The sequence below is a fragment of the Mycobacterium sp. PO1 genome (assembly GCF_017312405.1).
In the GTDB taxonomy this organism is placed as follows: Bacteria; Actinomycetota; Actinomycetes; order Mycobacteriales; family Mycobacteriaceae; genus Mycobacterium.
On the sequence record NZ_BLTG01000021.1, the window covers coordinates 1 to 56777 of the forward strand.

The 56777-nt window shown below is 67.7% G+C and carries 55 protein-coding genes and 1 pseudogene (1 of these 56 running past the window's edge); 24 read left to right on the forward strand and 32 right to left on the reverse strand.

From position 1 onward, the window contains the following. Positions 1-193 (forward strand): annotated as a pseudogene (locus J3476_RS09805) (HNH endonuclease); the annotation flags it as partial. Between the two features lie 9 nt (positions 194-202). Here J3476_RS09805 and J3476_RS09810 read toward each other — a convergent pair. Continuing rightward, positions 203-1213: a methionine synthase gene (locus tag J3476_RS09810; protein ID WP_207066303.1), complete on the reverse strand. Its 1011-nt coding sequence runs from the start codon at positions 1211-1213 to the stop codon at positions 203-205. A gap of 35 nt (positions 1214-1248) precedes the next feature. On the opposite strand from J3476_RS09810, the gene J3476_RS09815 reads away from it, so the two are divergent. Beyond that, positions 1249-1896, forward strand: coding sequence for a sensor domain-containing protein (locus tag J3476_RS09815; RefSeq protein WP_207066304.1), 648 nt, complete (start codon positions 1249-1251; stop codon positions 1894-1896). Here J3476_RS09815 and mnmA read toward each other — a convergent pair. The 6 genes from mnmA to J3476_RS09845 form a co-directional block, all read right to left on the reverse strand. Beyond that, complete coding sequence (gene mnmA, locus J3476_RS09820; protein WP_207066305.1) at positions 1893-2966, reverse strand: tRNA 2-thiouridine(34) synthase MnmA; 1074 nt, start codon at positions 2964-2966, stop codon at positions 1893-1895. The genes J3476_RS09815 and mnmA overlap by 4 nt on opposite strands. Positions 2967-2968: 2 nt before the next feature. Next, positions 2969-4168, reverse strand: coding sequence for a cysteine desulfurase family protein (locus J3476_RS09825; protein WP_207066306.1), 1200 nt, complete (start codon positions 4166-4168; stop codon positions 2969-2971). Between the two features lie 45 nt (positions 4169-4213). Next, entirely contained in the window at positions 4214-5074 is an 861-nt protein-coding gene (locus tag J3476_RS09830) for a 1-acyl-sn-glycerol-3-phosphate acyltransferase (RefSeq protein ID WP_207066307.1), read from the reverse strand. Next, entirely contained in the window at positions 5071-5916 is an 846-nt protein-coding gene (locus J3476_RS09835) for a GNAT family N-acyltransferase (RefSeq protein WP_207066308.1), read from the reverse strand. Before J3476_RS09835 ends, J3476_RS09830 begins: the two co-directional genes overlap by 4 nt. Before the next feature lie 179 nt (positions 5917-6095). Then, positions 6096-7052, reverse strand: a complete 957-nt coding sequence (locus J3476_RS09840; RefSeq protein WP_207066309.1) for an electron transfer flavoprotein subunit alpha/FixB family protein — start codon at positions 7050-7052, stop codon at positions 6096-6098. A gap of 52 nt (positions 7053-7104) precedes the next feature. Further along, on the reverse strand, positions 7105-7896 hold the full coding sequence (locus J3476_RS09845) for an electron transfer flavoprotein subunit beta/FixA family protein (RefSeq protein WP_207066310.1): 792 nt from the start codon (positions 7894-7896) through the stop codon (positions 7105-7107). Between the two features lie 239 nt (positions 7897-8135). On the opposite strand from J3476_RS09845, the gene J3476_RS09850 reads away from it, so the two are divergent. The 3 genes from J3476_RS09850 to J3476_RS09860 are packed head-to-tail and all read left to right on the forward strand — an operon-like array spanning position 8136 to position 11787. Further along, on the forward strand, positions 8136-8945 hold the full coding sequence (locus J3476_RS09850; RefSeq protein WP_207066311.1) for a class I SAM-dependent methyltransferase: 810 nt from the start codon (positions 8136-8138) through the stop codon (positions 8943-8945). Continuing rightward, the gene (locus tag J3476_RS09855; protein ID WP_207066312.1) at positions 8942-10558 is read left to right on the forward strand and encodes a glycoside hydrolase family 57 protein; all 1617 of its coding nucleotides are present in this window, start codon (positions 8942-8944) and stop codon (positions 10556-10558) included. Before J3476_RS09850 ends, J3476_RS09855 begins: the two co-directional genes overlap by 4 nt. 2 nt (positions 10559-10560) lie before the next feature. Then, a complete protein-coding gene (locus J3476_RS09860) occupies positions 10561-11787 on the forward strand; it encodes a glycosyltransferase family 4 protein (protein WP_207066411.1) in 1227 nt (408 codons plus the stop codon). 4 nt (positions 11788-11791) lie between these two features. Here J3476_RS09860 and zwf read toward each other — a convergent pair whose 3' ends face one another. Together zwf and J3476_RS09870 are read right to left on the reverse strand one after the other, a co-directional pair. After that, a complete protein-coding gene (gene zwf / locus J3476_RS09865; protein WP_207066313.1) occupies positions 11792-13291 on the reverse strand; it encodes a glucose-6-phosphate dehydrogenase in 1500 nt (499 codons plus the stop codon). 54 nt (positions 13292-13345) lie between these two features. Next, positions 13346-14083 (reverse strand): acyltransferase, encoded by a 738-nt coding sequence (locus J3476_RS09870; RefSeq protein WP_152516539.1) that lies wholly within the window; start codon positions 14081-14083, stop codon positions 13346-13348. Between the two features lie 106 nt (positions 14084-14189). Between J3476_RS09870 and J3476_RS09875 the strand changes: the two genes are divergently transcribed. Both J3476_RS09875 and J3476_RS09880 read left to right on the forward strand, forming a co-directional pair. Continuing rightward, complete coding sequence (locus J3476_RS09875; protein ID WP_207066314.1) at positions 14190-15488, forward strand: PQQ-binding-like beta-propeller repeat protein; 1299 nt, start codon at positions 14190-14192, stop codon at positions 15486-15488. A 130-nt stretch (positions 15489-15618) separates the two neighbouring features. Beyond that, the gene (locus J3476_RS09880) at positions 15619-17172 is read left to right on the forward strand and encodes a sodium:alanine symporter family protein (protein ID WP_207066315.1); all 1554 of its coding nucleotides are present in this window, start codon (positions 15619-15621) and stop codon (positions 17170-17172) included. Between the two features lie 4 nt (positions 17173-17176). Here J3476_RS09880 and J3476_RS09885 read toward each other — a convergent pair whose 3' ends face one another. The 7 genes from J3476_RS09885 to J3476_RS09915 all read right to left on the reverse strand — a co-directional run bounded on the left by J3476_RS09885 (position 17177) and on the right by J3476_RS09915 (position 22842). Then, complete coding sequence (locus tag J3476_RS09885; RefSeq protein WP_286182841.1) at positions 17177-17917, reverse strand: esterase; 741 nt, start codon at positions 17915-17917, stop codon at positions 17177-17179. A 68-nt stretch (positions 17918-17985) separates the two neighbouring features. After that, complete coding sequence (locus J3476_RS09890; protein WP_207066317.1) at positions 17986-19224, reverse strand: class I SAM-dependent methyltransferase; 1239 nt, start codon at positions 19222-19224, stop codon at positions 17986-17988. Beyond that, positions 19158-20138 carry a class I SAM-dependent methyltransferase gene (locus tag J3476_RS09895; protein ID WP_207066318.1) on the reverse strand — a complete coding sequence of 327 codons (981 nt, stop codon included), beginning with the start codon at positions 20136-20138 and terminating at the stop codon, positions 19158-19160. The genes J3476_RS09890 and J3476_RS09895 overlap by 67 nt, the downstream gene beginning before the upstream one ends. A gap of 42 nt (positions 20139-20180) precedes the next feature. Next, complete coding sequence (locus J3476_RS09900; RefSeq protein ID WP_207066319.1) at positions 20181-20885, reverse strand: enoyl-CoA hydratase; 705 nt, start codon at positions 20883-20885, stop codon at positions 20181-20183. After that, on the reverse strand, positions 20882-21712 hold the full coding sequence (locus J3476_RS09905; RefSeq protein WP_207066320.1) for an NUDIX hydrolase: 831 nt from the start codon (positions 21710-21712) through the stop codon (positions 20882-20884). The genes J3476_RS09900 and J3476_RS09905 overlap by 4 nt, the downstream gene beginning before the upstream one ends. A gap of 2 nt (positions 21713-21714) precedes the next feature. Continuing rightward, positions 21715-22569, reverse strand: a complete 855-nt coding sequence (locus J3476_RS09910) for an ABC transporter ATP-binding protein (protein ID WP_163673973.1) — start codon at positions 22567-22569, stop codon at positions 21715-21717. 126 nt (positions 22570-22695) lie between these two features. After that, the gene (locus tag J3476_RS09915) at positions 22696-22842 is read right to left on the reverse strand and encodes a hypothetical protein (RefSeq protein ID WP_207066419.1); all 147 of its coding nucleotides are present in this window, start codon (positions 22840-22842) and stop codon (positions 22696-22698) included. A 62-nt stretch (positions 22843-22904) separates the two neighbouring features. Here J3476_RS09915 and J3476_RS09920 point away from each other — a divergent pair, with 62 nt between their 5' ends. Then, positions 22905-24347 (forward strand): PLP-dependent aminotransferase family protein, encoded by a 1443-nt coding sequence (locus tag J3476_RS09920; protein ID WP_207066321.1) that lies wholly within the window; start codon positions 22905-22907, stop codon positions 24345-24347. A 4-nt stretch (positions 24348-24351) separates the two neighbouring features. Here J3476_RS09920 and serB read toward each other — a convergent pair whose 3' ends face one another. Further along, positions 24352-25605, reverse strand: a complete 1254-nt coding sequence (gene serB / locus J3476_RS09925; RefSeq protein ID WP_207066322.1) for a phosphoserine phosphatase SerB — start codon at positions 25603-25605, stop codon at positions 24352-24354. A 33-nt stretch (positions 25606-25638) separates the two neighbouring features. Continuing rightward, entirely contained in the window at positions 25639-27384 is a 1746-nt protein-coding gene (ctaD, locus tag J3476_RS09930) for a cytochrome c oxidase subunit I (RefSeq protein WP_207066323.1), read from the reverse strand. A gap of 207 nt (positions 27385-27591) precedes the next feature. Here ctaD and J3476_RS09935 point away from each other — a divergent pair, with 207 nt between their 5' ends. After that, entirely contained in the window at positions 27592-28722 is a 1131-nt protein-coding gene (locus J3476_RS09935; protein ID WP_207066324.1) for an iron-siderophore ABC transporter substrate-binding protein, read from the forward strand. A 130-nt stretch (positions 28723-28852) separates the two neighbouring features. Further along, positions 28853-29902 carry an NAD(P)-dependent alcohol dehydrogenase gene (locus J3476_RS09940; RefSeq protein WP_207066325.1) on the forward strand — a complete coding sequence of 350 codons (1050 nt, stop codon included), beginning with the start codon at positions 28853-28855 and terminating at the stop codon, positions 29900-29902. A 181-nt stretch (positions 29903-30083) separates the two neighbouring features. Here J3476_RS09940 and nrdF read toward each other — a convergent pair whose 3' ends face one another. Next, positions 30084-31058: a class 1b ribonucleoside-diphosphate reductase subunit beta gene (gene nrdF, locus J3476_RS09945; RefSeq protein ID WP_207066326.1), complete on the reverse strand. Its 975-nt coding sequence runs from the start codon at positions 31056-31058 to the stop codon at positions 30084-30086. A gap of 357 nt (positions 31059-31415) precedes the next feature. On the opposite strand from nrdF, the gene J3476_RS09950 reads away from it, so the two are divergent. Further along, positions 31416-31910 (forward strand): FBP domain-containing protein, encoded by a 495-nt coding sequence (locus tag J3476_RS09950; protein WP_207066327.1) that lies wholly within the window; start codon positions 31416-31418, stop codon positions 31908-31910. A gap of 14 nt (positions 31911-31924) precedes the next feature. Here J3476_RS09950 and J3476_RS09955 read toward each other — a convergent pair whose 3' ends face one another. The 4 genes from J3476_RS09955 to J3476_RS09970 form a co-directional block, all read right to left on the reverse strand. Further along, a complete protein-coding gene (locus J3476_RS09955) occupies positions 31925-33442 on the reverse strand; it encodes an NAD(P)/FAD-dependent oxidoreductase (protein ID WP_207066328.1) in 1518 nt (505 codons plus the stop codon). A 48-nt stretch (positions 33443-33490) separates the two neighbouring features. Then, positions 33491-35050, reverse strand: coding sequence for an HD domain-containing phosphohydrolase (locus J3476_RS09960; protein ID WP_207066329.1), 1560 nt, complete (start codon positions 35048-35050; stop codon positions 33491-33493). Between the two features lie 35 nt (positions 35051-35085). Beyond that, positions 35086-35829, reverse strand: a complete 744-nt coding sequence (locus J3476_RS09965) for a hypothetical protein (RefSeq protein ID WP_207066330.1) — start codon at positions 35827-35829, stop codon at positions 35086-35088. 64 nt (positions 35830-35893) lie between these two features. Further along, positions 35894-36634, reverse strand: a complete 741-nt coding sequence (locus J3476_RS09970; RefSeq protein WP_207066331.1) for a TetR/AcrR family transcriptional regulator — start codon at positions 36632-36634, stop codon at positions 35894-35896. 153 nt (positions 36635-36787) lie between these two features. On the opposite strand from J3476_RS09970, the gene J3476_RS09975 reads away from it, so the two are divergent. Then, the gene (locus tag J3476_RS09975) at positions 36788-37969 is read left to right on the forward strand and encodes an NAD(P)/FAD-dependent oxidoreductase (protein ID WP_207066332.1); all 1182 of its coding nucleotides are present in this window, start codon (positions 36788-36790) and stop codon (positions 37967-37969) included. Positions 37970-38027: 58 nt separating this feature from the next. On the opposite strand, the gene J3476_RS09980 is transcribed toward J3476_RS09975, so the two are convergent. Next, entirely contained in the window at positions 38028-40133 is a 2106-nt protein-coding gene (locus J3476_RS09980) for an EAL domain-containing protein (protein WP_207066333.1), read from the reverse strand. Positions 40134-40391: 258 nt separating this feature from the next. On the opposite strand from J3476_RS09980, the gene J3476_RS09985 reads away from it, so the two are divergent. The 6 genes from J3476_RS09985 to J3476_RS27920 all read left to right on the forward strand — a co-directional run bounded on the left by J3476_RS09985 (position 40392) and on the right by J3476_RS27920 (position 44329). After that, positions 40392-40808, forward strand: coding sequence for a VOC family protein (locus J3476_RS09985; RefSeq protein ID WP_207066334.1), 417 nt, complete (start codon positions 40392-40394; stop codon positions 40806-40808). A gap of 109 nt (positions 40809-40917) precedes the next feature. Further along, positions 40918-41196, forward strand: coding sequence for a hypothetical protein (locus J3476_RS09990; protein WP_207066335.1), 279 nt, complete (start codon positions 40918-40920; stop codon positions 41194-41196). Next, positions 41193-43070 carry an RNase A-like domain-containing protein gene (locus tag J3476_RS09995; protein WP_286182847.1) on the forward strand — a complete coding sequence of 626 codons (1878 nt, stop codon included), beginning with the start codon at positions 41193-41195 and terminating at the stop codon, positions 43068-43070. The genes J3476_RS09990 and J3476_RS09995 overlap by 4 nt, the downstream gene beginning before the upstream one ends. A gap of 16 nt (positions 43071-43086) precedes the next feature. Further along, complete coding sequence (locus J3476_RS10000; RefSeq protein ID WP_207066336.1) at positions 43087-43407, forward strand: contact-dependent growth inhibition system immunity protein; 321 nt, start codon at positions 43087-43089, stop codon at positions 43405-43407. A 159-nt stretch (positions 43408-43566) separates the two neighbouring features. After that, positions 43567-43893 carry a contact-dependent growth inhibition system immunity protein gene (locus J3476_RS10005; RefSeq protein ID WP_207066337.1) on the forward strand — a complete coding sequence of 109 codons (327 nt, stop codon included), beginning with the start codon at positions 43567-43569 and terminating at the stop codon, positions 43891-43893. Positions 43894-44068: 175 nt separating this feature from the next. Further along, positions 44069-44329: a contact-dependent growth inhibition system immunity protein gene (locus tag J3476_RS27920; protein ID WP_286182848.1), complete on the forward strand. Its 261-nt coding sequence runs from the start codon at positions 44069-44071 to the stop codon at positions 44327-44329. Between the two features lie 62 nt (positions 44330-44391). On the opposite strand, the gene J3476_RS10015 is transcribed toward J3476_RS27920, so the two are convergent. Next, positions 44392-45096: a LysR family substrate-binding domain-containing protein gene (locus J3476_RS10015; protein WP_207066339.1), complete on the reverse strand. Its 705-nt coding sequence runs from the start codon at positions 45094-45096 to the stop codon at positions 44392-44394. A gap of 28 nt (positions 45097-45124) precedes the next feature. On the opposite strand from J3476_RS10015, the gene J3476_RS10020 reads away from it, so the two are divergent. Continuing rightward, positions 45125-45505, forward strand: a complete 381-nt coding sequence (locus J3476_RS10020) for a DUF5997 family protein (protein ID WP_207066340.1) — start codon at positions 45125-45127, stop codon at positions 45503-45505. Between the two features lie 146 nt (positions 45506-45651). Further along, complete coding sequence (locus J3476_RS10025) at positions 45652-46398, forward strand: SDR family NAD(P)-dependent oxidoreductase (RefSeq protein ID WP_207066341.1); 747 nt, start codon at positions 45652-45654, stop codon at positions 46396-46398. Here the strand turns inward: J3476_RS10025 and J3476_RS10030 are convergent. The 5 genes from J3476_RS10030 to J3476_RS10050 all read right to left on the reverse strand — a co-directional run bounded on the left by J3476_RS10030 (position 46395) and on the right by J3476_RS10050 (position 50999). Next, on the reverse strand, positions 46395-46874 hold the full coding sequence (locus J3476_RS10030; RefSeq protein WP_286182849.1) for a MarR family winged helix-turn-helix transcriptional regulator: 480 nt from the start codon (positions 46872-46874) through the stop codon (positions 46395-46397). The genes J3476_RS10025 and J3476_RS10030 overlap by 4 nt on opposite strands. A gap of 135 nt (positions 46875-47009) precedes the next feature. Next, on the reverse strand, positions 47010-49181 hold the full coding sequence (gene nrdE, locus J3476_RS10035; RefSeq protein WP_207066342.1) for a class 1b ribonucleoside-diphosphate reductase subunit alpha: 2172 nt from the start codon (positions 49179-49181) through the stop codon (positions 47010-47012). Continuing rightward, entirely contained in the window at positions 49148-49600 is a 453-nt protein-coding gene (nrdI, locus tag J3476_RS10040) for a class Ib ribonucleoside-diphosphate reductase assembly flavoprotein NrdI (RefSeq protein ID WP_207066343.1), read from the reverse strand. The genes nrdE and nrdI overlap by 34 nt, the downstream gene beginning before the upstream one ends. Before the next feature lie 47 nt (positions 49601-49647). After that, on the reverse strand, positions 49648-49902 hold the full coding sequence (locus J3476_RS10045) for a redoxin NrdH (RefSeq protein WP_207066344.1): 255 nt from the start codon (positions 49900-49902) through the stop codon (positions 49648-49650). Between the two features lie 545 nt (positions 49903-50447). After that, positions 50448-50999 carry an NADPH-dependent FMN reductase gene (locus tag J3476_RS10050; RefSeq protein WP_207066345.1) on the reverse strand — a complete coding sequence of 184 codons (552 nt, stop codon included), beginning with the start codon at positions 50997-50999 and terminating at the stop codon, positions 50448-50450. Positions 51000-51080: 81 nt separating this feature from the next. Here J3476_RS10050 and J3476_RS10055 point away from each other — a divergent pair, with 81 nt between their 5' ends. The 3 genes from J3476_RS10055 to J3476_RS10065 are packed head-to-tail and all read left to right on the forward strand — an operon-like array spanning position 51081 to position 53965. Then, positions 51081-51689 carry a TetR/AcrR family transcriptional regulator gene (locus J3476_RS10055; RefSeq protein ID WP_286182850.1) on the forward strand — a complete coding sequence of 203 codons (609 nt, stop codon included), beginning with the start codon at positions 51081-51083 and terminating at the stop codon, positions 51687-51689. Further along, positions 51686-52756: a DNA polymerase IV gene (locus J3476_RS10060; RefSeq protein WP_207066346.1), complete on the forward strand. Its 1071-nt coding sequence runs from the start codon at positions 51686-51688 to the stop codon at positions 52754-52756. The genes J3476_RS10055 and J3476_RS10060 overlap by 4 nt, the downstream gene beginning before the upstream one ends. 39 nt (positions 52757-52795) lie before the next feature. Then, positions 52796-53965: an AAA family ATPase gene (locus J3476_RS10065; protein ID WP_207066347.1), complete on the forward strand. Its 1170-nt coding sequence runs from the start codon at positions 52796-52798 to the stop codon at positions 53963-53965. Between the two features lie 58 nt (positions 53966-54023). On the opposite strand, the gene J3476_RS10070 is transcribed toward J3476_RS10065, so the two are convergent. Together J3476_RS10070 and J3476_RS10075 are read right to left on the reverse strand one after the other, a co-directional pair. Continuing rightward, positions 54024-54920, reverse strand: coding sequence for an SDR family oxidoreductase (locus tag J3476_RS10070; protein WP_207066348.1), 897 nt, complete (start codon positions 54918-54920; stop codon positions 54024-54026). Between the two features lie 28 nt (positions 54921-54948). Continuing rightward, positions 54949-55575 (reverse strand): TetR/AcrR family transcriptional regulator, encoded by a 627-nt coding sequence (locus J3476_RS10075; RefSeq protein WP_207066349.1) that lies wholly within the window; start codon positions 55573-55575, stop codon positions 54949-54951. A gap of 115 nt (positions 55576-55690) precedes the next feature. Between J3476_RS10075 and J3476_RS10080 the strand changes: the two genes are divergently transcribed. Beyond that, positions 55691-56777: the 5' portion of a cytochrome P450 gene (locus J3476_RS10080; protein ID WP_207066350.1), read on the forward strand. The gene runs 395 nt beyond the window's last position; 1087 of the gene's 1482 nt are visible here — the first part of the coding sequence; it begins with the start codon at positions 55691-55693; its stop codon lies beyond the right edge, outside the window.

Below are 56777 nucleotides of genomic sequence, written 5' to 3' on the forward strand. Positions count from 1 at the left end.
CGGCGCCTGCGCCGGCGCCGAACCGGCAACGCCCCACCGCAGCATGATGATGCCCACACGCCGCACCACCCGCGACCAGGACCGCCGCGCCCGCATCCACCACGAACGACGCCAACGCCTCGACATCAACACCGAACACCAACGCCAACACCAAGCCTGGCTCGCCGCCACCTACGAACCACCACCCTTCTGAGGGGTTGGCTCAAATACCTTCCGGGTCCTCGGCCATTGCGTCGGCGACCCGCTGGGAAAGCTCGATCGCGCCGCGCGCCCAGGCGGGCGTCGCCGCGGCCAGGCCGCACGCCGGGGTCACCCCGATGCGGTCCTTCAAGACCACGCGAGCGAAACCGAGTCGGTCGGTCACCGACGCGACTGACGCCGCGACGTGCCCGGTCCCCGGTCGCGTGGTGGGCTGGATGCTCGGAACCGCGCCCAGCAACACGGTGCGCCCCGACTCCAGGAACTCGCCGATGCCGTCCAGGTCGGCTGGGGTCAGGGTGGCGATGTCGACCGACACTGCGGCGATGCTGCTGCGCTGCAGCAACGGCCACGGAAGTCCCTCCGCGCAGCTGTGCAGGGCCACGTCACCGCCGACTACCGCGACGCAGTCATCGAGAAGACCGCCCACCATCGCCTCGTCGACGGGATGCACGGGCGCCAGACTGGTCACCCCGGACAGTCTCCCGGCCATCGCAGCCGGCAGTGACGGCTCGTCGAACTGCACGACCACCGGGGTCTGCAGTCGGCGCGACACCTGTGCGCGATGGGCGGACACCCCCTCGGCGAGCGACACAGCCAGATCGCGCACCGCTCCCACATCGGTGATGGCCCGGTGCCCGTTCGGCAGTTCCAGATGCGCGGCCAGCGTGACCGGACCGGGCGCCTGCACCTTCACCGTTCGGTCGGACCCCCGTAGGCCCGCCTTCTCCCAGGCCTCTTCGAGTGCGTCGATGTCTTCGTCGAGCAGGCTGACCGCCCGGCGTGTGGCGGCCCGGCGTCCGGTGGCGATCCGGTATCCGCGGGGCACCGTGTCCAGAGCGATGTCGACCAGCAAGGCGCCGGCGCGACCGATCAGGTCGGCCCCCACCCCGCGGGCCGGTAACTCCACCAGATGCGGCAGCCCGGGCAGCTCCCCCACGACGATCTCGGCGGCTTCCCGGGGCGCCGATCCCGGCCAGGAGCCCGTGCCGGTTGCGGTCGCGAAAACACTCACTCGCCCGACGATATCGACACCGCTAGTGTCATGACATGACGGCCCGGTTCTGCGTGTCCACGCTGTTGGCGGTGGCGCTCGCGGCGGTGCCGGTTGCCGCGTGCACCCAGACGGTCTCAGGGACCGCGCTGCGGACCGCCCCCACCATCGACGAGGACTCGCGCTCTCCGGTCGACGTCGACACCGTGCTGCTCGATCGAGCCGAGTTGCAGGCCATCACCGGGGCAGGCGAAAACCTGACCGCGATCCCCGGAATGCAGAGCAAGACACCGGTGGACATCGATCTGATGCTCGATTCCGTTCCGCAGCAATGCCAATGGGTGTTCGCCGAAACGCAGGTCTTCGGACCCGACATCGAGGAGTTCACGAAGTCCACCTACCAGAGCCCCCGCCGCGGCGGTGTGATCAGCCAGGCCGCCGCCGGGTATCGCGATGTGCCGACCGCGCGAGCCGCGTTCGACGGCCTGGTCGAACGCATCCGCGGCTGCGATCAGAGCCGGGCGGGCCGGCAGCTCGTCGGCGAGTTCGCCGGCACCACGGATTCGGTGCACACCAGGCCCGGAGACTGCGGCCGCGACTATCGGATCAAGTCGGCGGTGCTGGTGGAGGTCACGTTCTGCGCGTTTCCGGACTCAGTGCCCGACATCGTGATGACCAACATCCTCGCCAACGTGCCGGGCTAGTGCGCCGCCCGGATGGTGGCGCTGCCGAGCACCTCGTCGCCGGCGGGGTCGGGACGGTACAAGACCGCGGTCTGCCCGGGCGCCACGCCGCGCAGCGGGCTGCGCAGCTCGACGACGAGTTCGCCGTCGCGTAATTCGGCGACCGCGCCGGTGATCCCGCCGTGCGCGCGCACCTGCACCTCGCACTCGAGCGGGCCTCGAGGGGCGACCCCGGAGGTGAACACCGGGGCCTCACCGTAGAGAGTGTGCACGTCGAGGTCGGCCACATCGCCGACCTGCACCGTGGCGGTGGCGGCGTCGATTCCGGTCACGTACCTGGGTCGACCGTCGGGGCCGGGGCCGGCGATGCCGAGACCCTTGCGCTGCCCGATGGTGAACCCGTGCACGCCGTCGTGCTCGGCGAGCACCGCGCCGCTGGAGTCGACTACGCTGCCGCGCCGCACGCCGATCCGGGCACCGAGAAACGCCTGGGTATCGCCCGACGGGATGAAGCAGATGTCGTGGCTGTCGGCCTTCTCTGCCACAGCCAGTCCCCGTCGCGCGGCCTCCTGGCGGATCTGCGCCTTGGCTGTGTCACCGATCGGGAACATGGCGTGCGCTAGCTGATCGGCGGTCAGCACGGCCAACACGTAGGACTGGTCCTTCTCGGGATCCACGGCGCGGCGCAACCGGCCCTCCGACAGTCGCGCATAGTGGCCCGTGGCCAGCGCGTCGAAGCCCAGCGCGAGAGCGCGAGAGGCCAACGCGGAGAACTTGATCCGCTCGTTGCAGCGCACGCACGGGTTGGGCGTCTCACCGCGGGCGTAGGAGTCGACGAAGTCGTCGATGACGTCTTCTTTGAAGCGGTCGGCGAAGTCCCAGACGTAGAACGGGATACCGAGCACGTCGGCGACCCGCCGGGCGTCGCCGGCGTCCTCCTTCGAGCAGCATCCGCGCGACCCCGTGCGCAGCGTGCCGGGGGCCGTAGACAGCGCCAGGTGCACCCCGACCACCTCGTGGCCGGCGTCGACCATCCGCGCGGCAGCGACAGATGAATCCACTCCGCCGCTCATCGCGACCAGAACCCGCATCGCTAGGCCCGCCCGCCGGAACTGGCCAGCGCCGCCTGCCGTGCGCGTTCCACCGCGGCGGGCAGAACGGCAAGCACTGCGTCGACGTCGGACTCGGTGCTGGTGTGGCCCAACGACAGTCGCAGCGACCCGCGGGCGCTGGCCGGATCCGCTCCCATGGCCAGCAGCACGTGCGACGGCTGGGCCACGCCGGCGGTGCACGCCGATCCCGTGGAACACTCGATGCCCTTGGCATCCAGCAACATCAGCAGCGAGTCACCTTCACAGCCGCGGAACGTGAAGTGCGCGTTGCCCGGCAGCCTGCCCGATTCCGGATGGGCGCCGTTGACGTCGACGTCGTCGATCGCGGACAGCACGCCGTCGATGAGCCGGTCCCGCAGCGCCCGCACCCGGGCGCTGGTCGACTCCATGTTCTGCACGGCGTCCAGCGCCGCCACGGCCATCGCCACCGCGCCCGCGACGTCCTGCGTGCCGGATCGCACATCGCGTTCCTGCCCGCCCCCGTGCAGCTGGGGCACGCACGCGGCATCGCGGCGCAGCAGCAGCGCACCGACCCCGGTGGGGCCGCCGAACTTGTGCGCGGCGACGCTCATCGCCGCGAGCCCGCTGGCTGAGAAGTCCACCGGGATGTGACCGACCGCCTGAATGGCGTCACTGTGCACCGGGATGTCGAACTCGGCGGCGACCGCGGTGAGCTCCCTGATCGGCATGAGGGTGCCGACCTCGTTGTTGGCCCACATCACCGAGACGAGGGCGACATCGCTGGGGTCCTCCAGCGCGGTTCGCAGGTCGGCGGCACTGACCGCACCCTGCTGGTCGACCGGCAACCACGTCACCTCGGCGCCCTCGTGCTCCACGAGCCACTCGACCGCATCGAGGACGGCGTGATGCTCGACCGCGGTGGTGACGATCCGGGTTCGACGCGGATCGGCGTCGCGGCGCGCCCAGAAGATGCCCTTGACGGCGAGGTTGTCGCTCTCCGTGCCGCCTGCGGTGAAGATCACCTCAGACGGGCGCGCGCCCAGCACCTTGGCCAGCGATTCGCGCGCCTCCTCGAGGCGCCGGCGGGCCACCCGCCCCGCTCCGTGCAGCGAGGATGCGTTGCCGACGGAAGCCAGCACAGCCGTCATGGCCTCGATGGCCTCGGGGCGCATCGGGGTGGTGGCGGCGTGGTCGAGATAGACCGGGCCTGGCACAGACATAACCGTTCCACCATAGCCGTCGCGGCTGGACCGACCGCACCGCGCTCACGCCACCAGCGCGTGACCCTCGCCGCAGTCGGTGGGCGCGACCAGCGCAGTACGGTTCGCCTGAACGCGCACGGCGGCCTCGCAGCGGGCAGCCAGATCCCGTCGGTCCGTACCGGGCAGTTGCAGCGACTCGACATGGATGTGGCAGATGGTGCGCCGGGCGGTGATCACCCGCCGCACCGACGTCAGCAGCGAGTCGTCGCCGACGAACGCCGGAACGGTGGACGGCCTGCCGTCGCGGTGCCGGTAACTGAGCCGAAGCGGCTGCACCGGCCTGCCGGCGTCGACGGCAGCCTGGAACATCGCGGGCCGGAATCGACCGTAACCCAGCCCGCACCAGGTGGTGCCTTCCGGGAATGCGATGACGGTGTGGCCGGCCCGAAGCCGCTCAGCAACCGCGGCCACCACCGCAGGCAACCTGCGTAGGCGCGCACGGTCGATCGGGATGATCTTCATCAGCCGCACGACCGGACCCAGCGCCGGCCAGTCGACCAGGTCGGCGCGGGCCACGTACGAGCCGGGCAGCACGGTGCCGATGGTGAAGATGTCCAGCCAGGACACGTGGCCGCTGACCACGAGCACGCCCGGCACGTTGCGGATGGGGCCGCCGGACACCTGCATGCGCACCCCGAGGGTGCGCAGCATCATCCGGCAGTAGCCGCGTTGCACGTGTGCGCGACCGGGCATCGGCACGGCCAGCAGCCATACCCCGCAGAACAGTGTCAGTGCCGCCGCGGTGCGCAGCGCGGTGCGGCATACCACGATCCAGCGACGACCCGGGTCGTCGGCGCCGGCGTGCACACATCCGGCGCCGCAGCTGGCGCGCTGCAGCCAGGCGTGCTCCGTCGCGAGCGTCACGCGGACTCACCCACTGCCACCGCCGCGGCGCCGACCGATCGCAGCCGTGTCAGGTAGCGGGTGTCGGCGCGGCGTTTGTCCAGCAGGGCCGGGAAGTCCCCGACACCGAACTCGGGGTCATGCGCGGGCTCGCCGCACACCTGCGCGCCGAGGCGCAGATAGCCGCGCATCAGTGGCGGCACCGACACCCGCGCAGGCGCCTCGATGTCGTCGAGGCCGCGCCCGTCGAGCACCACCGGGCGGTACGGGCGCACGGTGTACTCGGCCGGAGCGGCGTGCCGGCGCCTGACGAAATCCCGGACGCCCCGCAGCTGGCTCCCGGGCGGGCAGACCCCATCCGGGTCGGTGACGGGAACCGACACGCAACCGGTGACGTAGTCGTAGCCGCAGCGGTCCAGGTAGGCCAGGATCCCCGCCCACATCAGCAGCACCACCGCGCCGTTGCGGTGCCCCTCCCGGACCACGGCGCGGCCCATCTCGACCAGCGACGGCCGCAGCGGATCCAGCGCCGAGACGTCGAACTCGGTGGCGGTGTACAGCCCGCCCGCGGCGATCGCACCGGGCGGGGGCAGCATGCGGTAGCACCCGACCAACTCGCCGGAGTGGTCGTCACGAACCAGCAGGTGGTCGCAGTGCTCGTCGAAGCGGTCGGCATCAAGGCCTCCGCTGTCGGCGGTGAGCGTGAACCCGGGTTCGGAGGTGAACACGTCATAGCGCAGGCGTTGCGCGGCTTCGATGGACTCGGCGTCGGTGCACAGCAGCATCGAGTACCGCGGATGAGCGGACGAGTCCCCGCTCGGCGTCGATTCGTCGGACGAGATGAGTACAGAAGCAGTGCTCATAGCCAGCACGGTCGCGCAGCCGTCGGGCGCGACGGCAATCGGTGCGTGACGTGTTCGTGAGCGCCAAGTGACGGTTCGGGGTGTGCGTGCCGGCAGGAGAACCCGGCAGAAGAGCGATGAAAGGACCCCCGCCTCCGAATGGAGACGGGGGTCCTGACGGCTGCCTGGGCAGCGGAGGATCAGCCCTTGCGGGCTTTGACCTTCTCGGTCAGCTGCGGGGTCACCTTGAACAGGTCGCCGACGATGCCCAGATCGGCGATCTCGAAGATCGGGGCTTCCTCGTCCTTGTTGACCGCGATGATCGTCTTCGAGGTCTGCATGCCGGCGCGGTGCTGGATGGCGCCGGAGATGCCGAGCGCGATGTACAGCTGCGGGGACACGGTCTTGCCGGTCTGGCCCACCTGGAACTGGCCCGGGTAGTAGCCGGAGTCGACCGCGGCACGCGAGGCGCCGACGGCGCCGCCGAGCGAATCGGCCAGCTCCTCGACGACCTTGAAGTTCTCTTCGCTGCCGACGCCGCGTCCACCGGAGACGACGACGGTCGCCTCGGTGAGCTCCGGACGGTCGCCCGCCACGGCGGGCTCGCGAGACGTGATCTTCGTCGCGTTCTCGGCGGGCGCCGGGACCTCGACGGTGACGACCTCGCCGGCGCCCTCTGCGGGCTCGGCGTCGATCGAACCCGGACGCACGGTGATCACCGGGGTGTCACCGACGGACTCGGCCTCGACGGTGTAGGCGCCACCGAAGATGGAATGGATGGCCTTGCCGCCCTCTTTGACGTCGACGACGTCGCTGAGGATGCCCGCCCCGATCCGCGCGGCCAGCCGGCCGGCGATCTCCTTGCCGTCAGCATTCGACGACAGCAGCACGGCCGCCGGCGTGGCCGACTCCGCGAGCGACGCCAGCACGTCGACGTACGGCGTGATCAGGTAATTCTCGGCGTCGTCGGATTCGGCGACGTAGATCTTGGCGGCACCGGCAGCCTTCAGGCCGTCGGTCAGGCCGTCGGCGGTGCCCGGCTTGCCCACCACGACGGCGGAGGGCTCGCCCAGCACGCGGGCGGCGGTGATCAGTTCACCGGTGACCTTCTTCAGCTCACCGTCGGCGTGCTCCACGAGCACGAGTACTTCAGCCATGGGTTTCGTCTACCTCTATGTCTGTCAGGGGGATGAAAGTTCGAATGCTCTGCTAGATGATCTTCTGCGCCACCAGGTACTCGGCGATCTTGGAACCGCCCTCGCCCTCGTCGGTGACCTTCTCGCCAGCGGTCTTCGGCGGCTTCGGAGTCGACGACAGCACCTTCGACCCGGCGTTCGCCACGCCGACCTCGTCGGCCTCGACACCGATCTCGGCCAGCGTCAGCGTGGTCACTTCCTTCTTCTTGGCGGCCATGATGCCCTTGAAGGAGGGGAAGCGGGGCTCGTTGATCTTCTCGTTGACGCTGACGACGGCCGGCAACGACGCCTCGAGCGTGAACACGCCCTCGTCGGTCTCGCGCTCGCCGGTGACCTTGCCGTTCTCCACGGTCAGCTTGCGCACGTGGGTCAGCTGCGGCAGGCCGAGGTACTCGGCGATGATCGCCGGCACGGCGCCGCCGGTGCCGTCGGTGGCCTCGTTGCCGGCGATGACCAGTTCGGTGCCCTCGATGGTGCCCAGCGCGCGGGCCAGCGCCCAGCCGGTCTGCACCATGTCCGAGCCGCTCATGCCCTCGTCGACGAGGTGCACGGCCTTGTCGGCGCCCATCGACAGAGCCTTGCGGATGGCCTCGGTGGCACGCTCGGGACCGGCGGTCAGCACCGTCACGGTGCTGTCACCGCCTTCTTTCTCTTTGATCAGCAGCGCCTCTTCGACGGCGCGCTCGTTGATCTCGTCGAGCACGGCGTCGGCAGCCTCACGGTCCAGGGTCCAGTCATCCTCGGACAGCTTGCGCTCGGACCACGTGTCAGGCACCTGTTTGATCAGGACCACGATGTTCGTCATGACTCTGGTTCGTCCTCCTCGAAGAGGCCGGAGACCGGCCTGCAATACCACGTTGTAAGCAATCACCACCATGTTACCCGCGGGTAACTTATTGTGGCTCTCAGGATCACCATAGCTGGTCGAAGTTTGTGCTCGATGAGGCCGTCGGGCAGGTGCAGACGCGACGAACAGTTCGCCATTGCAGGGTTACGCGTTAGCCTGCCCCCGATGAGGGCTTGCCCGAAGAGAAGATGGTCCAGATGAGCGCATCACTTACCGACGGCCCCGCCGGCGATCCGCCCCGCAGCACTCCCGGTGCTGCTCAGCTGCCGCTGACGGGCGAGCGGACCGTGCCCGGGGTGGCGGAGGAGAACTACTGGTTCCGCCGACACGAGGTCGTCTACCGACGGCTGGCCGAGCGCTGCCGCGGCCGCGACGTCCTCGAAGCCGGGTGCGGTGAAGGTTACGGTGCGGATTTGATCACCGACGTCGCGAACCAGGTGATCGGCCTGGACTACGACCAGTCGGCCGTCGATCATGTCCGCGTTCGGTACCCCCGCGTCGACATGCGCCAGGGCAACCTGGCCGATCTGCCGCTGGCGCCGGGCTCCGTCGACGTCGTGGTCAACTTCCAGGTGATCGAACACCTGTGGGACCAGCACCGCTTCGTCACCGAATGCCATCGGGTGCTGCGACCGGGCGGCCTGCTGCTGATGTCGACCCCCAACCGCGTCACCTTCTCCCCCGGCCGCGACACCCCGGTGAACCCGTTCCACACCCGCGAACTCAACGCCGCCGAACTGACCGAATTGCTCGAGTCGGGAGGCTTCGTCCTGGAGTCGATGCTGGGGGTTTACCACGCGGCACGACTCGCCGCCCTCGACGCACGACACGGCGGATCGATCATCGACGCGCAGATCACCCGCGCCGTGGCCGACGCACCGTGGTCACCCGAGCTGCTGGCCGACATCGAGTCGATCACCGTCGACGACTTCGACCTCGAGGCCGGCGGTCCGCAGCGGCACATCGACGACAGCCTGGATCTGGTGGCGATCGCGGTGCGGGCATGACCGAACCGAGGCCCGAACCAGTCCCGGGACTGTTCACCCTGGTCCTGCACACCCACCTGCCCTGGCTGGCACACCACGGCCGCTGGCCGGTCGGTGAGGAGTGGCTCTACCAGTCATGGTCGGCGGCCTACCTGCCGTTGGTGCGGGTGCTGCGCACGCTGGCCGCCGAGAACCGCCGCCACCTGGTCACATTGGGCGTCACCCCGGTGGTGGCCGCCCAGCTCGACGACCCGTACTGCCTGCAGGGCATGCATCACTGGCTGGCGAACTGGCGGCTGCGCGCCCTGGAGGCGGCGACCATGCGCGGCGCGACCGGACCTGCCCCGTCCTCGGCGTCTCCGACCCCGTCCTCGGCGCCGCCGGCGTCCTACTCGGCGCCGCCGGCGCTGCGCCGGTTCGGCGCCCGCGAATGCCGCGAAGCCGACCGCGAGCTCGACGAGTTCGAGACGCTGTGGCGCCACGGCGCCAGCCCGGTGCTGCGCGAGCTGATCGACGGCCAGGTCATCGAGCTGCTGGGCGGGCCGCTGGCGCACCCGTTCCAGCCCCTGCTCAACCCGCGCCTGCGCGAGTTCGCGCTGCGCGAAGGCCTGGCCGACGCCGCGCAACGCTACGCGCACCGCCCCGCCGGGATTTGGGCGCCGGAATGCGCCTACGCGCCGGGGATGGAGACCGACTACGCGGGCGCCGGCGTCGGCCACTTCATGGTCGACGGGCCCTCGCTACACGGCGACACTGCGCTGGGGCGCCCGGTCGGCGACACCGACGTCGTCGCATTCGGACGGGATCTGCAGGTCAGCTACCGCGTGTGGTCACCGCGCTCGGGGTACCCCGGCCACGCCGCCTACCGCGACTTCCACACCTACGACCACGCCACCGGCCTCAAACCGGCCCGCGTGACGGGACGCAACATCCCCTCGCAGGACAAGGCGCCCTACGACCCGGATCGCGCCGAAGCCGCCGTCGACGGCCACGTCGCCGACTTCGTCGACACGGTGCGCCGACGGCTCACCGCCGAATCGGCGCGCATCGGCCGGCCCGCACACGTGATCGCCGCCTTCGACACCGAACTGTTCGGGCACTGGTGGTACGAGGGGCCGGTCTGGCTGGAACGGGTGCTGCGCGCCCTGCCGGCCGCCGGCATCCGGGTCGGCACTCTGGCCGATGCGGTCGCCGACGGGTACGTCGGCACGCCGGTGGATCTGCCCCCCAGCTCGTGGGGCTCGGGCAAGGACTGGCAGGTGTGGGCCGGCGACAAGGTCGCCGATCTCGTCCAGCTCAACAGCGAGGTCGTCGACACCGCGCTGAGCACCGTCGACAAAGCGCTCGCCCAGACCGCGCTGCCGGGCTCACCGACGCCGCGGCACACCGTCGCCGACCAGATTCTGCGCGAGACGCTGTTGACGGTCTCCAGCGACTGGCCCTTCATGGTCAGCAAGGACTCCGCCGCCGATTACGCCCGCTACCGGGCCCACCTGCACGCCCACGCCACCCGGGAGATCGCCGCCGCGCAAGCCGCCGGCCGCCTCGAGCAGGCCGCCCGCCTGGCCGAGGGCTGGAACCGTGCCGACGGGCTGTTCGGTGCGCTGGACGCGCGCAGGCTCCCGGGCCCGTGACGATGAAGGTCCTGCTCGTCTCCTGGGAGTACCCGCCGGTGGTCATCGGCGGGCTGGGCCGTCACGTGCACCATCTGGCCACCGAACTGGCTGCTGCGGGACACGACGTCGTCGTGCTGAGCCGGCGACCGACCGCCACCGACCCGCACAGCCACCCGACCACCGACGAGGTCGCCGACGGCGTGCGGGTGATCGCCGCCGCCGAGGATCCGCACGAATTCGCGTTCGGTACCGACATGATGGCCTGGACGTTGGCGATGGGCCACGCGATGATCCGGGCCGGGATCGCCCTGGGTGACTGGCGGCCCGACGTCGTGCACGCCCACGACTGGCTGGTCGCGCACCCGGCCGTCGCCTTGGCCCAGTTCTTCGATGCACCTTTGGTTTCCACGATCCACGCCACCGAAGCCGGCCGGCACTCGGGCTGGGTCTCCGGGCCGGTCAGTCGACAGGTGCACGCCCTGGAGCGTTGGCTTGTGCACGAGTCCGATTCCCTGATCGCCTGTTCGGCCTCGATGCGTGACGAGATCACCGCCCTGTTCGGTCCCGATCTGGCCGAGGTGGCGGTCATCCCCAACGGCATCGACACCGACGGATGGCCGTTCGCATCCCGGCGCCCGCAGACGGGCCCGCCGGAACTGCTCTACTTCGGCCGGCTGGAGTACGAGAAGGGCGTGCACGACGCGATCGCCGCGTTGCCCCGGATCCGGCGCACCCATCCCGGCACCACGTTGACCGTCGCCGGTGACGGCACCCAACTGGGTTTCCTGACCGAGCAGGCCCGCCGACACAAGGTACTCAAGGCGACGAACTTCGTTGGGCGCGTTGACCATGAAGGACTGCTGCGGCTGCTCCACCGAGCCGACGCCGCGGTGCTGCCGTCGCACTACGAGCCGTTCGGCATCGTCGCCCTCGAAGCGGCGGCCGCAGGAGCACCGCTGGTCACGTCGACCGCCGGCGGGCTCGGCGAGGCGGTGATCGACGGGCAGACCGGACTCTCCCATCCACCCGGGGACGTCGCGGCACTGGCCGCTGCGGTACGTGTGTTGCTCGACGACGCCGACGCCGCCCAGCGGCGCGCGAATGCCGCCCGCGATCGACTGACCGCCGAATTCGCCTGGCACACCGTGGCCGCGGCCACCGCACAGGTCTATCTGGGCGCCAAGCGCGGCGAACGCAGCCCGCAGCCGCGGCACCCGATCGCCGAACGCGCCCTGCCCGACCGCTGAGCGATCAGGATTTCTTCTCCCGCCACACCCGCTCGAACGGCAATCGCCAGGCGTGCGGAGCGATGAGCTGGTGAATCGCGTTGGGCCCCCACGTCCCAGGCTGATACATCTTCACCGGCGGCGGGTCGACCAGCAGCGGGGCCGACCGTTCCCACAGCGACTCGATGCCCTGCGCCGTGGTGAACAGTGTGTGATCCCCGCGCATCGCGTCCAGGATCAGTCGCTCGTAGGCCTCCAGTACGTCGTCGACGTATTCGGTTTCCTGCGTGGAGAACTGCATCGACAGCTTCTCCAGCTTCATGCCGGGGCCCGGGCGCTTGCCGTAGAACGACAGCGAGATCTTCGACGAATCCGCCAGATCGAACGTCAGATGATCCGGGCCCTGCGCACCGACGCCCGAGCCCGCCGGGAACATGGTTCGCGGCGCCTCCTTGAACGCGATCGACACGATCCGCTGGCCTTCGGCCATCTTCTTTCCGGTACGCAGATACACCGGGACCCCGGCCCAGCGCCAATTGTCGATGCCCACCTCGAGCGCGACGAACGTCTCGGTGTCCGAGTCGCGGGCGACCCCGTCCTCCTCGCGGTAGCCGGTGTACTGGCCGCGCACCACCTTCCGGACATCGATCGGCAGCATCGAGCGGAAGACCTTGTTCTTCTCCTCGCTGATCGCCCGCGGCTCCAGAGCGGTCGGCGGTTCCATCACCACGAATGCCATCACCTGGAACAGATGCGTGACCACCATGTCCTTGAAGGCGCCGGTGCTCTCGTAGAAGTTCGCGCGCGCATCCAGACCGAGCGTTTCGGGAATGTCGATCTGGATGTGATCGATGAAGTTGCGGTTCCAGATCGGCTCGAACAGCCCGTTGGCGAACCGGAACGCCAGGATGTTCTGCGCGGCTTCCTTACCCAGGAAGTGATCGATACGAAAGATCTGGGACTCGTCGAAGGTCTCGTGCACGAAGGCGTTGAGCCGCACCGCGCTGTCCAGGTCGGTGCCGAACGGCTTCTCCATCACCACCCGCGACCGCTCGACCAGGTCGGCCTCCTCGAGCATCGTGATCACCGCTTCGGCGGCCTTGGGCGGCACCGACAGGTAGTGCAGGCGCTGCACCCCGTCGCCGAGTTCTCGTTCACCACGCGTGACGGCCGCGGCCAGCGCCTCGGGCCCTTCGCCCTGCGGAACATAGGTCACCTTCTCGGCGAACTGACTCCACTGTTCGTCGGTGAGGGGGCGGTTGCCGAACGAGTCGACCGCCTCGCGGGCCAACGCCCGGAACTCGTCGTCGGTGTAGTCCTCGAGTGACGTGCCCACCAACCGGATGTCGGGTGTCAGCGACGACTGCTCCAGGTAGGCGATGCCGGGCAGCAGCTTGCGGCGCGCCAGATCCCCGGTGGCGCCGAACAGCACGATCACGAACGGGGCCAGCGGCGGCTCGTCGTGGCGGAAGGGGTGGGCTCCGGTGGCGGGATAGGCGATGTTCTGCGGGTTGGCTAGGGCCATGCCGAAATGCTGTCATCCCCGTCGGCGGGGCGCAGCATCAGCAGCAAACCCACCTCAGCGGGAGGCCTTCTTGCGTTCGATGTCGGCCAGCGCCGCGGCCAGTTCGGCGCGTTGCGCCGCCGAGGTCTCCCAGGACAGCTTGCGGTTCTTGACCACCTTCGCCGGCGCCCCCACCGCGATCGAGAAGTCCGCGATCTCGCCCTTGACCACGGCGTGGGCGCCCAGCACGCACCCGCGGCCGACCGAGGTGCCGCGCAGCACGCTGACCTTCGCGGCCACCCACGTGTCCGGCCCGATACGCACCGGGGCCTTGACGATGCCCTGATCCTTGATCGGCAGTTCGATGTTGTCCATCTTGTGGTCGAAGTCGACGACGTAGCACCAGTCGGCCATCAGCACCGAATCGCCCAGTTCGATGTCGAGATAGGTGTTGATCACGTTGTTGCAGCCGAGCACGACCTTGTCCCCGATGCGCAGGGACCCCTCGTGGCAGCGCAGCGTGTTGCCGTCTCCGATGTGCACCCAGCGGCCGATCTCCATCTGGGACAGCTCGGGGGTGGCTTGGATCTCCACACCCTTGCCCAGGAACACCATGCCACGGGTGATGATGTGCGGGTTGGCCAGCTTGAACTTCAGCAGCCGCCAGTACCGCACCAGGTACCACGGGGTGTAGGCGCGGTTTGCCAGCACCCACTTCAGGGAGGCCAGTGTGAGGAACTGCGCTTGACGCGGATCTCGCAGACGCGAGCCCCGCCAGCGCTTGTGCAGCGGCGCACCCCACATCGTCGTCATGGCCGCAAAGCCTACGCGAGCCCACAGGGGCCCAACGGTTACCCTCACGTGGGCGCGGAACAACGACACCGGTACCCCCGCGCCCGTCGACCAGTAAAGGAATTACGTGCTGCGGCGAATCCTCGTATTGGCCACGACAGTGCTGATCGCCGGTGCGTGCGCCGGCTGTGGTGACACCGACGACTGGGTGCTCGCGCGAGCCGCCACCGGATGGGCCGCGCAGTACGCGACCGCCGAGAACAGCAGCTACTCCGCGAGCGCCGGTCCCGATGAGCTGCGGCTGGATTGGATCCGCTCGGTCAAGGGCGAGGTCGCCGCGCAGGTCGCCCTCGGCTCGGATCACTACCTCGCGGTCAACGGGCAGACCGCCGCGGGCTGTTCGCTGATGGTGTGGGAGAACGACAACCGGGCCAGGCAGCGCTGGTGCACGCGGCTGGTCCAGGGCGGCGGTTTCGCCAGCCCCCTCCTCGACGGCTTCGACAACGTCTACATGGGTCAACCGGGGTTGGTGCAGTCGTTTCCGACGACGCAGTGGGTGCGCTGGCGCACACCGGTGATCGGCATGCCGATGACGATGCGATTCCTGTCGCCCGGGCGCCTGCTGGTGCTCACCCATCTGGGGCAGGTGCTGGTCTTCGACGCCCAGCGCGGGACCGTCGTGGGCACCTCGCTGGATCTGGTCGCCGGCCTGGACCCGCGGGACTCCTTCCGCGGTCTCGACGACTGCCGCAGCGGCGGACCGGACTGCCCGGTGGCCGCCGCGCCGGCATTCTCGGAGGCCGCAGGTCTGGTGGTGGCGCCGCTGTGGGAGCCGGGTGCCGACGCGCCCGTGCTCATCGGGCTGCGCTACCGCCCCGGCCAGACCCCGCTGTTGAGCCGCGAATGGACCAGCGACGCCGTGGGCGGCGGGCCGCTGGCCAGCCCGGTCATGTCCGCCGACGGATCGACGGTCTACGTCAACGGCCGCGACGAGCGGCTGTGGGCCATCAACAGCGACGACGGCACCGCGAAGTGGTCGGTCCCGCTGGATTACCTGGCGCAGACGCCGCCGTCGGTGACCCCCAGCGGTCTGGTCGTGGCCGGTGGAGGCCCGGGGGCGCAGCTGGTCGCGATCCGCGACACCGCCGAGGAGGGCGAGGAGATCTGGCGTCGCGACGACATCACGCCGCTGTCCACCTCGAGCCTCGCCGGCGTCGGCTACACCGTGGTCTCCGACGGCGCCGCAGAGGGCGACGACGACACGGGCATGGCACTGGCCGTGTTCGACCTGGGCGACGGTCACACCATCAACCGCTACGAACTGCCCGGGGGCAGTGGATGGCCGGTCGGGGTTTCGGTCGGCCATGACGGTCGCCTGGTCACCGCCACCAGCGACGGCCGCGTGTTCGGCTTCGCTCCCGCCTGAATCTGTTCCGGAATCCGCTGGTCGCGCTAACACCAGCGTCACAGTCAGGTAATACCGATCTTTCGAACCGGTGTAAGAGTGCACACTCAGATCACTCCAACATGCCCGGAAAACGAACAAGGGGACGCAGGTGTCGGAATTCCTCGGAACGGTCAGCGGTCTCGTATGGCACGAGACGCTGGTCTATCTCTGTCTGGCCGCTGGTGTGTACTTCTCCATCCGGTCCCGATTTGTGCAGGTACGCCAGATCCCGGAAATGGTCCGGCTCATGCTCAAAGGAGAGAAGTCGCCGTCGGGTGTCTCGAGCTTCCAGGCGCTGACGATCTCGCTGGCCGGCCGGGTCGGCACCGGCAACATCGCCGGCGTCGCGACGGCCATCGCGTTCGGCGGGCCCGGCGCCCTGTTCTGGATGTGGGTGGTCGCGTTCCTCGGGGCGTCGACGTCGTTCGTCGAGTGCACGCTCGGCCAGATCTACAAAGACCGCGACAAGCTGACCGGTGAGTACCGCGGCGGCCCCGCGTACTACTTCAGCCAGGCGTTCGCCAACACGGCGGCGGCGGTCCCGATGAAGATCTACGGCTACGTCTTCGCAGCGGTGACCATGCTGGCCATGGGCCTGCTGCTGCCCAGCGTGCAGTCCAACTCGATGGCCTCGGCCATGAACATCGCCTGGGGCTGGGGCGAGTGGTGGGTGGCCGTCGGCACCGTCATCGTGCTGGCCTTCGTCATCATCGGTGGCGTCAAACGCATCGCAACGTTCGCCTCCATCGTGGTGCCGTTCATGGCGGTGGTCTACATCGTGTTGGCGCTGATCATCGTGCTGATGAACGCCAGTGAGATCCCGTCGATCATCTCGCTGATCTTCTCCAGCGCGTTCGGCATCGACTCCGCGTTCGGCGCCATCCTCGGGGTCGCGGTGATGTGGGGCGTCAAGCGCGGCATCTACTCCAATGAGGCGGGCCAGGGCACCGGGCCGCACGCTGCGGCCGCCGCCGAGGTGTCCCATCCGGCCAAGCAGGGCCTCGTGCAGGCCTTCGCCGTCTACGTCGACACGCTGTTCATCTGCTCGGCGACCGGGTTCCTGATCCTGTCGACCGGGGCCTACCGCGTGTTCGAGGGTGAGAGCTCCGACGGCGCGGTGATCGCCGAGGGCGGCATCCTGCCGGAGGGCGTCGAGGTGGGCCCGGCGTTCGCGCAGACCGGCTTCGACACGTTGTGGAACGGAGCCGGAGCCAGCTTCATCGCGATCTCACTGGCGTTCTTCTGCATCACCACGATCATCGCCTACTACTACATGGCGGAGACGAACCTGCGTTTCCTGCTGGGCAAGGCCGCGACGATCAATGTCCCCTTCCTCCGCGGCACGGTCGGCTCGAACACGACGATGCTGCTGCAGGCGCTGATCCTGGTGTCGGTCACCATCGGCGCGGTCTCCACCGCCGCGGATGCGTGGACGCTGGGCGACATCGGCGTCGGGCTGATGGCCTGGCTGAACATCGTCGGCATCCTGATCCTGCAGCAGCCCGCGTACAAGGCGCTGTGGGACTACGAGAAGCAGAAGAAGCAGGGCCTGGACCCGATGTTCGACCCGATCGCCCTCGGCATCAAGAACGCGACGTTCTGGGAGAACTACGACCCGGCCACCGGCAAAGACAAGCAGCGTTCGGCGGCCGCACCGGAGTGAGCCCTCAGGCCAGCATGTCGGCGATCGCGCTGCGGGGAACCGTGGCCCGCAGCGCGCCGCCGGCGCCGGCCATGATCTCGCCCTGACCGAAGAAGAAGATCAACTCCTCGTCGGTGAGCGCGAACTGCTGGTACTTGGCTGGATCCAGGCCGTCGGCGGGGGCGATCGGGGCGTCGACGCCCAGCTGACGCGCCACATCGGCCTGCACGATCGGGAAGATCACGTCCAGCGGCCGGGTGTCCGGCCGGAACAATGTGTCGAAGGTCAGTGGCGCGTCGGCCTCGAGATTCCAGTTGAAGGACTTGTACCAGGTCTGGGGGTGCGCACCGCCGACGTTCTCGTACACCTCGAACACCACGCTGCGGGTACCGGCCTCGTCAGCCGGCGGTGCCGGCTGCGGTGTCGCGGCATCGGCGTCGGTGTCCTCCGGAGCACCGGAGCGGTAGTCGGTTCCGCGGGCGTCGAGCACGTAGGGCAGGTTCCACGAGCCGGGCATGTCGGAGACGTTGACGAACCCGTCCCGGGTCTGACGCAGGTAGTCGGTGATCGCCTGCTGGTCGGGGTAGTCGGCGGGGAACGTGAAATCCAGCGTGTAGGTCGGGTTGGAGACGTGCACCCGGCACGTCTGCTCGTCGTCGACCGATCCACCGAGCTCCGCGCAGGCCGACTGGGCGGCGGCGACGGGGGCGCTCGCCAGAACGGTGGCCACACCGGCGGCAAAGAGGGCGGCGGCAAGATTGCGCAACGTCGGATGTCCTCGTGATCGGCGCCGGATCGGTCCCCGGCGGAGTTGATGCCAGGGTACGTGCCCGGTCAACGTGACGGACGGCATATGAATGCCGTTGCCCGCCCGGCACGCCCGGATCCGAGCCGGGTCAAGATCACCGTGGCCTGTGACGAGCCGCGCAGCCGCAGCCGGGACCGCAGGACATCCGGGTCGACGTCCAGCCCCCGTACCAGGATCTCGACGGCACCAACGCCGCGGTCCGACAGCGCCTGCCGCAGCCGCCGCTCGTGATAAGGCAGCGTGTCGAGCACCTCGAAACCGCGTACCCCTGCGGGTAACCGGTCCCCGGACAGATAGGCGATGTCGGCGTCGAGTTGCCACAGCCCGTGCCGGACCGCGTACTGGCGCACCAGCCCGGCCCGCACCACGGCACCGTCGGGGTCGACGATCCAGGTGCCCGCGGGCCGCACCGCGCAGTCGTCGGGCTCGCCGTCGGTGAACTGTTCGCCGGTGTCGAGCACCGACGCGCGGCGGCGCACGCCCCGCGGCGACAGCCCGCGCGACCACAGGCACGCTTCACGCACGCTCCCCGACCACGACGCCACCTCGACCTCCCCGTCGAAGCCCAGTCGCCGCACCGCATCGAAATCGATTCCGGGAGCGCACTTCACGACGTACTCACGGCCTGCGAGAACGCCGATGAGGTCGTCGAGCGGCGGCAGATAGCCGCGCGGATCGAATCGGCGGCGGGTGCCACTGCGCCGTGCCGGGTCGGCGACCACGACCGCGTCGGCGGTGACCGGACGCAGCGCGTCGGCCCGGCACAGCAACACCGGATCACCGCGCAACCCCAGGTTGTGCTCGGCCATCGCGAGCCGTACCGCATCGAGGTCGCTGCCGACCACCAGCTGCGCCGTATCACGCAGTGCCGCAAGCTCGGTGCCGACCGAGCAGGTCACATCGTGCACGACGGCGCCGGCCAACCGGCGGGCCCGGTGCTCGGCCACCGGTGTCGCGGTGGCCTGCTGCAGCGCCTCGTCGGTGAACAACCAGCCCCCGGCGTTGCGGAGCTTCACCGACGCCCGCCGGCGCAGCCGTACCGTTTCCACCAGCACACCGGCTTGATCACCGAATCGCGCTCGGGCAGAGCTGATTTCGGCGATCAGCGAAGCGTCGGTGAGCTGATATCCGGCGACCTCGTCCAGCGCCGCGCGTCCCTCCGCGCTGCGCAGGTAGGCCACATCGTCGAGGCGAAACGCTACGACGGTTTGACCCCGGTCACCATGACGTTGTAGAACCAGCCCTTCGGAACGACGTGGCGCCACACGTTGGCGTCCACCCACGACAACCTGGTCCAGCTGCCGAACGCGAATTTGGCCCAGCCCCAGCCCAGCCGCCCCGGAGGCACGGCCGCCTCGAAGGTGCGGATCGGCCACCCCAGCATTGCCGCGGTGAACTCCTCACTGGCGGTGCGGATCTCGACGGCGCCGGCGTTGGCGGCCATCCGTTCGAGGTCGGCGGGATCGAAGGTGTGCAGGTCGACGACCGCCTCCAGGGCTGCGGCGCGCGACGACTCGTCGAGCTCGGCCTGCGGGCGTCGCCAATCGGCCAGGAACGGCAGCTTGGTGACGTTGGTCGCGACCCGCCAGGTCAGCGTCGAGAGCTCACGGGCGTACCGGTTGCCTGTTGTCGTCGGTTCGCCGGCGAACACGAACCGCCCGCCGGGCTTGAGCACGCGCACCACCTCCCGCAGCGACAGCTCGACGTCGGGGATGTGGTGCAGCACCGCGTGCCCGACCACCAGGTCGAAGGTGTCGTCGTCATAGGGGATGCCCTCGGCGTCGGCGACCCGACCGTCGACGTCCAGACCGAGCGATTGCCCGTTGCGGGTGGCCACCTTGACCATGCCGGGCGAGAGATCGGTCACCGATCCGCGCCGTGCCACCCCGGCCTGGATCAGGTTCAGCAGGAAGAACCCGGTACCGCAGCCCAGCTCCAGGGCCCGGTCGTAGGGCAACTGCCGCTGGGCCTCTTCGGGTACGGCGGCGTCGAAGCGACCGCGCGCATAGTCGACGCAGCGCTGGTCGTAGGAGATCGACCATTTGTCGTCGTAGGTCTCGGCCTCCCAGTCGTGGTAGAGCACCTGGGCGAGCTTGGAATCGTGCATCGCGGCTTCGACCTGCTCCTGCGTCGCGTACGGCGTCGGAGCCGGGACGCCGGGGTCCTTCGTTTCCGTCATGCAGGGCAGCCTAACTGTTGGCGGGGTGCCCGCCCGAACCGTCTACCGCCCGGCGGTGGCCACGCCGAAAGCGGCCTTCGCGGCGGCCAGGGCCGAGGGCGGATAGTCCAGGAACCGGCCGGCCCACGCCACGGCGGCGTCGTAGACGGTGTCTGGCGCCACCAGCTGGTCGATCAGGCCGAGTTCGAGGGCCTCGCGAGCATCGACGAAGCGGCCGCTGAAAACCAGGTCCCTGGCCTTGCTGGACCCGATCGTGTCGGCGAGCCGGACGGCGCCGTCACCGGCGGGCGCCAACCCGGCGAGGATCTCCGTGGCGCCGAACTTGCCGTTGTCGCCGCTGATGCGCCAGTCAGTGGCCAGCGCCAGGGTCAGTCCCGCCCCGAGCGCGTAGCCGGTGATGGCGGCGACGGTCGGCTTGGTCAGCGCGCTGACCGCATCGACGGCCTGGGCGCCGAGGCGGGCGCCTGCCTCGGCCTCGTCAGCACTGAGGGTGGCCCGCTCGGGCATGTCATCGCCGGCGCAGAAGATCTCGTGGCCGCCGAAGAGAATGACCGCGGCGATGTCGTCGCGCGCGTCCAAGGCGGCGGCGGCCTCGGTGATCTCCCGATACACCTGCCGGGTCAGCGCATTGGTCGGTGGTCGGGACAACAGAAGAGTCGCCAGCCGCGGCGCGGAATCGCCGTCCCGACTCTCCGGCGCAGCATGGTCGGCAAGGTCGGCGACCACGACGTCGACGAACTCGCTCACGCGAGCGGTGCTCCGTCGGTGTAGCCCTGCGGTGCGCGGCGGTTGCGGACCGCGTTGTAGCGCTCACTGTTGAAGAACTCGATCTCCCAGTTGCCGCCCTCCTGGGCGGCCAGCGTCGGCTCGATGGCCACGATCTGCCGCTCCACGGCCAGCACCTCGGGGACCGTGCGCCCGTCGAGAGCATCCAGCTGCGTCCAGGTCGGCGGCAGCAGGAAGCTGCGTCCCTCGGCGAAGTCGTCGAGGGCGGCCTGCGGCGTGACCCAGTCGGCCTTGTCGGTTTCGGTGTTGTCGCCGTCAGCACGCTGGCCTTCAGGCAGTGCTCCGACGAAGAAGTAGGTGTCGTAGCGGCGGGTGCGCTCCTCTTTCGGGGTCACCCAGTTCGCCCATGGACGCAGCAGGTCGGCTCGCAGCATCAGGTTCTCCGAGCGCAGGAACTCGGCGAACGACAGCGACTTGTTCTCCAGCGCTGCCCGCTGCTCCCGGTATACCGATGCGTCGTCGACCAGCAGGTCGGGATCGTCGGCAGCCCCGGCGAACAGCACCCCGCACTCCTCGAAGGTCTCGCGTGCCGCCGCGCACACCAGAGCCGAGGCGAGGTCGGGGTCCACTCCGAACCGCTCGGCCCACCACTGCCGGTCCGGACCGTGCCAGGCGACGTCGGCGGTGCGGTCCCGGTCGTCGACTCCCCCGCCGGGAAACACCATCACGCCGGCGACGAACTCCATCGCCGAATGACGACGCATCAAGAAGACCTCGAGCGGGCTCTTGCCGTCCCGAATCAACATCACGGTCGCAGCCGGCCGCGCCGGCAGGGGCTCGTCGGTCATGGTCACATCCGCCTCCTGTGCGCGGCGCGCGTGCGGGTGCGCCGCGCGAAGTAGCGCCCGTCGATGTAGTCCAGCGCGATCGACTGGCCGAACGCCTTCGACAAGTTCTCCGCCGTGAGCACGTCGGGCAGCAACCCGGAGTCCACCACCTCGCCCTCGGCCAGGATCAGGCAGTGGGTGAATCCCGGCGGGATCTCCTCGACGTGGTGGGTCACCAGCACCAGGGCGGGCGCATCGGGGTCGTCGGCCAGGTCGGACAGCCTCGCGACCAACTCTTCGCGCCCACCCAGATCCAGACCAGCCGCGGGCTCGTCGAGCAGCAACAACTCCGGATCGGTCATCAGCGACCGCGCGATCAGCACCCGCTTGCGTTCACCTTCGCTCAGCGTGCCGTACGTGCGGTCGGCCAGATGCTCGGCGCCGACGCTTTCGAGCATGTCGATGGCCTGCTCGTAGTCCATCTCGTCGTACTGCTCACGCCACCGGCCCAGCACGGCGTAGCCGGCCGAGACCACCAGGTCGCGGACGACTTCGTCGTCGGGGACCCGCTGGGACAGCGCGGCGCTGCTGAGACCGACCCGCGAGCGCAGCTCGGACATGTCGACGCGGCCGAGACGTTCGCCGAGCACATAGGCGATGCCCGAGGACGGATGTTCCATCGCCGCCGCGATGCGCAGCAGTGAGGTCTTGCCCGCACCGTTGGGTCCGACCACCACCCAGCGCTCATCGAGTTCCACCGACCAGGTCACCGGGCCGACGAGCGTTCGCCCGCCACGCCGCAGCGTGATCTTGGCGAAGTCGATCAGCAGGTCGGGGTCGGCGGCTTCGGCGTCATCATCGGAGCGGTCGACAGGCACCCGCCCATCGTAGTCAGGCGGGGGTCCCCCAGCCGCCGGCGCCGGCGCGTGAACGTCCTCACCGCTCTCACCGCGCTCATCGTTCGAATAAACGAACGCGCCCTGCGCTCCGATCGGGCCGGCAGATCAGGCGTGATCGGGGAAGTGCATCCGGATCGCGTCGAGTTCGCTGCGCATCCTGCGGGCGTCGGCGTCGCGTTCGTCGCTGTACGCGGTGGGCGGGTAGTACAGATCGGCCAGCCGGTGCGCCAACCGAGATATCCAGTGGGTCATGTGGCCATGATTTCGAGCAACTGGCTTGTCTATCAATAGCCAGTTCGGCAATACTGGCCCTGATGACTGGCTCAGTGGCGGCGCGAAAGCTCGATGTGGACCTCTTGGTTCGCGAACTGGGGAATTGGCGGACGGCCAATCGAAGTGGCCCGGCCTATCACGGCCTCGCCGACGCCGTCCGGCTGCTGATCGTCGACGGCAGGGTGCCGGTCGGTGCCCGACTCCCCAGCGAGCGAGCACTGGCCGATGCGCTGCGCGTCTCGCGCACGACCGTCACCGCGGCCTACACGCAACTGCGCGACGACGGTTACCTCAACGCCCGCCGCGGCGCGCGCAGCACCACAGCCCTGCCGGTCTCCCCCGCTGCACCGGCCATCCCCGCGGCGGCGACCGCGAACCTGGCCGCCGCCAGCTTTGCCGCGCCGGCCACCGTGGTGGCACGAGCTTTCGCCGAGGCCGCCGAACAGGTGAGCCCGTACCTGCACGACATCGGGATCGAGCTGCTCGGCGTAGCGCCGCTGCGTGTCGCGATCGCCGAACGATACTGCGCCCGTGGACTTCCCACTGATCCCGACGAGATCATGGTGACCACCGGCGCTCTGCACGCCATCAATCTGATCCTGGCCGCCTTCACCCAGCCCGCGGATCGGGTGCTCGTCGAGCAGCCCACCTACCACGGAGCGCTGTCGGCGATCGCCAACCGCGGTCTGCGTCCGGTGCCGGTGGCGATGACGGCCGACGGGTGGGAACTCGACGCCGTCGAGGCCGCAGTCCGCCAGCTGGCGCCGGATCTGGCCTACCTGATTCCGGACAACCAGAACCCGACGGGGATGACGCTGCCCGAGCCCGGCCGGAAAAGGTTGGCGCACATCATCAGCGAGACGCGCACCCGCACCATCATCGACGAGACCATCACCGACATGTGGCTCGACGAGCAGGTACCGCCGCCGTTCGGCACGATGATGACCCAACGCCGGGATCTGCTGCTGACCGTGGGCTCGATGTCCAAGTCGTTCTGGGGCGGCCTGCGGATCGGCTGGATCAGGGCCGAACGCAGCGTGCTGCCGACGATCGCAGCGCTGCGGCCAGCCATCGACATGGGTACCGCGATCGTGGAGCAGCTGGCGGCGGCAAGGCTGTTGGCCGACGAAGCCGAGGTGCTACCGGAGCGCCGGGAGATCCTGCGGGCCCGCCGGGCGCTGCTGCTCGAGCTGCTGGCCCAGCATCTGCCCGACTGGCAGCCGGCCCCCGGCAAGGGCGGCATGTCGGTGTGGGTGCGGCTGCCGGCGCCGATGAGCTCGGCCCTGTCGGCGGCTGCGTCACGGATCGGGTTGGAGATCCCGCCCGGGCCGCGTTTCGGTGTCGACGGAACCCTGGAACGGTTCATCCGGGTGCCGTACACGCTGCCGGAGCCGAAACTCGTCGAAGCGATCGAACTGCTCGCCCGCGCTTGGCGCAGCGTCACGGGGATGGCCGTACCCGAGCCGACCGCCGTCGTGGTGTGAAGCCCTACTCGGGGATCTCCACCCGGCGTACGACGCCGTCCAACGCGTCGGCGGCCTCGATCTCGCCCCGGGTGACGCCCAGCACGAACAGGACGGTGTCGAGGTAGGGGTGGCTCAGCGAGGCATCGGCGACCTCGCGCAGCGCCGGTTTGGCGTTGAAGGCCACCCCGAGCCCGGCGGCGGCCAACATGTCGATGTCGTTGGCGCCGTCGCCGACGGCCACCGTCTGCTCCATCGGCACCCCGGCCTGCTGAGCGAAGTCCCGCAGCGCCTTGGCCTTGCCCGGACGGTCCACGACGGCGCCGATCACCCGGCCGGTGAGCTTGCCGTCGACGATCTCCAGCTCGTTGGCCGCGACGAAGTCCATCATCAGCTCGTGCGCCAGCGGCTCGATCACCTGCCGGAAACCACCGGAGACGATTCCGCAGTGATAGCCGAGCCGGCGCAGCGTGCGCAGCGTGGTCCGCGCCCCGGGTGTCAGCTCGATCTGCTCGGCCACCTCGTCGAGCACCCCGGCCGGTAACCCGGCCAGCGTGGCGACCCGTCGGTGCAGCGACTCGGCGAAGTCGATCTCACCGCGCATCGCCGCTTCGGTCACCTGCGCGACCGCCGCCTCGGCCCCGGCGTGCGCGGCGAGCATCTCGATGACCTCGCCCTGGATCAAGGTCGAGTCGACGTCGAACACGATCAGCCGCTTGGCCCGCCGCGACAGGCTGTAGTCCTCGACGGCGATGTCGACGCTCTCGGCGACTGCCACGCGGGCCAGGACTGCCTGCAACTCCCCGTACACCCCGGCGGGCACCGACACCCTCAGCTCCAGGCCGGTGACCGGGTAGTCCGACACCCCCCGGATGAAGTCGATGTTGACCCCCAGCGCGGCGGCCTCGCGGGCCACCACCCCGAACGATTGGGCCGTGATCGGGCGGCCCAGCACCACGATCGTGTGAGTCGAGGGTTCCTGCATCACGGGCAGATCGTCGCTGCGTTCGATGCTGACCTCGAGACCGACGCCGTGGATCGCGGCCTCGACCTCGGCCGGGAACTCTGCTCCTGCGGCAACCTCCGCGGCCGCCGCAACGAGCACCCCCAGCGTCAGTCGTCCCCGGATCACGACCTGCTCGACGTTCAACAGGTCCACACCGTGCCGGGACAGCACTTCGAACAATGCCGATGTGACGCCCGGCTGGTCGCGCCCGGTCACCGTGATCAGTAACGAGGAGCGGTTACGCGACGGTTCGAACAGCGGCGACGCGCTCATCCCCCGGGCGCTCGTTTCTGTCGGCAAGCCGGATCAGGTACGGACGTTCTCGTCTTCGAGGCGCGTCACGTCACCGTCGCCGGGGCCGTGCGCACGCCCGACATGGGCCTCACGGCGCATCCGCTCGACCATGTGCGGGTAGTGCAACTCGAACGCGGGACGCTCCGAACGGATCCGGGGCAGCTCGGTGAAGTTGTGCCGCGGTGGTGGGCAGCTGGTGGCCCACTCCAGCGAGTTGCCGTAACCCCACGGGTCGTCGACGGTCACCGGCTCGCCGTAGCGCCAGCTCTTGAAGATGTTCCACAGGAACGGCAGCGTGGAGGCGCCCAGGATGAACGCGCCGATGGTCGACACGATGTTCAGCGACGTGAATCCGTCGCTGGCCAGGTAGTCGGCGTAGCGGCGCGGCATGCCCTCGTTGCCCAACCAGTGCTGCACCAGGAACGTGGTGTGGAAGCCGATGAAGGTCAGCCAGAAGTGCAGCTTGCCCAGCCGTTCGTCGAGCAGCCGGCCGGTCATCTTCGGGAACCAGAAGTAGATGCCGGCATAGGTGGCGAACACGATGGTGCCGAACAACACGTAGTGGAAGTGCGCGATGACGAAGTAGCTGTCGGTGACGTGGAAGTCCAGCGGCGGGCTGGCCAGCAGCACACCGGAGAGACCACCGAGCAGGAACGTCACGATGAAGCCGACGCTGAAGAGCATCGGTGTCTCGAACGTCAACTGGCCCTTCCACATCGTGCCGATCCAGTTGAAGAACTTGATGCCGGTGGGCACCGCGATCAGGAACGTCATGAACGAGAAGAACGGCAGCAGCACCGCCCCGGTCGCGTACATGTGGTGCGCCCACACCGCCACCGACAGGGCGGCAATACCCAGGGTGGCGTAGATCAGGGTGGTGTAGCCGAAGATCGGCTTACGGCTGAACACCGGGAAGATCTCGCTGACGATGCCGAAGAACGGCAACGCGATGATGTACACCTCGGGGTGGCCGAAGAACCAGAACAGGTGCTGCCACAGCAGTACCCCGCCGTTGGCCGGGTCGTAGACGTGGGCACCGAGGTGACGGTCGGCGGCCAGGCCGAACAGCGCGGCGGTCAGGATCGGGAACGCCAGCAGCACCAGGATCGAGGTCACCAGGATGTTCCAGGTGAAGATCGGCATCCGGAACATCGTCATGCCCGGTGCGCGCATGCAGACCACCGTGGTGATCATGTTCACACCGCCGAGGATGGTGCCCAGACCGCCGACGGCCAGTCCCATGATCCACAGGTCGCCGCCGGCTCCCGGGGAGTGGATCGCGTCGGTCAGCGGCGAATACGCCGTCCAGCCGAAGTCCGCGGCGCCGCCGGGGGTGATGAAGCCTGCCGTCGCGATCAACGCGCCGAACAGGAACAGCCAGAACGAGAACGCGTTGAGTCGCGGGAACGCCACGTCGGGGGCGCCGATCTGCAGCGGCAGCACCAGGTTGGCGAACCCGAACACGATCGGGGTGGCGTAGAACAACAGCATCACCGTGCCGTGCATGGTGAACAGCTGGTTGTACTGCTCGTTCGACAGGAACTGCAGACCCGGCACGGCCAACTCGGTGCGGATGAACAGCGCCATCAGCCCGCCGATGAGGAAGAACGCGAAGCACGCGACGCAGTACATGATGCCGATCAGCTTGTGATCGGTCGTGGTGATCAGCTTGTAGATCAGGTTGCCCTTGGGTCCCAGGCGCGCCGGGAACGGACGCCGGGCCTCGAGTTCTCCGATTGGGGGCGCTTCGGCTACCAACTGATCCTCCAACCTTGCCGTGTCGTACCGGGCCGGCTGGCGGGCAAGCCGCCGGATCCCGGTGTTCGGTATGAATCCTAGCCCCCGAACCCCGGCTGGGTCGGGGTGGTCCTACAAACTGTCGTATTCGCCGCCGCAAGCACTCCGGGTTTTCCTCGGCACCGCGCGTGACCAGTGACGGATCCGCCGGGTGTTACGGTCGGCGACGTGCTGTTCACGGGTGCGCGGCGGGGCGGTCGAGCGTCCCGGGCAGCGGTGTTGGCCGTCCTGCTGTCCGTCGTCGGCGTGTCCGCGCTGAGTGGCTGCGGCTCCGGCGGTGACGCGCCCCCCGACGGCTCGATCATCACCAGCACCACGCGCATCGCGGGTGCAGGCGTGTTGGGCAACGACCGCCGCCCCGATGAATCGTGTGCACCCGAGCCCGCGCCGCTCGAGGACGGCCCGCCCGAGCGGGAGGTGCGCAATGCCACCGGCCACGCGGTCAGCCCGCCGATTCCGGAGACGACGCTGGTACCCGCGGATCCGCAGCGGATCGTGGTGCTGTCCGGCAGCCAGCTCGACGCCCTGTGCGCCCTGGGGCTCCAGTCGCGGATCGTTGCCGCGGCGTTGCCCGACGGCTCCGACGTGCAGCCGGCCTACCTGGGCACCGTGATCCACGACCTGCCCGGGGCGGGTAGTCGCTCCGAACCCGACCTGGGCGCGATCCGCGACGCCGATCCAGATCTGATTCTCGGCTCGGCCGCGCTGACGCCGGGGATCCACCCGGAGCTGTCCGAGATCGCGCCGACGGTGTTCAGCGGCCCCGCCGGTACCGAGTGGCGCGAGACGCTGCGGACAGTGGGCGCCGCGACAGGACGGCCCGCTGCGGCCGACACCCTCATCGAGGAGTTCGACCGTGCCGCCGCCACCACGGGCGAGCAGAACGACGCGACCCACTTCCAGGCCTCGGTGGTGCAGTTCACCGACTCCACCCTGCGGATCTTCGGCGTCGACAACTTCCCCGGCAGTGTTCTCGCGGCCGCCTGGGTGGACCGGCCCGCGACTCAACGGTTCACCGACAAGCCCTTCGACGAGATCGGGATCTCCGACGCCGACATGGGCGACGACCCGGACTTCTCTGCCGCCGACGGTGACCTCGTCTACGTGTCGTTCGCCTCCGACGAAGCCAAACTGCGAGGGACCGAGATCATGCGCAGCGATGCCTGGAAGCGGCTGTCGGCGGTCCGCGACGACCGGGTGTTCGCCGTGAACAACGCCGTCTGGCAGTCCGGTCAAGGCCTGATCGCCGCCCGCGGAGTCCTGGCTGATCTGAACTTGGTCGACGCGCCGATCAACTGAGCACCGTCGGCAGCGCTAGTCGGCAATGTCACACATGCGCGGGGACTAATGCCGCGGGTCGGTTCGTTGTCTTCGAGTTGAGCCGCAGCGTGGCGGCAGCCCCTGAATCCGTGCAACCGAAGAGGACGTGATGAGCACCGTTTCCGCCTATGCGGCCACCTCCGCGACCGAGCCACTGTCCAAGACCACGATCGAGCGACGTGAGGTCGGTCCCCACGACGTGGCCTTCGACATCCATTTCGCCGGCATCTGCCACTCCGACATCCACACCGTGCGCGGCGAGTGGGGTCAGGTGAAGTACCCGATGGTGCCCGGGCACGAGATCGCCGGCATCGTCACCGAGGTCGGTTCGGAGGTCTCGAAGTTCAACGTCGGTGACCGCGTCGGCGTCGGGTGCTTCGTCGACTCGTGCCGTGAATGCGAATTCTGTCTGGCCGGTGAGGAGCAGTACTGCGACAACCCCGGCATGGTCGGCACCTACAACGGCATCGGCCGCGACGGTAAGCCGACCCAGGGCGGCTACAGCGGCGCCATCGTGGTGGACGAGAACTACGTGTTGTCGATCCCCGAGGCGATCGGACTGGAGGAAGCCGCACCGCTGCTGTGCGCGGGCATCACCACCTATTCCCCGTTGCGGCACTGGAACACCGGACCCGGCTCTCGGGTCGCGGTCATCGGACTCGGCGGTCTCGGACACCTGGCGGTGAAGCTCGCCGTCGCGATGGGTGCGGAGGTCACGGTGCTCAGCCAGTCGTTGAAGAAGATGGAGGACGGGCTGCGCCTGGGCGCCTCGGAGTACTACGCCACCAGTGACCGTGAGACGTTCAAGAAGCTCAAGGGCTCCTTCGACCTGATCCTGAACACCGTCTCGGCCAATCTCGACATGGGTGACTATCTCGGCCTGCTGACCCTCGACGGCACGCTCGTCGAGCTGGGCATGCCCGAACACGCCATGCAGGTACCCCCCGGCGCGCTGATCTTCGGGCGCCGGCGACTGGCCGGCTCGTTGATCGGTGGCATCGCCGAAACCCAGGAGATGCTGGACTTCTGCGCCGAGCACAACGTGGCTCCCGAGATCGAGGTCATCCAGCCCGATTACGTCAACGAGGCCTACGAGCGGGTGATCGCCAGCGACGTGCGCTACCGCTTCGTCATCGACACCGCGTCGCTGCGCGGTTAGTCGCGCCGGCGTTCGCGCCGAGTGTGCATCCACTGCGACTGCGAGCGACATTTCTCGCAGCAGATGCACACTCGGCGAAGGGAATCAGAAATCACCCCGGCGGGCCGGGCCGGAAATCACCCCGGCGGGCTGGGCCAGAAGTCATCCCGGCGCGTCCGGAGTTTTGGAACTCCCTGGCGTTCTAGAAGTCCCAGTCCTCGTCTTCGGTGACCACGGCCTTACCGATGACGTAGCTGGACCCGGAGCCGGAGAAGAAGTCGTGGTTTTCGTCGGCGTTGGGGCTCAGTGCCGACAGGATCGCCGGGTTGACGTCGGTCTCGTCGCGCGGGAACAACGCCTCGTAGCCGAGGTTCATCAGCGCCTTGTTGGCGTTGTAGCGCAGGAACTTCTTGACGTCCTCGGTCAGGTTCACCCCGTCGTAGAGGTCCTGGGTGTACTCGACCTCGTTGTCGTAGAGCTCGAACAGCAGCTCATAGGTGTAGTCCTTGAGTTCCTGGCGGGTCGCCTCGTCGGCCATCGCCAGCCCGCGCTGGTACTTGTAGCCGATGTAGTAGCCGTGCACCGCCTCGTCGCGGATGATCAGCCGGATCATGTCGGCGGTGTTGGTGAGCTTGGCCCGGCTGCTCCAGTACATCGGCAGGTAGAAGCCCGAGTAGAACAGGAAGCTCTCCAACAGCGTGGAGGCCACCTTGCGCTTGAGCGGCTCGTCACCCTTGTAGTACTGCATGACGATCTCGGCCTTGCGCTGCAGGTTGGGGTTCTCCTCCGACCAGCGGAACGCCTCGTCGATCTCCTGCGTGGAACACAACGTGGAGAAGATGTTGCTGTAGCTGCGGGCGTGCACCGACTCCATGAACGCGATGTTGGTGTACACCGCTTCCTCGTGCGGGGTCAGCGCGTCGGGGATCAGGCTGACCGCTCCCACGGTGCCCTGAATGGTGTCCAGCAGCGTCAGCCCGGTGAACACCCGCATCGTGAGCTGCTTCTCGTGCTCGGTCAGCGTGTTCCAGGAGGGGATGTCGTTGGACACCGGCACCTTCTCCGGCAGCCAGAAGTTACCGGTGAGGCGATCCCAGACCTCGGCGTCCTTGTCGTCGTGGAGGCGGTTCCAGTTGATGGCCGAGACGCGGTCGATCAGTTTGATGCCATCACTCACGAGAACCCCATTTCACCTGGCTTTTTGTGCGACGCCGCGGAATCGCCGACGACGACCACAACACTACAACTGGTGTACGACATCTCCGCGCAGTACGAGATGTTGTGTTTGGCGTGTCGCCTCCGTGACCGTCGATCAGGTACTGCGCAGCGGTCCCCCGGGCGGAAAAACCCATGGCGGCCGCAGGCGTCACTCGTTATCGTCGCGTGCGTGAACATCCGAGTCGAGGAGGTCGTCGGCGCTCGCGCCGACATCAGATGACCGCGCCCCGCCGCCGACCCACCGGGCCGGCGGCGCAGTCGTACCCTCACTCACCAGGCGCACCGCTGTGCGCCTTTCTTCAGGATGGTTCCACCGATGAATTCGTATACCCGTGACCAGATCCTCGCCGACTTCCGCGGGGCCACCCGCAGCGAGGTCAAGAAGGTCACCTTCGCACCCGACTTCGACGCCGTGGCGTTCGGCAAGCTGGAGTATTACGGCTGGACCGACCCCAAGATCCCGCGCCGCGCGTACCTGCTCGTCGACAGGCCCGACGGACCGGTGGCGCTGCTGCTCAACCGGGCCGCGGTCAAGCCGCGGGGGCGCACCATGTGCACCTGGTGCAATGACGTCAACCTGACCGACGAGGCGGTGCTCTACACCGTCCGCCGGGGCGGCGCGGCCGGCCGCAAGGGCGATACCCTGGGCACCTTGATCTGCGCGAACTTCGGCTGCTCCGGCAACGTCCGGCAGCTGCCGCCCGCCTATCACAAGGAGACCGACCTCGACCTCATCCGCGAACAGCGGGTCGAAGAGCTGCGGAGCAAGGTGCACGGATTCGTCGACAAGGTGCTCTCCACAGAGAGCTGAGCGCGGCTGCACCCTCAGCGGGTGAAGGTGTACTCCGAGGCGTTGAAACGCCGTGTGGCCAACCAGTACTGCCACGTCATTCCGCTCCACAGGGTGCGGTTGACCCCGTGCTCGTCGAGGTACCAGCTGCGGCAGCCACCGGTGCTCCACACGGTGCCGCTCAACTCGTCCTGCAGTTCGTCGTTGTAGCGGTCCTGCGCGTCCCGGGTCGGAGCCAGCGCCTGGGCGCCGGCACGGTCCACGGCGGCGATGGCCTGCCCGGCGTAGCGGATCTGCGACTCGATCATGAACACCACGGAGTTGTGTCCCAGCGCGGTGTTCGGGCCGAGCAGGAAGAACAGATTGGGCATTCCGGCCACCGTGATCCCGCGCAGGGCCGCGATGCCCTCGGCGTTCCAGCGGTCGACCAGGTCCTCTCCGTCCGGCCCCTTGATGTCGACGTAGGTGTAGGAGTCGGTGACGTGGAAGCCGGTCGCGAAGACCACCACATCCACCGGCCGCTCGCGGCCGTCGGCGGTGACGATGCCGGACGGGGTGAACCGCGCGATGCGGTCGGTGATCACCTCGGTCTTCGGGTCTGCGATGCCGCGGTAGTAGGTGTCGGAGTTGAGGATGCGCTTGCAACCCGCCCGGTAGTCGGGGGTGAGCTTGCGGCGCAGCTCGCGATCCTTGATGGAGCGACGGATGTTCCACTTGCCCATCAGCTCACCGAGTTTGAGCAGGCGGGGTTGTTTGGTCATCGCGAAACCGACCGCTTCGTGGATCCAGTAGATGCCGGCGCGCATCGCTGCTCGGGTGCCCGGCACGTTGGCGAACACCCGCTGCATCCCCTCGGGGATCGGGTTGTTGGGCCGGGGCATCACCCAGGCGGGGGTGCGCTGGTAGAGCTGCAGGCCGGCGACGTCTTTGACGATCTCGGGCACGATCTGGATCGCGCTGGCGCCGGTGCCGATCACCGCGACACGTTTGCCGGTGATGTCGACGTCGTGGTCCCACTGCGCCGAGTGGAACGCCGCGCCGTCGCCGGCCAGGTAGTCGTCGAGGCCGTCGAACTCGGGGATCAGCGGGATGTGCAGTCCCCCGGCTCCGGAGATCAGGAACTGTGCGATGAACTCGCCGCCGTCGTCGGTGAACACGTGCCAGCGCTGCTCGTCGTCGTCCCACTGGGCCCGGTCGACGTGCGCACCGAACCGGACGTAGCGGCGCAACCCGTACTTCTCGGTGACCCCGAGGAGATAGTTCTGGATCTCGGGCTGGAACGACCACATGTGCGTCCAGTCCGGTTTCGGTTCGAAGGAGAATGAGTACATGTGCGACGGGATGTCGCAGGCACAACCGGGATAGGTGTTGTCTCGCCAGGTGCCGCCGATTTCGTCGGCCTTCTCCAGGATCAGGAAATCGACGCCGCGGCGCTGCAGCTCGATGCCCATCCCGATCCCGGAGAATCCGGATCCGATGATCAGCGCGCGGGTGTGCACGGGGGCCCTGTCATCGACCGCGGGAGTGCCGGCGGCCTGTTCAGCGACGGTCATGGACCCGACTGTACTGGGGAACGCCGGTACCGGGAATCGGGGCCGGTGTCACATCGGTTGCACCAGACCGTGCTGGAGCGCGAACATGCTGGCACCGATGCGGTTGGTCACCCCGATCTTCGCGTAAGTCCGCTCGACGTGGTTGCGCGCTGTCTTGCCCGAGATGCCCAACTGCTCCGCGATGTCCCGGTTCGACGCGCCGCGGGCGACGAGGCAGAGAACTTCGATCTCTCGAGGCGTCAGCCCGTGTAAACGACGCTGGCCGCCGCGGTTGCGGTGCCCTGCGGCATGCAACACTGCGTCGGCGGCGACCGGGTCGAGGTGACCAGCCCGCACCCGGTCGCGCAGCCGGCCCGCGGCGTCCGAGGTCGACAGGGGCGCCCGGTATGGCCTCGGCTCGACTGCAGACTGGTATGCCACCGCCGCGGCGAGCACGCGGTCAGGCACACCGAGCGCCGAGGCAGGCAGACCGCGCGGATACCCAGAGCCGTCGAGGCATTCGTGATGATTGCCCGCGACCTGCGCCACCTCCTCGAGACCCCGCACCTGGCTGAGGATCCGGACCGTCAAATACGGATGCAGGCGGACTCGCTCGAACTCGCTGGCCGTCAGCTGCGCCGGCTTCGACCACACCTGGTTCGAGATCCCGATACGGCCGAGGTCGTGCAAGTGCCCGGCGCGCCGCACCAACGCCGTCGTCTCGCCCTCCAGCCCCATCGCGGTGGCGGCGCCGGCCGCCAATTCGGCGACGGCCCGCGAATGACCCAGCGTGAAGGGACATTTGAGGTCGACGAAATCACCCAGGGCAACCAGCAGCGGATCGAGCTCCGCATCATCGAGAGGCTTGCCTCGATCTGGGGCTTCACGCAGCGCCACCTCCCAGGCATCTCCGGTACACGGGCCGCCCAGAACGGCAGCGGCGTCGGCCACGAACTCGTCGACGACTCGTGGGTCGAATTGCCCACCGCGGCGGCTGCGCGCCATTGCCACCGCCCCGTCGACGCCGTAGGCGCGGTGGTGCACCTCCACCATGTCCGCCAGTTGCGCCACCCGCGTCGCCATCGGGATCTGCTCCCCTACAACTGCGGCCGGCAGACCGGCGCCGTCGAACCGCTCGAAGCTGTAGCGGAGAGCCGACTGCACGTCGGCGCTGAGCCCGAGCCGATCCGCGAGCACACCGGCCGACGTGCAGTGAGAATGGATGAGGGAGGCGATGCGACCGCGGGTATCGACGAGAAGCGTTGCCAGCACGGTCAATCGATGCAACAACGGTTCACCGCGGCCGGTATTGCTCACCAGGAATCGCAGGTAAGGCAGCCCCACCCAGTCCACCAGATAGGAGTCGCGACGTACCGCGATGTCATCGCCGAACCACTGGGCGTATTCATGGGAGTCGGCATGACATCCGATCCACATGACCAAGGCGGTGTAGTAACAACAGTCTCGGTCCGGACCGCTCAGACCCAGTCGGTCGGCGAGCCGGGTGGCGATGACCGCCGAGCGCAGCATGTGCTCGGCAGGTTGCCCGAGACCGAGGTCTATGGCGATCGACAGCGCCGCCAGCAGTTCGGCCCTGCTGGCCGACGGCGGTGGGCCCGGCGGCGCCATCCGACGATTGTGCCTCGTCGCGATCGGACCGGCGATCAGAACGTCACGGTGCGCTCGGAGGCCAGGTGGCGATCGGCATCGAAGTTCTCGAAGTGACCGGAGCCGATCACGCCGATACCGCGCTGTGGCAGGCGGAAGTCCCCGAGCCGGGCCTGGCGCCGCAGCGGACCAGTCGGCCCGAGGTCCTGACCGTTGAGCGATGCATGCGATTCCGCGACCGCCCACATTGTCTTCGGCGCCACCATGTAGCGCTGGCCGTTGGCGGCGCTACCGGTCAGACGGATATCACCCACACCGAGCGCGGGCCCGGCAATCCGGCCCAGAAGCGACAGGCTCATCGGGTCGGTCCAGGCGGCTTCAGGCAGCCGGTTCCCGATCGCCGTCATCAGCCGGGTGGCCCGGGTCGTGTGGAGCCGCACCGACCACCGTAGAAGTCCGGGTATTTCGACGCTCACCGACCACGGTGTCGGCCAGCTGAGGTCGATGTCGCACTGCACGGCGTCATTCGGGGTGGCGGCACTGAAATATCGCGCGCAACTCTGCGGACCCGGGGTCGTGGCGTAGAACGTCCAGGTGCATGCGGGGCCGCGATGCCACACCGAGACGTACGCCGGCGCGAAAGTGGTTGCCGGGAATTGGCGCAACGCCAGATAGTGGCCGCTGACGAACGGCAGCCCCATGATGCCGAACCCGATGAAACGTTCATCGTCGCCGGCGGGCAGAACGGGATGCGCATTCACCGCGGCCGCGGCTTCGCGGGGAGTGAGTCGTGTGTCCATGACAACGATCGTCGCGAGCCGCGGCGATCGACACATGAGGCATCTGCCTCATTTGTGCGCTCGGTCAGGCGACGCGCTCGTGGCGGCGCACACCCTCGTGCAGCGGCAGGTCGGGATCGACCTGCACGCCGAGCACCTCGCAGGTGCCGTTGATCGAACCCATCATGATCGTGGTCAGGTACTCGACGAACTTCGCCGACGGCAGCCGCCGCGGGCTGTCCTGATCGGCGCCGAGCCACCAGTCGGTCGCCGACGCCGCCGCCCCGAACGTCGCGAACGCGGCCATCTCGAAGGCCGCCGCGTCGAGTTCCATCTCCTGCAACTCGTTGCTGAACATGTCGGCCATGGCCAGGGTGATGTCGCGGCCCTCGTTGAGAGCCCGCATGGTCGATTCGCTCTGCTCGGCAAACCGCCCCTGCATCAGGAAGCGAATGACGTTGGGATGCTCGTCGACGAGGTGCACGTACTGCTCGACGGCGCGGTGGATGATGGCGCGCGCCGGGTCCTTGGCGATGTCGATGGCGGGGAAGATGGCGCCCCACAACATGTCGCGCATCCGCTTGCCGATGGCCTGGAACAGATCGGACTTGTCGGTGAAGTGCCGGTAGATCTTCGGCTTGGCGGTGCCGGCCTCCTCGGCGATCTCCCGCAGCGACACCTCCGGACCGAGCTGGTCGATGGCACGGAACGCGGCGTCGACGATCTCGGAGCGCACCTTCTTGCGGTGCTCGCGCCAACGCTCGCTGCGGGCGTCGACCTTGACACCCGGTTCGTCAGCAGAACGTGATCTCGACCCTCGTCGCACCCGCTCACTGTACCCGTTCAGGCACCGCTGACCTGGCCTGACCGTGCCGGCAAGGCGCCGGACGGCACGCTGACCAGCGCTGTTCGCCCGCCGCGAGGCGATCACGCGCTTTGGGTACTATCGCAGCGACAGCCGCTCAACGAGACGAGAAGTATGACGCAGCGATACGACCTGGTCATCGCAGGCGGAGGGCCCTCTGGCTCAGCCGCCGCATGGCAGGCCGCACAGACCGGCGCCAAAGTGGTGGTACTGGACAAAGCGCAATTCCCGCGCGCGAAGCCGTGCGGCGACGGCCTGACGGCCCGCGCGGTCAGCTACCTGCAGAAGATGGGCCTGGCCGACGAGGTGGCCACGTTCCATCGGGTGAACCGCGTGACGGTGTTCAGCCCGAGCAAGTGGGAGCTGTCGTTTCCGAAGCGGCCCGGCATGCCTGACCACGGTCACACCGTCAGTCGAGAGCATCTCGACACTGTGCTGCTCAAGCACGCCGAATCGGCAGGTGCAGAGATCCGCCAGGGCGCCGAGGTGTCCGGGCCCGAGCTCGACGCCAGCGGCCGGGTGATCGGCGTCGTGCTCAAGAGCGGCGAAAAGATCTACGGCGACGCGGTCATCGCCGCCGACGGCGCCTACTCCCCCATCAAGCGCGCCCTCAAGGTGGATTCCGAGTACAACGGCTACTCCGCGATCGCGATCCGCTCCGAGATGCCTGCCAACCGGGCCGATTCCGACTCGCTGGACATCTATCTGAAGCTGATGTTCGAAGGCGATCAGCTGCCGGGCTACGGCTGGGTGTTCCCGATGGGCAACGGAATCTTCAACATCGGCCTCGGGTACGTCAACAGCTACAAGAACTGGCAGTCGATCAACGCCACCAAATTCCTGGGCGACTTCCTGCGCACCCTGCCGCGCGAGTGGGACCTGCCGGCGATCGAGGAACTGAAGAAGAACAAGAGCGTGCGAGCCTGGCGGTTGCCGATGGGCTTCACGGCATGGCCGCCCTGGCGGCCGGGCGTGCTGTTCACCGGTGACTCGCTGGGTGCGGGCAAGCCCGCCTCGGGTGCGGGCATCTCCAAAGCCCTGGAATCCGGACTGGCGGCCGGCGAGTGCGCGATCGCGGCGCTGACCAACGGCGGCCCCGACGATTTCACCAACTACGCCCAGCGCATGGAGGCCGCGTGGGGCCGCGAGTACAAGCGCGGGCGTTACATGCACAAGTTGATCGGGCAGCCGAAGCTGGCCAACGCCGGGGTGAAGCTGATCGACAACGCCGCGTTCCGCGACCGCATGCTCAAGGCGCTGTACAAGAAGGCCCAGGGCCCCCAGCACACCTTCTGACAAGGCCGGAACCGCTCCGGCACTCACCGCAGCCTTGGCTCAGCCGGCTTCCCTGCGGTCACAGTCGGCTGCGCCGCTTCCGGTACATGGCTTCGTCGGCCAGCGCGAGGACGTCATCGATGGACCGGCCATCGCCCCGACGGTGCGCGCACACGCCGATGGTCAGCGTCACCGGCACGTCGGTGCCATCGGCCAATGTGACCGGTGTGCGCTCCATTCGGTCGGCGATCCGCCCCGCGAGCAGGGCAAGGTCGTCGTCGTCGACCGACTCGGTCACCACCAGGAATTCGTCGCCTCCCCAGCGGGCCACCAGATCGTCGGGACCGATGGCGGCCAGCAGTCGTTCGGCGACCTCGACCAGCATGTGGTCGCCGGCGTGGTGACCGCTGCGGTCGTTGACCGACTTGAATCGCTCGATGTCGCAGAACAAGACGCCGTAGCCGGCGTCGCGGGCGTCCAACTCTTCGAGGCGGCTCCAGGCGGCGGCGCGATTGGCGATCGTGGTGAGCGGATCAGTGTCGGCTCGGCGGACCAGATCGGCTTCCCTGACCCGCTCGGCGGTCACATCGAGGATCTGGGAGATGAAACAGTGCGGTCGGTCGGACGGCCCGCACACCAGCACGACGGTGAGTGCACCCCACACGACTCGTCCGTCGGCGGTGATGTAGCGCTTGGCGATGTGATAGGAGCGCCGCTTGCCGGCGAGGCACTCGTGCATCAGTGACAGATCCGCATCGAGGTCGTCGGGATGGGTGATGTCCCGAAAGTTCAAGCGGGCCATCTCCCGGCCGGTGTACCCGAGCATTGCGTGCATCGCGCGGTTGGTCCGCAGGAACGCGCCGTCGAGGTCGACGACCGCCATACCGATGGGCGAGTGAGCGAGGGCCAGCTCGAATCTGCGTTCCCCCAACAGATCCAACGCCGCCGGAGCTGCTTCGGTGGTCATCGCGGACACAGCGGCGGACGCGAAACCGTGAACATGAGATTTGGGGCGACCGAGGTAATACCCCTGCGCACATCTGATGCCGGCGGCACCCACCGCATCGAGTTCCGCCTGGGTCTCCACGCCTTCGGCAATGTCGGTCGCGCCGGTCTGCGCCGCGAATTCGCAGATGGCTTGGGCCAGTCTGCGTCGCGCGGCGTCACTGTCGATATTGCGGATGATCGACTTGTCGATCTTGACGAAGTCCGGGTTCAACTCGAGCACGTGGGAGAACGACGAGAAGCCGGCGCCGACGTCGTCGACAGCGACCCGTACGCCTCTGGCGCGGCACACATCCAACGCGTCGTCGAGAGCACCGTAGTTCTCGACGGCGGCATGTTCGGTGATCTCCAGGACGATTCGCGTGGGGTCGACGCAGTCGAGAAGATCCGTCCAAGGCGCGTGTTGCACTGCCGCCGGAGAGATGTTGACCGCGATGAACACGTCGTCGGGAAGCTGCGGAAGCAACGACAGCACCCGCGTCAGAATCGCCGTCTCCAACTCCGTCCCCAGCCCGAGCGAGGCCGCTTGGGCCAGGAATGCGTCGGGCCGGAATGGTTCGCAGGGAAAGCGGGCCAGCGCTTCCAGCCCCACCACCGTGGCGGTGTGAACGTCGTGGACTGGCTGGAAGACGACCTCGAAATCTCGCTGGGCGACCACGCGTCGGACGGCCGCGTGGCGATCGGCAGCGCCGTTCGTCGGCGCCGAAGGCGGTTCGATCAGCAGGCCGATGAGCTCCGCGACGCGCTCGACGATGCGCAGGTCGAGCTCGACCAGATGCGGGCTGGCCTGCCGGCTCACCGCGCACACCATGCCCAGGGCGGAGCCGTCCGGCCCCACTACCGGCACACCCACGTAGGCGCCCAGATCCAGCTCACCCGTGATCGGCAGGATCGCGGTCGTCTCGTTGACTGAGGTGTCGGGGATGACGGAGGGCAGCCGCCCGTCGATGACGCGCACACAGTACGAGCCGGCCAGCGAAGCGCCGGCACCGCACGACAGGCCCATGGCTTCGGGATTTCCGTCGAGCACCTCGAACACCTGCACGTCGTCGCGGAACGACGACAGCCATGCCGTCTCCAGGCCCAAGCGGCGCCTGAGCACACTCAACATCGTCCGGATCAGGTCGACCGGCGTCTCCGATTCCGCGGCAGGGAGCCCCCCGGCTCCGTCGACCAGCATGGCAAACATGCTAGCCGCGATACGCAGCCACAGCAGCGAAAATGACGGCACTGACACTTCCCCGTGCCCGCAGCGACAAGACCAGTTCTCATCCTGGCGGATGGGTTTACCGGCAATGGGCCCGCCAGCGAAGCATTCTCGTCGGCAAATCCGGATGCCACCGGTTCGGTACCGTTGGCAGGCGGGGCGGGACGGTGCAGTACGGGTGGCCGTCCGGACGCGCCCGACCTGGCGCCGCGCGCGAGTACGGTCGCGGCCATGGAACAACGCATCAGCTTGATCACCCTGGGCGTCGACGACCTCCCGCGGGCCCGCCGCTTCTACGAGGAAGGGCTCGGATGGGAGGCCAAGGACGCTCCCGAGGGCGTGGTGTTCTATCAGCTGCCGGGTGTGGCATTGGCGCTGTTCGGTCGCCAGGATCTCGCCGAGGATGCGCGTCATCCCGTCGACGGCCGGTTCAGCGGCGTCACCATCGCGATCAACGAGCGCACCGAAGCCGACGTCGACATGGTGCTCACCCAGGCCGCGGCCGCCGGCGCGACGATCCTCAAGCCGGCCGAAAAGGTGTTCTGGGGCGGCTATTCGGGGTATTTCGCCGATCTCGATGGGCACGTCTGGGAAGTCGCGATGAACCCGTTCTGGACCATCAATGACGACGGCACGCTGACGCTCTGAATGCGATTAGACCTGGGCACCAGTCGAACGTGCTCGCCCGGCGACTTTGCCGGGCGGGATGGCCAGCCCGGTGCGGTAGCGTGCATCGGAGTGGGGTCGAGGGGGCAGTATGGCAAGAGACTTGACCGTCGACACTGACGGTTTGCAGGTGGCGGCCGCGGGCAGCGCGCAGGCCGCGATCGAGGTGCTCAACGGCCGCACAGTCGGCGCCACAGCAGGCACGCGGCCCAGCGATGCCGGGGTCGCGGCCGTCGATGCCGCAGCTGCGGCGCTACGCGTCCAGCAGGGACGCCGCATCGCCGGCCAGGCCGACTCCCTATCTGCGGCGAGCGCCGACTACGACGACACCGACGGGAGCAGCGCCGACGACATCTCGGTGACCATGTGAGCCCGGCCGCTGCCGCGTCGGCGGCGCCGACCCGTTCGCAGGTGCAGAGCTGGGACACCACTGCCCTCGACGACGCCACCCAGCGTTGGCGGGGGGCGGCGGCTGCGGCGGAGACGGTGTTCGAGCAGCACCGGCAGAACATCGCAGCTCCGGGCGGCACCGAGTGGGAGGGCGACGCCAAGGACGCTGCGCTCGACCGGGTTGCCGCGGATCTCGGGGTGGTGCGCCGCCAGGGGGACGTGCAGCGCCACGCAGCCGATGTCGCTGCACGGGGCAGCGAAGACATTGCAGCGGCCCGCCGCGCGGTGCTCGACGCCATCGCCGAGGCCGAAGCCGATGACTTCCGAGTGGGCGAGGACCTCTCGGTCACCGATACCCGCGAATTCGACCCGATGACTGCTGCCGCCAGGGCGACTGCCGCGGCCGAGCATGCCGAGTACATTCGCTGGCGCGCAGAACAACTCGTCGCCACCGATGCCCTTGTCGGTCAACAGCTGCAGGCCGAGGCGCTCGAACTGCAGGGCATCCAGTTCGACGGTGAAGGCCGTGACGAGTCGATCCAGTTGGTCGACCACAAGACCGACGCCGGCGGCGCGGACTCTGGCCAGAGGCCCAAAACGTGGCAGGACATGCTTGGCCCACCGGGAACGTCGACCGGCGAAGCCGCCAACAGCGGCACCAACGAGGCAGCCGAGGGTGTGGGTGGTGCGTCATCGTCCCCGTTGGACGACATGCTGGTCCCCGGGAAGACGACTGATCCCGAGCAACCCGCGAACCTCGACGACGCACTGGACGAAGTTGCCGGCCAGCCGGTTCCGGAAACTCCGAGCGCAGTCGATCAGGTCATCAGCCAGCACACCGGACGCGGCCACAGCGAGACGCGCTACACCCGGTCTCCATTAGAGGCTCCGATCGTCGGGGCTGATCCCGCGGTTGTCGATGAGCAGCTGGCGCGCGTCGAAGCCGCACGAAGTGATCTCGACGCTGCCCAAGCCGCGCTCGATGACGCTGCCGGACAGTCCTACACGCAGGGTGCCGCCGCAGGACCAGGACGGGGGGAAACCGTCCCGCTCAGCCAGGCTGTGTTCGACGCCCGCCGCGAACTCACCGATCAGATCCGCATTCTTGAAGCTCTCAACCAGGCGGCGAACGAAGCCGGCGCACCAATGGCCGCCGTGCCCACCCTTCCCCCCAACGCTGACGTGCAAGCCTTCCCGCAGGAGCCATCAGCGTTCGCCGAAGGCAGCCGGGCACTCAGCGAAGGCACCTTCGGTCTCGTCCCCGATGTCGCCCACGACATTGACGTCTTCACCAATTGGGGCGAACACTCCGGCGCGGATCAAGCCGGCGCGGTGCTCGACGTCGCCGGCATGGCGCCGATCCCTGGCGGCAAATTCTTCGCCGAGGGTTTCGAACACGGGGTTGACGCACTCGCGGGCGCAGCCCGCCACGCCGACGACATACCCACACCCGACGTCGATGTGCCGCACCACAGCGGCGGAGACATCGCAGACATCACGCCGTTCGGCATCGAGGACGCCCGGGCGCTGCTGGAGGCGAGCGAAGCATCCGGTGGACACCTCATCGAACGACATGTCGGCCAAACTTTCGACGACCTCTCCACTCGCCTAGCCAATAATCCGAGACTTTCCGAAGTCTCGACATTTGCATCGGTCGATGAAGCAGCGACAGCAGCTATCACAGCGCTTCAACACAATCAGGCGGCTGTGGACACCTGGATAACCGAGGGCGCCAGAAAAACACTCACCATTTCTGCGCCATTCGAAGGCGGGCAGGTCCTAGCGCGCGGAGGCGTAGAATCGATAACTGGAAGTTCAGTTAAGGCGACGGAATGGGAAATTGGAATATACTGACCGGATATGTGCAGCCATGAACACCCCGCCCTCGTACGCAATGGAACAATTTTTTGGCGGCTATTTTCACCCAGACTGGGACCTCGATGCCGCAGACTGGCCGCAGATCGTCGATAGCTTTGTCGTCGACGAGAAGCCTGAACATCTGCGCAGTCTGGCACATGACATTGATGAATTTCGCCGCGATCGGGCAGAATCCCAACTTCACGAAGCCATGTTGAAGATGGGCGGCTACTACGACCCTCGACCGGAAATGACCTACCGGGAATGGTTGGGGATGGTTGCCGAACGATTGCGAGGGCAGCCTGGTAGGGCGTCTGATATCGCTCGCGCCTAACAGTTGCCGAATTGATAATGGGCGACGAACTTACCATCAATGGATTGCACCGTTTCTTCGCTGCACACTCGATTGAGGCAGTTGCAGGCACTAGCCGTGGGATTGTTTTGAGAGGCGATGGAACCGGTGGATGGTACGTGCTGACAGGATTCCCGAAGCATGAATGATGGTTCGATATCGACAGACCTGTATCAGTTCCTGGGCACCAACTTCCACCAGGATTGGGACTTGGAAGCCGATAGCTGGGAAGGAATGGTCGACAACTGTGTCAACGAACACCCTGCCGCGGAGCCCCTGCGGATGTTGACCCAGGAAATCGATGACCTCCTTGACGCCCGTGCTGAGCCAGACCTGAAGAAACTCCTCGTGCGCGTCGTCCGGGTCGACAATCGCCCCGCGCCGCCGACGTACAACGAGTGGCTGAGACAGATCGCAAACCGATTCCGCCAGCATGCGAACGGAATTAGCGACCTTGGAGCGCCTTGACTTCGAGGCGCCGACCTTTGATTGGGTATCTAGCGCCTGCGACTTAGAGTGGCTCCAAAGGCGTTGGAACAGGCGAAGAGCTGCAGTTGACAGGATTTCGCCCGCCCATGAACGGCGGTTCAATCTCGAAGGACTTTCACCGATTTTCGCTGCATACTTTCACCAAGATTGGGACTTGGAAGCCGATGACGGGGAAGGGATCGCCGACAGTTATGCCGCCGACCACGCTTCGGTAGAACTTCTGCGACGTTTTGCCCAAGAAATCGACGAATTGCGGCACGCTCGACCCGAAGTGGATCTAGCACAATTCCTTGGGTATGCGGTCGGCGCCTACTACGAACCTAGCTCGCTGACCTACAAGCAGTGGTTGGGCCAGATCGCGGAACGGTTGCGCCAGCGAGCCAATGCGGCCGACACCGGCTCATCCTCGCGGTGAGCCCGCACCATCCGACCCTATTCTTCAACGAGGCATCGTCGCCATCCCCGAGCGGTATCGACTCAGCGCCGGCCACGGCCTGGCCGCCGGGCGACCTTGCCCGCCGCGGCGCGTGCCGCCTGCTTGGCGAGGGTCTTCTCCCGCGCGGTGCGCTTCGGTGCGGACTCGGTTTGTCCCCGTGACGAACTGGCTTTGCGGCCACGCACGATCCCGATGAACTCTTCGACCAGCTCGGACTGCTCCCCCTTCGGGAATGCCAGCGCCACGGGACAGGTGGGCGCATCGGCGATCGCGCGGTAGGTGAGGTCCTTGCGGTGGTACAGCCGCGCCAGGGACTGCGGAACCATCAGCACGCCGAGGCCCGCGGCGACGAGTTCGATTGCAGCCAGCGTGGTTTCAGGCCGGTGTTCGAGCAAGACTCCGGGCGCATCCCTCCAGCCGACGACGTCGTCCTCCGGCAACAGTGTCGGTTCGTCAGCGAGGTCGGCAGCGGTGATCTCGTCAGCGGCGCTGAGGACGTGATCGGTGGGCACCACGGCCACCGTGGTCTCCTCGTAGAGCGGGATGACCGCCAGCCCGGAGGTATCGGCAGGCGGCCGCAGGATGGCGATGTCGACGGCGCCGTCCCGCACGTCGGCCGCCGCGTCCGCGGCCGCGACGGCCCGCAACTCCAGCGGCACCTCGGGGTGACGCTGCGCCCAGGTCCGGGCCCACTTCGCCGGCGTTGCTCCCGGGACGTATCCCACGGTGAGCGAGGTCCGGGTCACCAGGTCAGGCTACCGATAGGCTCGAGCCATGAGCAGGCCGAACGCGCAGTCCATGAAGCCCGCCACCGCGGCGAAGAAGCTCGATGTGTACCTGCCCGCCACCCCGGAAGAATTCCAGCAGAATCCCATCACCCGCGACGAGCTCGCTGCTCTGCGGGCCGATCCCCCACAGTGGCTGAAAGACTTGCGCAAGGACGGCCCGCACCCGAAGAACCTCGTCGCGGCCAAGCTGGGCGTGTCGATCGCCGGCCTCGCGCGGGGCGGGGTCACCGAGGCACTGACCACCGAGCAGATCGATGCGCTGCTCGAGCAGAAGCCCGACTGGCTGATCTCCGAGCGTGAGAGCTACCAGAACGTCCTGCGCGAGGAGAGACGCTTGAAAGCACAGCGTGCAGACAAGACGCGGTGAAGTCTGATTCAGCGTCGCCCTCTTGGAATCCCCAAGTGACCGACGACGGGCGGGGGCTGGATTCACACCACCGCGAAATAAGGTGACATGTCACCTTGTTGTGCCGGCGGAACGCGACGGACGTTCCCCGACAACAGGAGCATGAGATGTCCCCACTTGCAGGTAAAACAGCACTGGTCACCGGCGGGACGTCGGGCATCGGCTACGCGACCGCCCGCGCGTTCGCCGATGCAGGCGCGAAGGTGTTCATCACGGGCCGCACCAAAGAACGGGTTCAGGATGCCGCCACGTCCCTCGGAAGCGGCGTGGTCGGTGTGGCCAGTGACGTCACCGCATTGGCGGATCTGGACCGATTGATCGATGTCATTCGCGAAGGCGGTACCGGACTCGACATCGTCTTTGCCAACGCCGGCGGCGGTGAGTACGTGACCCTCGAAGCGGAGACCCCCGAACACCTCGCCGACACGTTCAACCGCAACGTCGGCGGCACGGTGTTCACGGTGCAGAAGACACTGCCCTTGCTCACCCCCGGCGCCTCGATCGTGCTGGCCGGCTCCACTGCGGCCACCCGTGGCACCCCGGCGTTCGGCGCCTATGCCGCGTCCAAAGCCGCGATCCGGTCATTCGGTCGCACATGGGCGACGGAGTTGGCCGACCGCGGAATCCGCGTCAACACCGTCATTCCCGGTCCGATCATGACACCGGGGCTGCACGGCTTGGAGGCCGACGAAGAGCAGCGCCAAGCCATGTTGGATGGCCTGGCGTCGAACCCGATGAAACGCATCGGCGATCCCGAGGAACTGGCCGCGGCGGTCGTGTTTCTCGCCTCGGACGCAAGCAGTTTCATGACAGGGTCCGAAATCGTCGTCGACGGTGGCATCAACCAGGTCTAGACGTCCGGACGCGGCAGGGTGCCCTCGCGCAACAATCCCTCGTGCACGGTGGCGAGAATGGCGGCGAGGGCTTCCTCGCGTTCGGGATCCAGGTCGGCGAAGAAGGCCCGACGCACCCACTCGGCGTGCGTCGGAGCGGCGCGCACGAGCAAGTCCCAGCCCTGCTCAGACAGGACGATGAACGTGCCCCGACCATCGGTTTCCGACGCCAGACGGTCGACGAGGCCACGTCGCGCCATCCGCACGAGGTGGTGCGACAGTCGGCTGCGCTCCCACCCGATCACCGTTGCGAGCGATGTCACCTGTAGGCGGCGATCCGGTGCGCGCGACAGCGCGTTGAGCACCGTGTAGTCGTAGAGCGAGAGTCCGCATTCGGCCCGCAGGTGATGGTTCATCTCGTACTCGAGCCGATGGTAGACGCGCATGTAGTTCAACCACGCGCGCTGCTGGACCGGCGTCAGCGGGTAATCGGTCACCGCAGCCGAGTCGCCCGTTTCACGCGCACCCCTTCGTTCGGCGGCGACCGGCCGCCGAACGTGCACCCACGGTAGCGAGGAACGTCTCGGCGCTACCGTGGCAACACGTTCGCGATGGCGGCCGCACCATCCCGGTCACAGCATGCAGGACACGCAACCCTCGACTTCGGTTCCCTCCAAAGCCATCTGGCGCAGCCGGATGTAGTACAGCGTCTTGATACCCTTGCGCCACGCGTAGATCTGCGCCTTGTTCACATCGCGGGTGGTGGCGGTGTCCTTGAAGAACAGCGTCAGGCTCAGCCCCTGGTCGACGTGCTGGGTGGCCGCGGCGTAGGTGTCGATGACCTTCTCGTAGCCGATCTCGTAGGCGTCCTGGAAGTACTCCAAGTTCTCGTTGGTCATGTACGGCGCCGGATAGTAGACGCGGCCGATCTTGCCTTCCTTGCGGATCTCGACCTTGCTGGCGATCGGGTGGATCGAGCTGGTCGAGTGGTTGATGTAGGAGATCGACCCGGTCGGCGGAACCGCCTGCAGATTCTGGTTGTAGATGCCGTGGGCCTGCACCGATTCCTTGAGCCGCTCCCAGTCCTGCTGGGTCGGGATGCGGATGCCGGCATCGGCGAACAGCGCGCGCACCTTGTCGGTCTTGGGCTCCCACACCTGGGCGGTGTACTTGTCGAAGAACTCGCCGCTGGCGTACTTCGAGCGTTCGAAGCCCTTGAAGTGGGTGCCCCGCTCGATCGCGATGCGGTTCGACGCCCGCAGCGCATGGTAGAGCACGGTGTAGAAGTACATGTTGGTGAAGTCCACACCTTCTTCGGAGCCGTAGAAGATGTGCTCGCGCGCCAGATAGCCGTGCAGGTTCATCTGTCCGAGGCCGATGGCGTGAGAGTCGTTGTTGCCCTGCTCGATCGACGGCACCGACGTGATGTGGGTCTGGTCGCTGACCGCCGTGAGCGCCCGGATGGCCACCTCGATGGTCTGCGCGAAGTCCGGTGAGTCCATCGCCTTGGCGATGTTCAGCGACCCAAGGTTGCACGAGATGTCCTTGCCCACCTTGGCGTAGGACAGGTCGTCGTTGAACTCCGAGGGCGTCGAGACCTGCAGGATCTCCGAGCACAGGTTGGAGTGGGTGATCTTGCCGTCGATCGGGTTGGCCCGGTTCACCGTGTCCTCGTACATGATGTACGGGTAGCCCGACTCGAACTGCAGCTCGGCCACGGTCTGGAAGAACTCGCGGGCCTTGATCTTCGTCTTGCGGATGCGGCTGTCGTCGACCATCTCGTAGTACTTCTCCGACACCGAGATATCGGCGAACGGGATGCCGTAGACCCGTTCCACGTCATAGGGCGAGAACAGGTACATGTCCTCGTTCTTCTTGGCCAGCTCGAACGTGATGTCCGGAATCACGACGCCGAGACTCAGCGTCTTGATCCGGATCTTCTCGTCGGCGTTCTCCCGCTTGGTGTCCAGGAATCGGTAGATGTCGGGATGGTGGGCGTGCAGGTACACCGCACCGGCACCCTGGCGCGCACCGAGCTGGTTGGCGTAGGAGAACGAGTCCTCGAGCAGCTTCATGATCGGGATGACACCCGAGCTCTGGTTTTCGATGTTCTTGATCGGTGCGCCGTGCTCTCGAATATTGGTCAGCAACAACGCGACTCCGCCGCCGCGCTTGGACAGCTGCAGCGCCGAGTTGATGGAGCGCCCGATGGACTCCATGTTGTCCTCGATGCGCAGCAGGAAGCAGCTCACCGGCTCACCACGCTGCTTCTTGCCGGCATTGAGGAACGTCGGGGTGGCCGGCTGGAAGCGGCCGTCGATGATCTCGTCGACCAGCCTCTCGGCCAGCGTGGTGTCACCCGCCGCCAGCGACAGGGCCACCATGACGACGCGGTCCTCGAAGCGCTCCAGGTAGCGCTTCCCGTCGAAGGTCTTCAGCGTGTAGGACGTGTAGTACTTGAACGCGCCCAGAAAGGTCGGGAACCGGAACTTCTTGGCGTACGCGCGATCCAGCAGCGTCTTGACGAAGTTGCGGGAGTACTGGTCGAGCACCTCGCGCTCGTAGTAGTTCTTCTGGACCAGGTAGTCGAGCTTTTCGTCCTGATTGTGGAAGAACACCGTGTTCTGGTTGACGTGCTGCAGGAAGAACTCGCGGGCGGCGAGCACATCCTTGTCGAACTGAATCCTGCCCTCGGCGTCGTACAGGTTCAGCATCGCGTTGAGCGCGTGGTAATCCGTTTCGCCCGGAAGCGCGTGCGCGCCGTCGGTGGTTACAGGCTCTGCAGCTGTGACGGTTGGTGGCACGTCTGTTCCTTCCAGAAATCTTCCAGTCCGGCACGAACGGCATCCACGTCGTCCGGGGTTCCCATGAGTTCGAAGCGATAGAGGTATGGCACCGCACACTTGCGGGAGATGACGTTGCCCGCATAGGCGAACTCGGCGCCGAAATTGTTGTTTCCCCCGGCGATGACGCCGCGCAGCAACGACCGGTTGTGTTCGTTGTTGAGGAACGCGATGACCTGCTTGGGCACATAGCCACCGCTGTTGATGTCGGGGGTGGCCTTCCCACCGCCGTAGGTGGGCACCACCAGCACGTAGGGCTCGTCGACCTCGATGCGCCCGTGCAACGGGATCCTGGTGACCTGCTCGGCGGGCAATCCCAGCTTCGCGACGAAGCGGTGGGTGTTCTCGGACACGCTGGAGAAGTAGACGAGATGACTCACGGTGACTCCTCGAGGTCGGTTCCGGGCCCGCCGGCAGGTGGGAGGGATCAGGCAGACGCTGAGACGACGCCGGCCAGTGCCTTGATCCGATCGGGACGGAAGCCCGACCAGTGCTCGCCGCCTGCGACCACGACGGGCGCCTGCAGGTGGCCCAGCGCCATCACGTAGTCGCGGGCCTCGTCGTCGAGGCTGATGTCGACGACGTCATAGGCGATGCCCTGCTTGTCGAGCGCCTTGTAGGTCGCGTTGCACTGCACGCAGGCGGGCTTGGTGTACACGGTGACGGATGCGGGCTGAGTCATCTGCGCTACGGCTCCTGTCGAGAATGAGGCGAGTCAACGGCTGGTGCTGGCAACTGGTCGGATGGTGCGTCCCACTGAGGTTCAGCGGCCCGCCGGCCCGTGAAATTCCTGGCCGTCCGGGCCACGTCCCGCCGGGCCGGTAGGCCGACTCCGCCGGATCTGGTGACTCCGGCCGACCACCAGATCTTGGGGGTCCGTCGGTGTTCGAAACACTACACCTAGTGTCCGACATTGCGAAGGGATACAAGATGTTCTGAATGACATTTCTGAAATTCCCAGGTCGTAAGCCTGCGACCAGCGCGGCGTCCGGCGTGTCGCGCATCACATCGGCGTGTCGGGAAGCCACAAGAGATGTCTAGCACCAGCCACCGACACGACGCGCACCCTCGGTACCGCCACCCAAACCCGCCAGCAAACAGTTCGCCGGCTCCGCAAACTCAGCGTGGGACGGCATTTCCCGCGCTCAGCCACCTGCGCGTCCACCCCGATGGCGTTCCAGCAGAGCCGCTGCGCCGGAGCGGCAACCTCGGCCGGACCGACGAGCGTCAGTCGGTCTCGGCCAGCAGTTTGCCGACGATGTCACGAAAACGGGCAGTGACCTCGGCGTTCTCCCGCGGATGCCGGTCCCCCAGCTCGGCGGTCGGCAACGACAACTTCAGGTCCTCGACCACCCGCGCTCCGGCGAGGCCGAAAGACTTGCGGGTCTCGTCGTGCGCCCAGACGCCGCCGTAGCGGCCGTGCGCCGCGCCGACGACGGCCAGCGGCTTGCCCTTGATCGCCCCGTCGCCGAACGGCCGGGACAACCAGTCGATCGCGTTCTTCAACACCCCCGGCACGCTGCCGTTGTATTCGGGCGTGACGGCCAGAACGGCGGCGGCGCGGCTGGCGGCGGCACGCAGCGCCTGCGCCGGTTCGGGCACGGTCGGCCCGTCGATGTCCTCGTTGTAGAACGGAACCTCGCCGAGCCGGTCGAACACCTCGACCCGCACGCCGGCCGGCGCCGATTCCGCGGCCAGTTCCGCCAGCTGGCGGTTGACCGAGGCGGCCCGGAGGCTTCCCACCAGCACCAGTACCGTCGCGTTCGCATTCTCCGTCACGTCCACCCTCCGCTCGCTCGTCGTCGCCCCCCACTAACCGGACTCGAGTCCGAATTATTCCGGCTGGGATAGAGTTGTGAGGTGCCTGTGTCTGACCGGTTGCCGACGCTGACGGTGAGCGAAGCCGGCCCGCCCGAGCGGGGCGACGCCGCACGCAACCGGGCCCTGCTGCTGCAGGCCGCGCGCCGGCTGGTCGACCAGCGCGGCGCCGACGCGGTCACCACCGACGACATCGCCGCGGCGGCCGGCGTCGGCAAGGGCACGCTGTTCCGGCGGTTCGGCAGCCGCGCCGGCCTGATGGTGGTGCTGCTCGACGAGGACGAGAAGGCTCAGCAGCAGGCCATCCTGTTCGGCCCTCCGCCCCTGGGTCCAGGCGCCCCTCCCCTGCAGCGCCTGCTCGCCTACGGTCGCGAGCGCCTGAAGTTCGTCGACACCCACCACGCTCTGCTCTCCGACGTCAACCGTGACCCGCAGATGCGGTTCAACGCTCCGATGACGTTGCACCACAGCCATATCCGGCTGCTGCTCGAGAGCGCGGGCACATCGGGAGACCTCGACACCCAGGCCACCGCTCTCCTCGACCTGCTCGACGCCGATTACGTGCGGCACGAGCTCACCGACCGCGGCCGCAGCCTGGCCGATCTCGGTGATGCCTGGGAGACGGTGGCGCGCAAGCTCTGCGGGACATGACCCCGGCGGCCGGACCGTGGATCCTGCACGTCGACATCGACGCTTTCCTGGCCTCGGTCGAGTTGCAGCGCCATCCCGAACTCGCCGGCCTACCGGTCATCGTCGGCGGCAACGGCGACCCGTCCGAGCCGCGCAAGGTGGTCACATGTGCCTCCTACGAGGCACGTACCTTCGGCGTCCATGCCGGCATGCCGCTGCGGAGGGCCGCCCGCCTCTGTCCTGACGCGACCTTCTTGCCATCCGACCCCGCGGCCTATGACGCCGCCTCCGAGCAGGTGATGGGTCTGCTGCGCGACCTGGGCCATCCTGTCGAGGTGTGGGGGTGGGACGAGGCCTACCTCGGCGGTGACCTCGTCGAGCTGCGCGAGGCCGTCGACCTCGCCGGCCGCATCCAGGAACTCGTCACCGCCCAGACCGGTCTGACCTGTTCGGTGGGTATCAGCGACAACAAGCAGCGCGCGAAGGTCGCCACCGGATTCGGCAAGCCGGCGGGCATCCACGCCCTGACCGACGAGAACTGGCCGGCCACCATGGGCGACCGGCCTGTCGACGCGCTGTGGGGCGTCGGACCGAAGACCGCGAAGAAACTCGCCACCATGGGGATCACCACCGTGGCCGAGTTGGCCGGCACCGACGCGGCGATCCTGACGTCGGCATTCGGCCCGACGACGGGGTTGTGGATCCTGCTGCTGGCCAAGGGCGGCGGCGACGACACCGTCAGCGCGCAGCCGTGGGTGCCGCGTTCACGCAGCCATGTCGTCACCTTCGCCGCCGATCTCACCGACCGCGCCGACATGGGTGACGCGGTCACCGACCTGGCCCACCGCACCCTGGCCGAGGTCGTCGAACAGCACCGCCTCGTCACCCGCGTCGCGGTCACCGTCCGCACCGCCACGTTCTTCACCCGCACCAAGATCCGCAAGCTCGACCTGCCCACCACCGACCCCGGCCCGGTCGTCACCACGGCTCTGGAGCTGCTCGATCTGTTCGACCTGGACAGGCCGGTGCGTCTGCTCGGCGTGCGACTGGAGTTGGCGATGCCCGCCCCCACACCGGCCCCACAGTGATCGTCGGTGATGTCGGCGGGGACCGCTAGCGTCGCAACCATGCTGCAGACGGTCGCGATCCGGGGCTACCGGTCGTTGCGAGAGGTGGTGGTGCCACTGCGCCGACTCACCGTCGTCACCGGCGCCAACGGCACTGGCAAGTCGTCGCTGTACCGGGCGCTGCGCCTGCTGGCCGATTGCGGGCGCGGCGAAGTGATCGGGCCCTTCGCCCGAGAGGGCGGCGTCGCTTCGGCATTGTGGGCCGGCCCCGAGCACCTCGGCGGTGCGCGTCGGACCGGCACCGCCGAGGGCGGCCCGCGTACCCGCCCGGTCTCCATCGAACTCGGTTACGCCTCCGACGATTTCGGCTATCTGGTGGATCTGGGCCTCCCGCAGGCCAAGGAGACCGCGTTCGGGCGCGACCCCGAGGTCAAACGCGAGGTGATCTTCTCCGGGCCCGCCGCCCGGCGCGCGACGACGCTGGTGCGCAGGACGCGCGGATACGTCCAGGTAGCAGCCGATACCGGGCACGGGTTCGACGAGCTCGTCCGCGACCTGGCTGCGCATCGAAGCGTCCTCGCCGACTGGGCGGGGGCGACGCCGGAGCTGGTCACGGTGCGGGAGCGACTGCGCGACTGGCGGTTCTACGACGGCTTCCGGGCCGACACCCACGCGCCGTCGCGACGGCCCCAGGTCGGCACCCGGACCCCGGTACTCGCCGATGACGGCGCCGACCTGGCGGCCGCCGTGCAGACGATCCTCGAGACCGGTACCGATGATCTCGCCCGCGCCGTCGCCGACGCATTCGATGGTGCGACGGTGTCGGTGGCGGTCAACGATGGCCTGTTCGACCTGCAGCTTCACCAGCGGGGCATGCTGCGCCCGTTGCGCAGCGCCGAGATCTCGGATGGCACATTACGTTTCCTGTTGTGGGCGGCCGCGCTGTTGAGCCCGCAGCCACCCTCGCTGATGGTGCTCAACGAGCCCGAGACCTCTCTGCATCCCGAGTTGGTCCGGCCTTTGGCGGGACTGATCGCGTCGGCCGCCACCCGCACCCAGCTGATCGTCGTGACGCACTCGCCGACGCTGCGCGAGTGCCTGGGCGCCGCGCCGCTCGGCTCCGACGACAGCGACGCATGGGAGCTCGAACTGTACAAGGACTGGGGCGAGACCCGGATCGCCGAGCAGGGTCTGCTCACGACGCCGCCGTGGGACTGGGGTACGCGCTGAACCTCTGCGCTTTGCGCCCTAAGCCGTCGGCGCTGTTGCGCTGTTGCGCTGTTGGCTGTCAGCGTTGTTGCGGCTTTGCCTTCTTCGGCTTCAGCACCCGGGTGAACACGAGGTTCACCTGCTTCATCGCGATGCTGTAGGGCCACCACATCGTTCGCTTGAACAGGTACAGCGCGCGGATGTCCGGCGAGGTGTAGACGAGGTAGCGGTTCTTGGCGACGCCGCGCAAGATCCGCTCGGCGGCGTGTTCCGGGGACACCGCGTGACCGGAGAACCGTCCGGTCCACTTGCGCACCTGCGGGTCCTCGCGGTCCACTCCCGCGATGTGCACGGTGTCCACCAGCGGGGTCTGCACCGCCCCGGGCACCACGACCGACACCCCGATGCGATGACGGGCGAGATCGAACCGCAACACTTCCGAAAGACCGCGCAGGCCGTACTTGCTCGCCGAGTAGGCGGCATGCCAGGGCAGGGCGACCAACCCGGCAGCCGACGAGACGTTCACCAGGTGCCCGCCGCGGCGCGCCTCGATCATGGGCGGTACGAAGTTCTCGATGACGTGGATCGGGCCCATGAGGTTGATGTCGATCATCGACTTCCAGTCCCGATGGGTCAGCTTGTCCACCGTGCCCCACGCCGACACACCGGCGATGTTCATCACCACGTCCATCGCGGGCCCACTGGCGTGGATGTCCGCCGCGAACGCGGCGACCTCGTCGACGTCGGAGATGTCGAGGGCGCGGTGAGCTGCCACCACCGCGCCCAGCGCGCGGGCGTCGGCGACCGTCGCAGCCAATCCCTCGGCGTTGCGGTCGGTCAGGTAGAGCTCCGCGCCGTCGGCGGCCAGCCTCAGCGCGGTCGCACGCCCGATCCCGCTCGCCGCGCCGGTCAAAAAGCAGCGCTTCCCTGCAAAGCCGGTGCGGAATCCAGCGTTCGAGCCGCTCTGCTGCGCCATGACAGCCGACCCTACCGGCGACCCACCGTCAGCTCGGCAGGTCGTCGCGGCCCCACAGGCCGTACTGCCACAGGCGCTGCACGATTTCCACAGCGTGGGCGGGATCCTGATCGCGACCGACGAAAGCACTGTCGTGCGACAGAGTCATCGACGTCACCGCGGTCAGGGTCCGCACCAACGCCCGGATGTCCGGTGACACCGGCCGCGCGCCGGTGTCCTGACTGACCAGGCCGACGATCTTGTCGACCACGGTGTCCTGGAAGTCGTCCATGATCTCGCGGATCTGCGCATCGGTGCTGCGAGCCAGACTGCACGCAGCCATGATCGGGTCATTCGACGCGAACACTGCCGCGGCGTAACCCACCATGCGTTCGGCGAACTTCGACGGGGATTCGTCCGGCTCTCGCGGGGCGAAGTCGTGGGTGAGCTTGTCGAGTTCTTCCATCGCGTCGGCGACGATCACCGCGAGCACGGCGTACTTGGACTCGAAGTAGAAGTAGAAGCCCGAGCGCGCGACGCCGGCCCGCTCGCTGATGGTGCTGACGGACAACTCCGCGAACGAGCGCTCCTCGAGCAGCTCACGGACGGCGGTGATGATCGCCTCACGCTGCCGGTCGCCGCGGCTCTGGCGGGTGTCGTTGGGTTCGGCAGTCATGGGCTAGACCTTCGCACCACGACTCGCCCTCGGCCAAACTTGACATGCGTCAAGTCGTGCTACCAGGATGAGCGCAGGTGACATCGACCACAGTATGCCCGCTCAGGAGCGTGTGATGACGACGATCAGCAGCACTGATTACTGGATTGACCAGGCCAAACGACGGCTGAAGCCGACCCCGGTGACCATCCCGGGGATGGGCGCGGTGGAGAAGCGCCTGCTGGCGCACGATTTCAAGGAGATCACGCTGGCCGAGCCGCCGGCCGGCAGCGGTCTCAAGGCCGTCAAGGGCGACCAGGGCCTGCCGATCCTCGCCCACATGATCGAGATGTTCCGCGGCGGACCGGACTTCATCCTGCACCAGTACCGCAAGTGGGGCCCCATCTACTACTCGGGCTCGCAGGTGCTGCCCGCGGTGGGTGCGCTGGGACCCGACGCCACGCAGGCCGTCTTCTCCAACCGCAACAAGGACTTCTCACAACGCGCCTGGGATCCCGTGATCGGGCCGTTCTTCGAGGGCGGGCTCATGCTGCGCGACTTCGACGACCACATGTACCACCGCCGAATCATGCAGGAGGCATTCACCCGCAGCCGCCTCACCGGATACGTCGAGCACATCGACTCGGTGGCCTCCGCCGTGATCGCCCACGACTGGATCGCCGACGATCCTCGCTTCCTGTTCTATCCCAGCGTCAAGGAGCTGACCCTCGACATCGCCTCGGTGGTGTTCATGGGGCATCAGGCCGGTACCGACAAGGAACTGGTGACCACGGTCAACGAGGCATTCACCACCACCACGCGCGCGGGCAACGCCATCGTGCGTAAACCGGTGCCGCCGCTGAGTTGGTGGCGCGGCATCAAGGCACGCCAGACGCTGGAGGATTACTTCAACGCGCGTATCGGCGAGAAGCGGCGCTCCGAGAGCACCGACATGTTCAGCGTGCTGTGCCACGCGCAGGACGAGGACGGCCAGAGCTTCACCGACGACGACGTCGTCAGCCACATGATCTTCCTGATGATGGCTGCTCACGACACCTCGACGTCGACGCTGACCACGATGGCCTATCACCTCGCGGCCAACCCGCTGTGGCAGGAGAGGCTGCGCGAGGAGTCCGAGCGCATCGGCGACGGCCCACTGGACATCGAGGCGCTCGACAAGCTCGAGGCCTACGACCTGGTGATCAACGAGGCGTTGCGGATGC

Coding starts and splice junctions, on each gene's coding strand:
- J3476_RS09815 (WP_207066304.1), top strand. CDS start 1,249: ATGACGGCCCGGTTCTGCGTGTCCACGCTGTTGGCGGTGGCGCTCGCG.
- mnmA (WP_207066305.1), bottom strand. CDS start 2,966: ATGCGGGTTCTGGTCGCGATGAGCGGCGGAGTGGATTCATCTGTCGCT.
- J3476_RS09825 (WP_207066306.1), bottom strand. CDS start 4,168: ATGTCTGTGCCAGGCCCGGTCTATCTCGACCACGCCGCCACCACCCCG.
- J3476_RS09835 (WP_207066308.1), bottom strand. CDS start 5,916: ATGAGCACTGCTTCTGTACTCATCTCGTCCGACGAATCGACGCCGAGC.
- J3476_RS09840 (WP_207066309.1), bottom strand. CDS start 7,052: ATGGCTGAAGTACTCGTGCTCGTGGAGCACGCCGACGGTGAGCTGAAG.
- J3476_RS09845 (WP_207066310.1), bottom strand. CDS start 7,896: ATGACGAACATCGTGGTCCTGATCAAACAGGTGCCTGACACGTGGTCC.
- J3476_RS09850 (WP_207066311.1), top strand. CDS start 8,136: ATGAGCGCATCACTTACCGACGGCCCCGCCGGCGATCCGCCCCGCAGC.
- J3476_RS09855 (WP_207066312.1), top strand. CDS start 8,942: ATGACCGAACCGAGGCCCGAACCAGTCCCGGGACTGTTCACCCTGGTC.
- J3476_RS09860 (WP_207066411.1), top strand. CDS start 10,561: ATGAAGGTCCTGCTCGTCTCCTGGGAGTACCCGCCGGTGGTCATCGGC.
- zwf (WP_207066313.1), bottom strand. CDS start 13,291: ATGGCCCTAGCCAACCCGCAGAACATCGCCTATCCCGCCACCGGAGCC.
- J3476_RS09870 (WP_152516539.1), bottom strand. CDS start 14,083: ATGACGACGATGTGGGGTGCGCCGCTGCACAAGCGCTGGCGGGGCTCG.
- J3476_RS09895 (WP_207066318.1), bottom strand. CDS start 20,138: ATGACGGAAACGAAGGACCCCGGCGTCCCGGCTCCGACGCCGTACGCG.
- J3476_RS09905 (WP_207066320.1), bottom strand. CDS start 21,712: ATGACCGACGAGCCCCTGCCGGCGCGGCCGGCTGCGACCGTGATGTTG.
- J3476_RS09915 (WP_207066419.1), bottom strand. CDS start 22,842: ATGACCCACTGGATATCTCGGTTGGCGCACCGGCTGGCCGATCTGTAC.
- J3476_RS09920 (WP_207066321.1), top strand. CDS start 22,905: ATGACTGGCTCAGTGGCGGCGCGAAAGCTCGATGTGGACCTCTTGGTT.
- serB (WP_207066322.1), bottom strand. CDS start 25,605: ATGAGCGCGTCGCCGCTGTTCGAACCGTCGCGTAACCGCTCCTCGTTA.
- J3476_RS09940 (WP_207066325.1), top strand. CDS start 28,853: ATGAGCACCGTTTCCGCCTATGCGGCCACCTCCGCGACCGAGCCACTG.
- J3476_RS09950 (WP_207066327.1), top strand. CDS start 31,416: ATGAATTCGTATACCCGTGACCAGATCCTCGCCGACTTCCGCGGGGCC.
- J3476_RS09955 (WP_207066328.1), bottom strand. CDS start 33,442: ATGACCGTCGCTGAACAGGCCGCCGGCACTCCCGCGGTCGATGACAGG.
- J3476_RS09960 (WP_207066329.1), bottom strand. CDS start 35,050: ATGGCGCCGCCGGGCCCACCGCCGTCGGCCAGCAGGGCCGAACTGCTG.
- J3476_RS09965 (WP_207066330.1), bottom strand. CDS start 35,829: ATGGACACACGACTCACTCCCCGCGAAGCCGCGGCCGCGGTGAATGCG.
- J3476_RS09975 (WP_207066332.1), top strand. CDS start 36,788: ATGACGCAGCGATACGACCTGGTCATCGCAGGCGGAGGGCCCTCTGGC.
- J3476_RS09980 (WP_207066333.1), bottom strand. CDS start 40,133: ATGCTGGTCGACGGAGCCGGGGGGCTCCCTGCCGCGGAATCGGAGACG.
- J3476_RS09985 (WP_207066334.1), top strand. CDS start 40,392: ATGGAACAACGCATCAGCTTGATCACCCTGGGCGTCGACGACCTCCCG.
- J3476_RS09990 (WP_207066335.1), top strand. CDS start 40,918: ATGGCAAGAGACTTGACCGTCGACACTGACGGTTTGCAGGTGGCGGCC.
- J3476_RS10000 (WP_207066336.1), top strand. CDS start 43,087: ATGAACACCCCGCCCTCGTACGCAATGGAACAATTTTTTGGCGGCTAT.
- J3476_RS10005 (WP_207066337.1), top strand. CDS start 43,567: ATGAATGATGGTTCGATATCGACAGACCTGTATCAGTTCCTGGGCACC.
- J3476_RS10020 (WP_207066340.1), top strand. CDS start 45,125: ATGAGCAGGCCGAACGCGCAGTCCATGAAGCCCGCCACCGCGGCGAAG.
- J3476_RS10025 (WP_207066341.1), top strand. CDS start 45,652: ATGTCCCCACTTGCAGGTAAAACAGCACTGGTCACCGGCGGGACGTCG.
- J3476_RS10045 (WP_207066344.1), bottom strand. CDS start 49,902: ATGACTCAGCCCGCATCCGTCACCGTGTACACCAAGCCCGCCTGCGTG.
- J3476_RS10060 (WP_207066346.1), top strand. CDS start 51,686: ATGACCCCGGCGGCCGGACCGTGGATCCTGCACGTCGACATCGACGCT.
- J3476_RS10065 (WP_207066347.1), top strand. CDS start 52,796: ATGCTGCAGACGGTCGCGATCCGGGGCTACCGGTCGTTGCGAGAGGTG.
- J3476_RS10070 (WP_207066348.1), bottom strand. CDS start 54,920: ATGGCGCAGCAGAGCGGCTCGAACGCTGGATTCCGCACCGGCTTTGCA.
- J3476_RS10075 (WP_207066349.1), bottom strand. CDS start 55,575: ATGACTGCCGAACCCAACGACACCCGCCAGAGCCGCGGCGACCGGCAG.